Below are 56,850 nucleotides of genomic sequence, written 5' to 3'. Positions count from 1 at the left end.
AGGCGTTCATCATGGCAAACGCGGACACGGTCATGAGCCGGTCCAGTGCAAGGCTCGCGGCGGAGGTCTACCCGAACGTGAAAGTGGTCAAGGATTTGGGCGAGCACGAGACCATGCTCTCCATCGACAAGGCGCGGCGACTGCTGGGTTTCGAACCACGACACACCTGGCGCACAAGCGACTCCAATTCGACCACGAACGAAGAAACCTCGAACAATTTCATGCGCTGGGCAACAACGGCGTCGTGGTGAACGGTAGCTGACTCGCCCACTGCTCCGAAGCCAGGGACCAGGTGGTGCTCGCGACCACGGCTACCCACATTCCTTAAGGGCCCCCATGGCTTCGGCCCCGAGTACATGGCAGGGGACCGAGACCCGGACGGCTGTTGTCGCCCAATGTCCCACCATGTTTTGCGAAGGATATTTCGGCTGTTGCTGGCTCCCTGGCTCAATTCCTTAGGAGGACTGGCCCGTTCAGGGGCCCTTGCTGCCAAGCTCCCGGGCTCGTTCCAGCGCCTGCTGCTGGCAGGCCTAGACGAGGTGTTCGCGCTGCCCTCTGCTGCGGTAGAGGTCACCTGACAAACGGAGCCCCCTACCGCTTCCTGCTAGCGGGCTTCATCAAAGAGCGGGGCGGCCGAACTGCAAGCCCGTGTCTTCTTTCGACCCTGTGTCAGCTATCTGTCTTCACAGCTCGTCGACTCCTTTGTCGAGGCATTCGTTGTCGAGGTCTGAGGTGATTCCAGCCATTTGGGTCCTGCCTTGCTCCCGCTCTCGGGAAGTCTGCTCTGGCAGCTTCCCGCTTGCGGAGAGGGCGTTGCGGGGTGTGGGCCGGCGGCGGTCTTGGCGGCGGCATCCTCGGTCTCATTGGATGCTCTCGCCGCCGGCCCTGTCCCCAATGGTAAGGTCCTGCCCCCAACGGCGGGATCTTGCCTTCAACGGTAAGGCCTGCGTCTAAACGCTGGCCAAGATTGGCCGCAGATTTCGCTCAAGACTTTCCCCTGACTACCCCAGACACCAGTCTGTCAGCGGCATATTCCCGGGCCGGAGTCAGGCTGATTTCATGACGTTGGGGTACGCGGCAGAGCCGCTTGTGCACATTCAGGACTTCCGGAGGGACTTCGGGGACACGACGGTCATCCGGGATCTGTCGTTTGATGTGCATGCGGGGGAGAGTTCGGGTTTCTGGGCAGTAACGGGTCTGGGAAGACCACGACGCTGCGGGCACTGCTCGATATTTACAGACCTACGGCGGGGGTCCTGCATGTTTGCGGGAAGGTTTTCGAGCCCAGCGATGGGTCACGACTGGCGGACTTTCCGCCCCAGCGAACTCGCTGCCAGATAGAACAAACACTTCGCAACGGGGATGACAGGTGCCGGGCTGCATGAAAAGAACAGGTAGTCCAGGGGATGGCCCCGGGTTTTGCCCGGGTGGGAAACTGAGGCGTGAGCATCCAACAGTGGTGGCCAAAGCTTCAGCCCTCCACACAGCAGTGGCTGGTGGACAACAACGGCGATGTCTCTCCCAATGGCATCATCCTGGAAATTATCGGCGCCGGCGGCCCACCGGTGGGGGATCCCTGGTGGGATGAAAGCGATGAAGCAGGTGGAGTGGTCCTCCCCGACGAAGCCATCGACTGGATCGACGCGACCGCCAACGACGAAGACCCAACGTAGCAGTCTCTTACAGCTCCGGGGGAAGCCCTGATGTGTGATTTCCGGCCGGGTGGATGATTGTCGCATGCAGCGAATTCCGGCTGGGTGGCGGCCTCTCTCCTCGTCACGATTGTCTTCGGAAGTGTGTACCTGACGTTGCAGCCTATTGGCAGTCAGGCCGTCAACGCCGCGCCGGCAGCTGGCGCCGCGGCGCAGGTCCAGAACATTGGCTTCGAAGCGCAACCGGGCCGCGGCTGGAACTGACCAAAGACAGCGGCATCTTTGTCATCGTCTACGGGCAAGACACTAAACCGGTCTCCACGACGGTGACGCTGCACGTGATGTTCCGGATCTTCCGGCCGGCGTCCTGGACACGACCCGTGCCGCAGGGACTGACACCGTGACCTGGCAGCCGGAGCGTGCCCTCAGGATGGCTCTCGTTACCCGGCAGGTCTCAGGCAAGGTAGTGGTTGCCGGTCAATCCCTGACGCCGTTCGAAAACATGGATAAATGGACCCAGCTCGTGCTGACAGCCGGCTGGCTCGGCAGCATGCTGGTCCTCGCCGCCTCCTGTGCCGTCAGTGCTTTAGTTTCCCGCCGGCGCAGGCCAAAACCCGGCTCTGACGGTGTTGGACACCACGCATGAACACTCCACGTGGCTGGCGCCTGTTGCACAGAGTCCGGTGAACCGTTGGCCCGCGCTGGATGCCCTGACTCCCGGTACGACGCATAGCCACCCGAACGCTTCCCCGGTCGACCCTCCACGGGGTCCTTTCTCTTGCTGCCAGGCACTGCCGCAGGGCTAGTGGGCGTAGGAACCAGGAGGTGTGCTTACCGACCCGACGCCCATTTCTTCCCTCACGCCTCATGGTCCTGGCCCCTGCTGGACCTCTGATGCTCAGTATGGGTTGGTGTGAATGTCCGTCGGAACCTGCCCAATGATCACTGGTGTGTGGCGGGCTCCGGACCCCACAGGTTTGCGCAGTGACAGGGGAATCCATCCAGCCCTGTTTCGCGTCGCTGGCGCAGGTTGCTGAGGAGTTGAACGTGAACCAAAGCCTCCTGCAGGGTCTCATCAGGCTCACGGTGGTTCAGGCGCGGTACTCCTCGCGCGATGTGTTGGCGAGGAGCGGCGCGCCCAGATATGCGGCCAGCCTGGTTCCGGCTTTGTCCATGATTTTGTGGTGGTTCCAGGCGAAGAGAGGGCGGAGTAGCGGTGCCGTCAGGTTCATCCATCGCCGGGTTGTGCGCACATGCCAGTAGTAGAGGGCGCTAGTCACGGCCCCTGTCTGGGAAAGCTCCCATCGGCCGGTTCCTTCCAGCTGCCCGGTGGATCTGGACTCAAGGAGCCGGGGCGGGTCCTGGCGCACGTTCTCAATGGTGAAGGACAGCGAGTACGGCAGCTTGCCTCTAATGGTGAATCGATAGGCTTTCCCCACCCCGTCATTGCCGCCGGGCGCAACCTGGGCGACCTTGGAGATATACGGGAACCAGTTGGTGTAGGTCCCCGGGTCCGAGACCGCCTCCCATACGGTTTCGATGGGTGCCTGCAGCTCCCAGCGGGTCAGGAACTTGTAATCAGTCATCCCAGCTCCTTACTAGCGCATCATTCCCGGTTGCTGACCCGTCAGGGGCGCTCAGGACCAGAAATCGGATACCTGGGCGGTGTCCTCCGTCATTTCCAGGGCTTCGGTCACTTTGCTGCCGGAGATGGTGAACACGATAACCGACCGCTGATCGAGGGACCTGCCGTTGCGTTCGGCGTGGTTGGACTGCACCCCGATCGTGTACCTGTCGCCTGCGGCGACATCCTCCAGGGTGAGCGTGAGGGTTCCTTGGGAGCGTGAAAACAGCTCCCCGAAGTACGCCAGGATTTCCCCGACGCCCTTCTTGTCTCCCGAGAGGCCCCCGGTTCCCCCGGTATGCCAGACGGCGTCTGCGGTAAACAGCTCGCGGAGGGTGTCCATGTCGCCAGTGATGAATGCATCATAGCCGCGCCGCACCAGTGCGACGTCTTCCTGTGCTCCCATTTCATGCACCTCTGTTATCGTTGTGGGAATTTGGCGAGGCCACCGTAAGCCCGGGGGCCGGGCTTGTCGAGAGGCGAACGTCCCAGGTTTGGAGGGATATCGACGCTGCTTCCGGCGTCGATAAGACCGCGTCCGTCGCGTAGGTGGCCCCGGTCGCGTCGTTGACGATGAGGGTCTTGAACGAACCTCCAGGGCGCAGATCGACCAGAATCGTCTCCACAGGTGCTCCTGCTCCAACCGGCGCCCAGAAGTGACTGAGATGCTCGGGTGTGGTGAAGCAATCAAAGACGAGTTCCTGAGGTGCGTCAAAAATCCTCGAGAAATGAAGACCGCCCGCCATTCCAGTGTCGTCACTGGCCATGCGTGGTTCCTCCGGAGCGTTTAGTGCCTTGGACGGTTTTGAGGTGGTCATCGAGTTTGCCGAGGCGCTCATCCCACACCCTGCGGTGCTCTTCAACCCAGTCTCCGACCTCCTTCAGCGCGGTCCGCTCCAGATGGCAGGGCCTGAATTGTGCATCCCGGGTCCTGGATATCAGGCCACTGGCTTCAAGTACTTTCAAGTGCTTCGAAACGGCCGGCAGAGTCATGGAGAACGGTTCAGCCAATTCCGACACCGTGGCGTCCCCCGCGGCAAGCCTCGAAAGAATGGCACGCCGCGTGGGATCGGCAAGCGCCGCAAACACAAGATCCAAACGGTCGGCCGCAACACTCATGACCCACATCCCATGGAATCATTTTACCATCCGGTTAATTAACCGGAAAGTTAAATGCAGATGATCGCGCCCTTCTTCTTGAGCTGCACGCGGATGCTTCTGGGGTCGGCTCCTCATTCAATCCTTGGATCAGCAGCCGGGAGATCAGCGGCCACTGCCGCCCGTTGAGATTGCCCACCGGGATTTACCCCCGCTCAGGGCACCTCCCTTGGTCGGCACGACGAGCCGTCCTGGCGCGAAGTTGGGCCTCGGCATGCTCGAGCAGGATGGGCGCGGCGGCAGTCAGGGCGTCAACGCTTTGTTGGAGGGCGGCGGCCTGTACCCTCGCACGCGTGAAGTTCCTGGCCGCGATAAATGGCAGGATTGTCGCGCAGTGCTCAGCAATGTCCGTTGCCCCTGCCATAAACGACGCCGTGTGCAGGCTAAGGACGGCATCAACCGACACCGCCGGCTCCCCGTCAGCCAGGTCGGCAAGGAGCCGGGACAGTCGAACCTGCTGCAAGCCGAAGAAATCGTTGAGGAATTGGAGCGCCAAAGCAGGTCCCCCGGTATCGTCGGCGATGTCCAGCAGGTGTTGCAGTTCGAGCACTGGGTTATCCCCGCTGACGCCCGACGGGGAAGAGGCTGAAGGGGCACGTTCAGCCCCCGCTGGTTCCAGCGCCTCCGCGGCTGCGGGTCGTTCTGTACAAAACATGTTGACAGTGGTCTTCAAGGGGATCCTCGTGAATTACGAGCGCCGCCAACGGACCCCAACCCGTTAAGGGGCAGGCGCTCTGCTTGACCTGACAAGGACACTCTTCTGGAAGAGGATCAAGCGGACGCATGGTGCAAATCAAGATTCCCTCAATATTGCACTGCGGGATATGGGGTTCGACCGCCCTCCCGAAGCCGGCGGTCCCTGTGAAAATCGGCCTCCCCATGCATTGAACCCCGATGGATAGCCCGGAAGGGCCCGAATTTGGAAAACCAGCATTCTGCCTACTAGTTTTGCTGTTGGCCAAAGCGCACGTTTCCCCCAATGTGCGGAGCAGCTGAAGGAGGGACCCTCGCGGATCGAGACAAGGACGCGGGGGTCTTTCACCATGTCCGCAAGACCTTTACGCCGGCCGCGTGAAAACTAACGGCCCGAGAGGCCTTTGGCCGCAAGGTTTCGTTCAGCATCCCGTTCCGGCGGGGCTTCTGTGGCAGATGAGTGCGTCAAATGCGGGACTTTTGCTTCGACGCCGTGCATTGACGTGATGCAGCATTCCAGTCCGGCCTCCCACGTGCCGGGCTACTGTTTTCACTGCGCAGCGACGCGCTCTGCCGGACGTGGCGAAACTCCGGCCAAATATCGGTTGGCCGAAGTTCCGTGAATAACCCTGCAGGGTCAACCTTGAGGTTGGCTGGGAACGAGTGGGGGAGCACGGTTCGCCCGAGACTTTGGCTTGACGCTGCAACCCGGCCGCACGCAACGCGTCGGCAGTTCCAAGAGCAGGGGCTCAGGCAGGGGATGCCGCCTGGTTGACTGCGCGGCGCGCTGAGGGCGGCTCGGGAAACTTCGTGGGGGAGTCCCCGAGGGTGGACCGAGAGCAGGGCATCACTTCTCCCGGTTGCCCCGGCGAACCCTTGCGCCGGTAGGAGTTCCTGCGAAAGACTCGTCGAACGCATGCTGAATTGATGGAAAATTGGAGCGGTAACACCACGAAAGCGCAGGCAGTGATGCCACGCGCACGGGCGGCAACGGCGCCGTCCCGGGGTCCCGCAGACCGAAAGGATCGCAATGGCAGGAATGTTCGAACTGTTTATCGACGCAGAATCAGCTTTCAGGTTCCGCCTGACAGCACCGGACGGCACCGTGATGGCAGTATCCAGGCCCTTCACCACCAAGACCGACGCCGTGGCAGGGATCGCCGCCGTCCGCGAGTACGCCGGCATGGGCCTGGTCGCCGACTCCTGCACGACCCTCAACGCAAGCGAACTTCGAGCCTACGGTGACCCGCCTGCTCCCACCGGCTCCCAGCCGGTTCCAAAAATGGACTTTCACGGGCCCGCCCGTGCGGTCCGCCGGGCCGTATCCGGACCGCGCCGGGCCGGGGCTATTCATAACCTTTCGTGAGGCTCAGGGCAGTGAACTGCTCCCCTTTCTGGCCGGCACTTTCGGCGCTTGAAATCGACCGTGGGAGTGCCACTTCCCGTCTTTCCGGGCTGCCCTTGAGGCTCCAGGTCGAGCGACCTTCGGCCGCTAGTTGGCCACCGTGGCTCTCGTAAATTCTCCAGCCCCTATTTGCCGTGAAGCCGGGGTCGGCGACCCGTAAGGAACGGGCTGTTCAACTGGAGGTGATTTCCCCAATCTTGCGATCGCGCCCTGCCGGATGCCAACGAGCGGTCCGTTCGTACTGAGGAGTAACATCTCGGGTCTTTCGACCCTAACCTGAAGCCCCGCGCGAGGTGGACTTTGAAATTGTGTATTCCACAGTGGTCAACCTGACTGCCGCGTATGGGGGCAGTTGCCATGACAGAGGCTCACTGTCCTGAGTGCGGCGCGCCGGTCATTCCCAGGACCTTGGAGAGGCACACCTTGGATGAGGGTCTCGAACTCGTGGAAGTCCCGCACCGCTGCAGCAACCCCACGTGCCCTTATCACGACGGGCCGTTCCCGTTCGGCGCCTTCAGGTTGCGGGACCTCAAGGAGTAGTCGGCCGCTCTATTCTTGACGCATGGGGACCTACCGGCTCGCATACACGAACGGCGCTGACATCACGATGTTTGATGCATCCGACACCGAGGAGGCCGTGACTCCTGCCGATGAGTTCGACAACCGCCACGGCAGCAGCGCGACCACCCTGTGGATCATGCAAGACGGCGGGAATTGGGCTGCTGTGGAGCGGATACGCTAAAGCGGCAGTGGCCCCCCCAAATGATCCACTGCCGCTGGGAAACGCCGTGCGCACACTGGGAAAGTCCTGGCGCTCATCCTAACCAACGGGTCTGACAAGCAGAAGACCCCGAGTCCTTGGGGGGTGGCTCGGGGTCTTGCTGGCCAATTCCAGACACCGGGGGATGGTGCGGTACTTGCCTCGAAAAGGCTACCGGTGAATACACCCTGCGCCAACATGCATATTCGCAGGCCGCGCCTGCAGGCGTGCAGACACTCATGTCTGGCTCGGGAGTGCCGGCGCTTCGGGTGGGGTAGTTGGGTATCCCGGTGAGCTCTGTCGTAGAGGCCGGAGCAGCGGATCGCCCTTGGCCACCACATACTTTCCGCGCACCCCCGGGCCCTTCCCACCGTTAGCCTGACGTAACGCAGGATATCTACCGTTGATGTGACGCTTAGCAGGTGAGAGATATGCGCAATCGGCTTAATCGCACCAGCCTTGGCTGCGTCTAGTCGAAGGGTAGTGCTTTGTAAGCGGTCTTCGTATTCATGTTCCAGCCGGCGACGAGTCCTGAGCCGATCATTTGATCGCTGAGGCGTGCGAGGCGGTAGGCGGGGTTGGCGTCGAGTGCGAGTTGGAGGAATTGGTGTGCTTTGCTGCCTCGTCCTTCCCACCAGTTGATGTAGCCGATGGTCGTGAGGACTGGTGCAGCGTGTTCTGGGCTGGTGCGGGGGTAGGCGTGGAGGAGGAGTTGTTGGGCCCATTCAATGCGTGACCATTTCGGTGCGGCGTCGGTTTGGGCGAACAGGATGTCTTGCATGGGTTCGTCCAGGCCCGGGATGTCTGCAATAAGCCGGTCGCGGATAGCAGGGAATTGCAGGTGGGCGACGAGGGCGTGGCAGTCGTCATCACTGGGGTATGAGGTGGAGTCGAGCATGTCGGCCCAGAGTTTCCGGCCGTTACGGACTGCATCGCGGTCTTCCTGGTTCCTGATAGTTTCCATGTGCTGTTCGACTGCCTTGGCTTTGGTTTTCTCGTGATTTGTGGCGGGGAGGGTGAGTTGGTTGGTGGGTTGGATGGCGCTGCCGCGGTAGATGAATTCGGCGTTGATGGCGCTGGTTTGGGTGTCGCTGACGGGCAGGGCGAGTTCGTGGCCGGGCTCGCTGTCGTAGGGAGAGAAGGTGTCGTCTCCGACGAAGAGGCCGTCGCGGATGGTGATGCCTTGTTCGGCGAGGACGCCGGTGAGCGCGGCGATGGTGCGGGCATGGGGCCTGGGCTGCCCGGGTTGGGCGGGTTCGCTGGTGTACAGGGCGAAGAGGAGTGATGTGGCGGTGGTGTCGGATGTGAGGTAGTGGGCGACGGTGCGGGCGTAGGGGAGTTCCTGGCCGGGTTGGCGGGGAAGGTCGATGCGGAGGGTCGCGCTGACGCTGTTGTCGTTTAGGGTGATGCAGACGAGGCTTTCTTTGGGCCAGAAGCCGAGTGTGTGCCCGATGAAGCTGAGGACATCCGGTGGTGTTTTGATGGTGAGCTTTTCCATGATCCTGTTTCTTTCACCCTGGGTTTCCGTGGTTGTTCTGCGTTTGTTGGTGGTGGGTGTCGTTCTGGTAGGGGACCACCCGCTGGGGTCAGGGGCCGGAGTGCAACTTGGCGGACCGGCTTCGGGGCCGGAAACTTCATCCGCAGGAACTGCTTCTACTGTGAGTGTGGGGAAGTTTTCGGTTTCGGGGCCGGCGCGGTAGCGGCCTGGTTGCGCGGAGGACCCGCCCAGCGATCATGGGGTATATCAGAATGACAAGCAGCGATGAGGCTTTGTTTATCCATCGCCGTCTTGGGCTCGGGCGCCATGACCTTCACAGATAAGTGGGGATCAGACCACTCGTAGCGATCGTGAGGCCGGCGTGCGGAGCCTCCGCAAAGGGGGGAAAGTGGTGGATTCCAGGATCGCAAATGCCTGTCAATGGGGTGAATCGAATCTGTCAGGACAATGAGAGACCGCATCCCTTGGTGGTTTCCGGATGCGGTCACAAGTTGAAGGCCTCAACGGCCGAAAAAAGGGCTGTGGAGATTGTTCACGTCCCGGCCTCGGATCGCCCTGCCACAGGGTGGGTGTACAGCGTCCATACTTACGCCTGCTTTATGTGAGCCTTGTTCGGCTACCCGGGGGCCGAAGCCGCCAGCATGCCGGGAGAGGAAATCCCCTGCACGCTTCTGGTCGATTACCCGGCTGCCGCTTATCAGGCCGTGTTGGACAGAACTGCGGCCATGCAGCGTTCCGCGTGGTAGGCGTTGTGGCGTGGGCGCACGTCCTCGCCTGCCCGTACGACGGCGGTGGCCTTGCAGGTGGCTTCAGCCCATGTCCTCCGCGCAGCGTGGACACGCCGTACCCTAGGTAGCACGTCTCTCGAGCTACAGTGACTCCTTCGTTTCGTCGGAAGTGGCCCAGGGAGGACAGGCTTGGGAGTGGTGGCGGCGGCTTGTCTACGGTGCTAGTGCGACCCGGTTCCGGCCGCCGGCTTTTGCGGTGTAGAGGGCCGCGTCGGCCTCTCCAATTACGGCGTCGGCGTCAGGGTGCTGCCCGGGGGTGAAGGCGGAGATTCCTGCACTGATTGTTAGGTGGCCCGTCGGGTCCCCGGAGTGGATGATGTTGAGGGCGTGGACGGCGTGAAGTGCCCGTTCCAGCATGTGTTTGGCGCCCTGTTGTGACTGCTTCGGCAGGACGAGGAGGAATTCCTCGCCGCCGTACCGGTACACCCCGTCGCTGCTGCGTGCCGCTGCTGCCAGTGCGGTGCCGACCGCTTGTAATGCCTGGTCGCCGGCCTGGTGTCCGTAGATGTCGTTGTAGCTTTTGAAGTTGTCGACGTCGCACATGGCGAGACAGTATTCCTCCTCGTACCTTTGGCTGCGGGCGTGCACTTGTGTGAGGTCTTCGGTGAGCTTGAGCCTGTTGCTCAACCCAGTCAGGGGATCGGTTCGGGCCTGCTGTGTGAGCATGTCCCGGTACCGGGCCAGGTCGGCGTGCAAAGTGGTGACCCGCTGTGCCACCAGCAGCCGGGTGTGCAGGACAAAAGGGTCCAGCGGCTTGGTGACGTAGTCGTCCGCGCCGGCCTGGAGCCCGGCAAGGACGTCGTCCCGGGACCCTTGGGAGGTGAGCAGCACGATGTAGGTGTACAGGTCTGCCGCCCGTGCCCGAATGGCACGGCAGAGGGCGGGCCCGTCCCGGCCGGGCATCATCCAGTCCGTGACAACCACGTCCGGCTCGTGCTCCAGATACATAGCCCACGCCTCGTCGCCGTCCCTCGCGGTCAGGCAGTCATGACCAGATCGGTCGACGGCGGCCTTAGCTACCAGGAGCGAGCCCGGATCGTCATCTGCCACCAGGATTTTCACGGCGCACCGTCCAGGGCCCGATCAAGTTCGATATTGACGTGCGCGAGTTCCGCTTCGAGTCGGCTGATAAGCTGCCCGGCATGGCCGTGATTTCCGGCCGACCCGATAGCCTCCAGCTCGCCGCACAGGGCCGCGACGGTGGTGGCGCCGATGTTGGCCGCGGCACCTCTGAGTGCGTGGGCCGCCTGGGCAAGGGCTGGACCGTCGTTGTCGTTGATCGCTTGATGCAGGGAGGCGATCCGGGCCGGGACATCGTTGCGGAAAGCTTCTGCTGCGGCCGGCAACAGGCCCAGCCCATCGGATGGCCCAAGGTCACGAAGAGTCGCCAGCCGGCTTTTATCGAGCCCCTGCCTGGCATGCCCGCTGGTGGGTGATGGATGACCGCCCGTGACGGCCAAAGGTTGCTCGGGCAGGTAACTGCCGACCTTGTCGGGGACCCATCGGGCCAGGACTGTTTCGAGGTCAGCGGAGTCAACGGGTTTGGCGAGGTAATCGTCCATGCCGGCGGCGAGGCAGCGTTCACGGTCCCCGTCGAGGGCACCGGCAGTCATCGCGATGATGGGAAGCCGGCTGTTCCCGTCCTGACGGCTCCGGATGATCCCGGTGGCTTCGAACCCGTCCATCACCGGCATGTGGCAGTCCATCAGGACGGCGTCATATTCTGTTGTTTCGACGGCGGCCACTGCGTCGGCGCCGTTGGCGACGACGTCCACGGCATAGCCGAACTTCCCCACTGTTGATCGGGCCACGAGCTGGTTGACTTCATTGTCCTCGACGACCAGGAGGCGGCCGCGGACGGGCCTTTGATGGGAGGGGCCGGTGCCGGTCAGTTCACGCATAGTCGTAGTCCTACCTGCGAGCCGCTCAGTTGGGGGGCGTTGTTCGCGGGTGGACATTAGGCGGATCAGGCGGTTGTAGAACTCGGAGCTGCGGACTGGTTTCATGAGCCATTCCCGGACTCCGGCGTCGGCGATTGCTGAGCCGTTGATCTGCATGGTCGAGGTGAGCATGATGAGTTCGATGCTGGCCAGGGCAGGGTCAGCTTTGATGGCCCGTGCCAGTTCCAGGCCGTTGGTTCCGGGCATGCATAGGTCCAGGACCGCAAGATCAAAGGGTTCTCCCCGCTCTGCGGCCTTACGGGCGCTGTCCAGGGCGGTCTTGGCGTCAGGTACGGCGTGAGGTTGCAGCTTCCAGCCGCGCAGCTGTGACTCCAGTACCAGGCGGTTGGTGGCATTGTCGTCCACCACCAGTGCGCGCATGTTGGTGAGGATGTCTGCGGTTGGCAGGGGATCGGTGGACGGTGGCGCCACGGGCAACGGGATCCGGAACCAGAAGGTACTGCCTTGTCCCGGCACGCTTTTCATCCCGATCTCACCGTTCATGGCTTCGGTCAGGCGGTTGCAGATTGCCAGCCCCAGTCCGGTGCCACCGTAGCGGCGGGTGGTCGAGGCGTCGGCTTGGGAAAATGATTCGAACAGCCGGGCATGCTGGGTGGGTTCGATACCGATTCCTGTATCGCGGACTTCGAAATAAATCGTGGCAGCGGATCCGTGCCGGGCATCACCTGTTTCCGTCTTGACTCGGATGGCGACTTCTCCTGCCGCGGTGAACTTCACGGCGTTGGAGGCCAGGTTCAACAGGATCTGGCGGATCCTGCCTGAATCTCCGATCAATCTGCCGGGAAGGCCTGGCTCGCAGTAGGCGATGAGTTCCAACCGCTTGGCTTGTGCCGGTTCCGCTAACAGCGCCGCGACGTTCTCAACCAGGAGCCGGGGATCGAAGGGCCGCAGGTCCAGTTCGACTTTGCCCGCCTCGAGTTTGGAAAAATCAAGGATGTCATTGATCAAGGCCAGCAGCGCTTCACCGGCGCCTTTGACGCCTTGGGCGTATTGTTTCTGTGTTTCATCCAAAGGGGTGTCGAGCAGCAGGGCAGTTAATCCCACGACGCCGTTCATCGGCGTGCGGATTTCATGGCTCATGGTGGCGAGGAATTCGGATTTGAGCCTGCTGGCTTCCAGCGCGGCTGCCCGTGCTGCCCTGAGTTCGTCCTCGACGGCCCGGCGGAGAGTGATGTCTCTGGCGATGATCGCAATCCCGAGTAGGTTCCCGTCTTTTTGGATTGGTGAGACCGTCGCGGAGACCGGGATGACCGTCCCGTCTTTCCTGACGTGTTCGGATTCGAAGTTCATCGCGTCGCCGCTGTCCCGGAGCCGCTCAAAGATCTCCTGGATCCTGTCGGCGCTGCCCGGGGGCAGGAGGATTCGCCCGTCGCGGCCGATGACCTCCTCTGCGGAGTAGCCGTACTGCCGCTCGGCGCCGGGGTTCCAACTGGTGATGAGGCCTTCGGGGGTGGTGCTCAAGATGGCATCCGTGGACGAATTCACAATGGCGCCCAAACCTTCAAGCTCTGCAGTGCGGACGGCTACTTCCTGTTCCAGGCCTGTGGTCAAAGTGATGTTCTGAACGACGATCAGCACTTGGCGGATCAGGATGAGGACGACCGTGGTTCTGGCCACTACCAACAGGAAAGTGCTTAGTTCCTGAACGTGGGGTCCTGCGACGACTACGAGGGCCACCAGGATAGGCGCGTAGGGGAGCAGTTCCAGGGCCAGAGCGAACGCCTTGCGCTCGGGCTGCGGTCTTTGCGCGTAGGGGACAAGCGGTGCAAGCGCAATCAGGAGAAAGGCGCCAATCCACCCCACCGCCAGGGGCGATCCTGTGACGCCCGTGACGCCGTCGAAGGTGAGTCTGATGTACGTGCTGTCCGTAATGGTCAGGGCGAGCAGCCCGCTGCCGAAACAAAGCCACGGGAGGCGTTCTCCTGGTTGCCGGCGCATGGCAAGGACCAGCACCAGACAGGTCATGACCACGTCCACTACGGGGTATGCGACGCTGACCAGCACGGTCAGGACGTCGCCATCGGAGCTCAGGGCCGGCCCGAGTGCGGTGTACCAGCTGATCGCCAAGACGGAGCCGGCGATCACCGAGGCATCAAGGGATGACCTGACCCAGCCCACCCTGGTTGTGCCGGCTGGACGTTTGAAGCTGAAAAGCGCGGCGGCGGCAGGCACGGAGTACGCGAGGAACAGGACGTCGGCAATCGAGGGAAAGGGATATGTGTTGTTGTTGGTGAGGCCGAACAACGTCCAAAGCGCCTGGCCCGCAGCCCAGGTAAACGCGGCGACGGCCAGAAGAGACCACGCCCGCGCATTCTCACCGCGCCGAGCGGCCCTGCTGCAGCTGATGCCGGCCATCAGGGCAGCGGCAAGGATGAAGAAGTCGCCCGTTACCCTCGCCTGCACCGTTCCGTTGTTCCAAAAGAAATACAACGCGAGCGCCCCAAGGAGCAGGGCAGCACATCCAACGAGCCAAGCGAGCCGGGCCCCCCGTCGGCCGATACGCCGTCGCGGTTCCTGGAGAACGTTCTGAGACACGTGGAGCCCTCCCAATAGAGCGTCTCGCACCCGAAAAAATCTGAGACCCGGGCCGCCCGCAGAAACGGGCGGACGCGCACTCTAAAAATATAGCTCTCTCGACTCGAACTGACCGCTTCATTTGCCTGCGACTCTGCCTTTCAGCCGCGGCGCTTAACGCCTTCACCGGCCGAACCAATCGGTCAGGGAGTCCGTTTCCCCTTCTTCGCGCTGTCCTAGCGCAGCCCGGTCGCAAACGCACGTTTACGGCGGCCTTTGCAAATCCCAGGTACGCGGGGAGACCGCATTGGTCAGCGACTATTACGGATGCAGATGCCAGGCCGGGGCGGAAGAGTCGCCTGCGGGGCGCATGAGCGTAAGCATCACTGACCGGGTGCCGGTTGATTCACTCGGTCAGCCAGGTTACCGCCTCGTCCACTGATGTGAAGAACCGCGTCGGACATGAATGGTCATGCTGTGAGGCATAAAAGATGGCTATGACCTCGTCTACGGGACTGGCACCGACGAGGGCCATCCGCGCGAGCGGCCACGGCGCTGCAAAAATCTCTCTGGCACGGCGACCGACCCACTCCAAGTTGGACATTTCCACCAGCATTGGGAGGGCCCGCCCAGAACTTATCTCGACCGCGCGGCTCTTCATGGCGGTTGCTTCGGTTGCAGTGACCACTGCTCCGGGTGTCCATCGAACATGCAGGTAACCGTGACGGGAAAGATCAATGGTCACGACGTTACTTTCCTGCCCATTCAGTTCCACGACAACTCCTCAGCACCCGTACGCAAGCCGGCCTACTGAAGTCAGCGGGCCAGAAATCCTAACAGTACGTTCCCCGGGTCCCTTTCCACATCATCTTTATGGTTTTTAGGCAGTCATTTAGGCCCCCTGCAGGGGTGTGCGGTGCATGCTCATGCTGGGTGGAGGCCTGGTTGAACGCAATGCCCGCTCGCTCGCGATGGCTTCGAAACACTCGTGGACGGTACTACTTGCGTGCCCAGACGGACCGCTGTCCTCTACATAGGTGCGCTGGGCCGCTTGGGGGATCGTTTGTCTGACGTCTCAGGCCCGTTCAGACGTGCTGGAGTCACATTTGCGCATCCGCCGTTGGGATAATCCTGATGTGTCATTTGGATCAGGTACCTCTGGTGGCGGCGGGTACAGGCTGTTGAAGGTTAGGGGTCAGGCGTTGGTCTTGCGTTTGAGCCACGCCCATACGCCGGTAGCGACGAACAGGATCAGGCCGATGATGGCGAGCCAGAGAAGTCCTTTTACTACGAAGCCGACGATGGACAGTATGAGCCAGAGGACCAGAAGGCCGATGATGATTCCCATGACTACACTCTAGACCTGACCTGTAGGAATGGGTCGGGCCCGCACGGCCGTTTCGCGGACCATGGCGAGCGGCTAGCGACATCAGTGTGTGAAGAGTCTTACGCAGCGGGTCTTTGTGAACCTAAGGAGATTCGAACTCCTGACCCTCTTGGATGTGAACATCGCGGTCCTCCGATTAGTGGTCGAAATGAGTGTGGATTGATGCGTGGGTGTTTGTTTTTGCCACGTATTCGGCGGCGACGTCGCGCAGTTTGCGGTTCCGGTTGTTTGATTCCTCGCGGAGGGTTTGCAGGGCCGTGTCCTGGCTGCAGTGGTGGCGTTCCATGATGGTGCCTGAGGCGAGATCGATGATGGTGCGGGACCGCATCAATGCTTCGAGGTTCTGTTGGGCGCTCAGCAACTGCGCGGTGCGGACGGCGAGGCGTAGGGACTTGGAGGCCTGCGCCCCGTAGGTTTCGGCACTGGCAATGTCGTCGTCGGTGAACGCTTCCCTGTCTCCCGCGTACAGGTTGATGGCGGCCCCTGCGTCATTGTCCAGGGGCAGTGGGATGGAGAGGATCGAGCCGATGCCTTCGGACCGGGCAACAGCGCAGTACCGTGGCCACCTGCGCTCCCGGTCCAGGTCGGGCACGTAGACAGTGACCTCCTCGCGTAGGGCCGTGAGACAGGGGCCGTCCCCAAAGTTGTATTGGAGCTCATCCATGGCTTTTACCTGTGGGGCGCAGGTGGCAACAGTGGCCGGGAGCTTTTTTCGGACCAGGGTTAGTCCGCAGAGCACGGCGTGTCCGGGTGCAAGCGTTGCTGCTGGGTGTTTGACAAGCTCGTCGAGCATGTTGGCCACATCGGCTGACTCCAGGACCATGTCCTGCAACTGCTCGGCGATACCTACACGTACCGGATTCTTCTGCCTGTCACCCACGCCGTGCCCTCCCCGATTACCAGTAGCCGCCAACTAGTCGAGCCACGATGAACGGGAAAGAGATCGGTAATCCCCGAGCTTCGTCGCTGATTTTGGTGTTGTCCCTGGGGTCCAGCGACGCTGCCGGGTTCCGAAGGGGTTGAGAGGGTACGTGGTCCACACCCAATCACAGCCGCTGGGCACATCCCGTGGGTTACGGCCCTGACTCAGGATTGACAGGCGCGGTCGTGTTCGTGCCCTGGACCGCAGTTCCTGGTCGATGCGGTGGCGAGATGCGCGCACGGAAGAAGAGCACGAAGCGGTCATTGACGAAGAACGCCCGGTCGTACTAAACGAAGCGGTCCCCGTTGACGGTTCGCCTGGGCAAGGAAACCATCACCGACGAACACGCCGTCACGGAAGAAGTCCGCAAGGAAAACATCGAACTTGATGACGGCGGGCGTACCAACCGCTAGTTACCAGCCCACCGGAAGCAACTCCGACAGGCTGAACCACGTTTGGTCGGCCCTCAATCACCTGAGGGGGACCGTTCGTGGTTATTTTGCGCACAGGCTAGGGCGCCTTGTCGGTGCTAAATCCTGGCCTCCTTTACACGTGGTCGAGCAGATGATCGCGCGGTGGGGTCCGGCTCGTAGGAGTGCGCCTTTCGTGGGTGATGACGGTGGCGGCCAGGGCGATGGTGAGGCCAATGACGGTTTCAAGGGCGCGCTGAGTCAGGAGGGTGCCTATCGAGGCTGGCATCATGAGATCGCCGAGCAGAAGGGCCATTGGGGTGAAGAAGATCAAGCCGAGGCTGTAGTTGCGCCCGGTCGTCAGCTCGGTGCACGCCTGGAGCGCGGCGATCACGATGATCGCGGCATAGCTGTTGGGGTGGGTGGCCAGGACGAGGGCTGCGACGCCGAGGCCGGCGGCGGTGCCGATCACCCGCTGGGCAGCGCGCGTGAGGCGGGCGTGCAAGTCGGGTGCTGACATGGGGACGGATGCCGTGACGAAGGTCCAGTAGGGGTGGCCGATGCCGCTGGTTGCGACGGCGATGCCGGCGGCCGCGATTCCGAGCAGATAGCGGGCGGCGTGGCGGCGCACCGGGTCGGACGGGCGTAGGCGACGCCGCGACAGCCGGTACCGCTCCGGGTCGCCGCCGGCGCGGGCGGTGCGACGGGGGAGGGCGAGCAGCAGCGCGAAGACGGCCGCGCCAGCCGCAGCGAGGGCGGCTACGGGCACCGTGCTCATCGCGATCGGGACCGTGGCCGAGGCCGTGAGGGCGAAGACCGGGTTGAGAGCTCCGGCCGGATGCCATCGGCCCAGCTCGGCTAGCACTACCGCGACGGCGGCCCAGGCGGCCGCGACCGGGACGAGCAGCCAGAGCCGGAACGGGACGGTCGCCACAAGGGCGCCGACGACGACGCCGACCACCAGCACCACGCCCGCCTGCGCCTGCATGGCCAGGCGAACCCGAGCGGGCTCGTGTCGGCCGTACAGGGCGGTGAAGGCGCCGATCGCCGCATACAGCAGCAGGTCGCCGTGGCCGGACGCCATGCAAGCCACCAGCGGCATGAAGATCGACAGGCTTGCGCGCAGGGCGGTCCAATGGGCCCCGGCATGCGGACCCAGATCGAAGACTGCCGCCCACCCGGACCGCGTGGGGGTGAGCTGCGTCATCTTAACCTTTCGAGGTGGTACAGAAATGAAGTACTTTAAGGTTACTACACAAGTGAACTACTATGAGGTTTGACGAAGACGACTGTCCCAAGGCCGCGGAGGAGTCGGATGGATCAGGACGCAGACGGCCTGCCCGCTCAGGGCGACCTCGTGGACCGGATGCAGCTGGAGTGGGCCCGGCTGCGCCCGGACCTCGACTTCACCAGCCTCGGGGTGATCCACCGCGTGTTGCGCGCTTCCCGCCTCATCCTCGAAGCCAGCGACGCCTTCCTCGCCGACTACGGGCTCACCCGCGGCGAGCTGGACGTGCTTTCCGCGCTGCGCCGTTCGGGCGAACCTCTGAGCCCAACGACGCTGGCCCAGACGCTGCTTGCCCCGCGCTCCGCGATCACCATGCGGCTGAACGCCCTCCAGAAGCGGGGACTGCTGAGCCGGACGGCCAACCCGGCCGACGGCCGCTCGTCCCTGCTCGTCCTCACCGACACTGGCGCCGCGCTAGTGGACGAGGTGATTCCCGCCCAGCTCGCCCTCGAAGATGCCCTGCTCGCCGAAGCCCCGCCCTGGGCGGTCGATTGCTTGGCCGATCCCCTGCGGGCACTGACATCCATGTGGGAGCAAGGACGCGGCCACCAAGCCGGGCCCAGCAAGGACCGGCGACCGTAGGCGTGTGCGCTCATGCCGTATTTCGCGCGGCTCCCCGTCGGCGGCGCTCACGCTGCGGCAGTAAGTCCACGTCGGGTGTGGGCCCGGGACCGGTGGCGGAGGGTGGTCGCTGTGTACCCGACTGGAGCCAGACGGTAGCTGGGGTCGTGGTGTACTCGAACGACTTCGCCTACCGTCGGGACCGGGCTGAGGGGCCTGGACGAGCTCTACGCGCCAGCGGGATGGGAACAACGTTGGCTTCCATGTGTGTGGCGAGGCGGCGGGGGAGTGCTGGCGGCACCGGATGGCGGTTCGGTTCCATCCCCTGACCTGCCACAGGGGGCTGTAACGCTGCACCGTCTATTTGGGGGGGGGTATGCGGAGCGACCGCCCGGTTCTCTTACTCCCTGAGCAGTACTGCTCCGGGAGTAACCCCGGATACCTCCCCGGGACGATGCGGGACGTGCCGCTGCTGATTAGCGTGGCTGGTATGACAACCATCAAGAACTCCGGGCAGGGATTTTCCTCGGATCGCGTGCGCCGTGGCGTCGCGTCCCTGATGCTACTTGAGGCCCTGTCATTGGCCGTGATCTCGGGACTGCACCTCTCCGGTGTCATGGGCGGCGGCGCCAAGCCTTACAACCCTGGCGCTGCCGGGATCGCCGAAGCAGTCATTGGCGTGATCCTCTTTGCCGGCGCCATGCTGGTCAGGCGCAGTCCGGCGCGCGGGCGCGCAGCCGCGGCCGGGGCAACGGGTTTCGCTATCGTGGGCTTCCTGGTCGGGCTGGGTTTTACGCTCAGCGGCGGCCAGTCTGCTGACGTGGCCTACCACGCTACGGTGCTGCCTTTACTGGTCGTCACCCTGGCGCTGTCACGCCCGAAGACCAGGGACCGCCGTCGCTCGGGACACGCTCACGCCTAGGTCGTGATCAGCGTGAAGGCCCCCTGGCACCGGGATTGGCAAAGTACGCGAGCAGCTCGAGTGGCCTGTATAAGTTGCCGCTGCACGCGCCGCCTGGCTCCTTGGTACGGCACAGTGCCTCAGACTGAGACCTTCCACCGACCCTTCAAGACTGGTAGGCGCTGGCCTTAGGTGACGGCGTCTGACACTAAGGGGCAACAGGTCCTCAGTGCATCCGCACCTGGATGGAAACGGCTCAACGAGGTATGACGGCTCCGGACAAAGGGCATGCCGGGGCGGATTGGACTCTTGCGACTATGGCGTTTTCCCCTAGGTATTCGGAGCCGGCTGGGCCGCGATGTTCCTGTAAAGGTCCGAATCGTATGTCGTATGGCCATGGTCGTCGGTGACGTAAACCTCGAAAGTGAAGGTAGTGTCGTTGTGCTCAAGGGTGAACCGGATGGCGGGATTCTGAACGGAAATCGTCCCTTCTGAGATGATGCGCCCGTACTTCTGCTCCGGGACGGAAAGTTCGGGCCCTTGCTGGGATGGGTCACGGATGAAGTATCGGACTGTGTACGGGGCGGACGGCAGCGACGGTAGAGTCGGGAAGAAGGTGAAGTTTCTCGTTCCTGGCTGGAACTCGCTGGCACGCCACTGGTAGCCGGTTACTGCTGGTGTGAGGTGGTCGTCGAGGTCCCGGATCCCGGTGCGATTCGTTTGGGCGTCGGCGCTGTGGCTTAGCCCCAAAGCCTTGGACGCTGGGGCAAGCCCGAAGCCAAGGCCCAGTCCGAGCCCGATGGAGACGAGGGGGACGAGGATCGCGACGAGGCGCGCGCGTCGCAGCAGACCGGTCCGCACGGATTGACGGTGCATCTCAAGGACGGCCGGCAGAGCCCCGGTGGTGACAGCTCTCGAATAGGGGCTGCTGACCGAGCGTGCCCACGCCTCGATGAACGCGGCTCGGGGCGCCAGGTCCGCTTCCGTGCCGCCGGCCGGGTTCCAGTAGGACAGGAACTGCAGCGGAACGTCCCGGAGCCTGTCGCGGGTGTCCCTTACGGTGAAGGTTGGCACCATCCGATATTGGGGACCTCCGCGGCCGGGGTAACGGTGCAGGTAGGGATGGAAGTCTTCAAGCTGGGCCCGGTCGACTCGAGTACATGCGAAGAACGCAGTTGTCACAATTGCCGCATCCGTGGTGAGAGTCACCCATTCCCCGGCGTACCACAGCAGGAAGGCGCCGAAAACCGCTGAGACGATCGCCGCGCCCAGAATGAGACCTTCGGTCCGCGACGAGATGATCGTGCTGTCGCTCTCGTTTACCAGGATCGAGCCCGCGATCGCGGCAACGGCGAGTACCAGGAGCCCCAGGGCCAGGGTCGCGGCCGCCCAGCGCGGCATCCGCATGGCACGGATCCGCGCCGGCAGCTTATCCTCGCGGAACTGGTCGCCGACTTTTGGAACAAACATCCCATACCCCCATGTTTCGCTCGCCCTCCCACAGGAGACGGAGGAGCCGAACTACATCGCCGCGTAGCCCATACGACTCTCCTTCGACCAGGGCAGTGGCGACTTGCTAATCGTAGGGTCAGGAAGACCTAGAGTGGGCGTCTTGAGGCTTTCTTTATCGAAAACTTCAGCACCGCGCTCTTTGTGAGATTCCCCCAAGAACCACTGCAGGCTATTCATGAAGGCGCGCCGCCAGGGACAGCAGGCTCACAACTTCCCGCAGGGGAATGCTGGTGTCCAGATCGGACGGACCAGGAAGGCCAGGGCGAAGGACGCCAGGGCCAGGACTTTCCTGATGGTGGGTTCGTTGGACGGGAAGAACAAGGAACCGAACACCAGCCCTGACATGCTTCTATAGAGGAGGAAGCAGCCGCCTTTCGATTGTGCTGCCGACTGCACGGCCCCGGAAGGCGCCTTTCCGGTATCTGTCCGGGACCACGACCTGTGGAGCGGTGACAGTTGCGGGTTGTCTCCTGGGTGAAGACCTTCGGCGGTGAAGGTATGGATTAGTTGCTGCCCATCAGAACCACCGAACGACCGATGTTTCCGTCGGTCAGGGATTCGAATGCTTCGTTGATCCGGTCCAGGCTGAACTTCTCCCCGATGAGGGCATCGAGCGGCAAGCGGCCCGCCAGGTACATGTCGAGGATCTGGGGGATCTGCACTGAGAGGTTTGAAGAGCCGTACAGGCTTCCGCGTACCGATTTTTCCTGCTGGACCAACTGGTTCAGAGGCACCTTGATCTCCGCTTCGGCGTTGGACAGTCCCACCACGAACACCGTGCCCCGGGGACGAAGTGCCACCACTGCCTGGCGAATGGTCTCGGGCCGGCCGATGGCCTCGGCAGCCCAATGGGCGCCTCCGCCGGTGATCTCGTGCACGCGCGCCGCGAGGTCGTGTTCGCTCGTGTTGATCGTGTGGGTCGCTCCGAGCTCGCGCGCCTTCGCGAGCTTTTCGTGGTCAATGTCCGCAACGATTACGGGGTAGGCCCCGACTGCTGCGGCGCCGATGACCGCCGATAGCCCCACTCCGCCGGCTCCGACGATGAGGACAGACTCCCCGGCAGGGGCCCCCATTCCGTTCAGCACCACGCCCATCCCAGTGATCACTGCACAACCCATGATGGCTGCGACATCGACGGGAACCTCTTGCGGGATCTTGATGACGGACTCGCCGGATACGACGCATTCCTCCGCGTAGCAGGACACCCCCATCAAGTGGTGGACGGGCTGCCCGTCGTGTGACAGCCGCGTTCCGCCGCGCAGCAGTTCGTTATGGGTGGCGTGCACCGCGCCAAGGCGGCAGAGCGCGGGCGAGCCGCTGGTGCAGTACTCGCACCTGCCGCAACTTGGCCGCCAGGTCAGAATGACCTTGTCGCCGGGCTGGACATGGGAGACCCCGGCTCCGATTTCCTGGACGATGCCCGCACCCTCATGGCCCAGCACGATGGGTGTCCGGCACGCCAGGTCCTGGACCATGTAGTGGTAATCGCTGTGGCAGATGCCCGCCGCGTCGACGCGCACGCGGACTTCGCCGGGGCCAGGTGCCTGAAGATCAAGATCGACGACTGCAAGCGGTGCGCCTGCTTGGTTCATGATTGCGGCCTTCACCGATCACTCCTTGTTGCTTAGCTCTCATAGTCCCGTGCTTCGGATCACGGGGGACCGGCATAAGCATGCGACCCGGGGCGCCGTCGTCAAAATCTTCCTCTCACTGAGTGAGACGTCCTATAGTTTGGCCCAATGTGGCGCTGCCGCCATTTGGCGGTTCAATCCCAGTGTGGCTGCATGGACAGCTGGACCGACCAGCCTCATTTCCACCACCCCTACCGGAGCGGTGATGGAGATGGCGGCCACGGCCGTGCCGTCACCACGCAGGATGGGACTCGCCGCGCAGGCCAGGCCGGTATGGGATTCTTCCCGCTCGTAGGCGATACCCTCACGCCGGGCCAGGTCCAGTTCGGCGCGTAGCTCATGGGGGTCGGTGATGGTGCTTGGCCCGATCTTTTCCAGCTGGCCTTTCAGGAGGTCCTCGACCAAATGGCCAGGAGAGTGGGCAAGCAGGGCCTTGCCACCAGCGGTGGCGTAGGACGGTACGCGTCCACCAACGCGGGACGGGATGGTGAGGTCCCGATACTGGCCCCGCAAAATCTCGATATAGACGACGTCGTTACCCTCGAGGACGCCCAGTTGGACCGTCAGGCCAGTGGCCCGCCGGAGGTCGAACATTGTTGCCAGGGCCAGGTGCCGGAGATCCTTGGGTTGCTGTGCCATCTGCCCCAGTTCAAAACAACGGATGCCAATCTGGTATCCGGACGGAACCCGGTTGATGAAGTCGTGCCTGGCGAGTTCTGTAAGTATCCGGGCCGTGGTGGCCCGGGAAAGGCCCACCCTGCGTGCGATTTCCCCTCCCGTCAGCACCGGTTCTTCGGGTGTGAACACCTCGAGGATCAGGGAAACGCGTTCGATCATGCTGGCGGCGGGTGCCGGTTGGGTTGAAGTCACACCGAGAATTGTTGTCTCGGTGAGTGGGACGTGTAAAGCCGGGCTCCCACCGCACGAATGGTTGCGCGCCTTGGGCGAGAAGGCATAGCACCCGCCTGGTGAAGACGACGACACCTACACCAGACGGGTGCCCGGGGGACTTTTAACGACTCCTGCCGGCCATTTCCTAGCTCAACCGGGAAAGGTAATTCGTGAAATCCCGGATTCCATAGGTCCACGGAGCCAGGTCCTCGGTTTTGCCCGTCGTGTTGACGAGAGCTCCCAGGTGCCCGCTGCGGATGGTCACCGTGTCACCTTCTTTATGGGTAAAGCCCAGGCCGGGGGCTTCGCGGTCCTGCGTGGGTGCGAAGAGGGTCCCGGTGAACAGGGCAAAGCCATCGGGATACTGGTGGTGGCCCCCGAAAGCCGCGCCGATGAGCTCTTCGAAGGACCGGCTGATGCGGGAGAGGCTGTTGTTCCCTTCAAGCCGGTAGCCGTCCGCTCCTTCCACCGTGAGGGTGATGTCCTCACCCCGCAGTGTTTCGAGTGAGAAGTCCTTGTGGAAGAGGCGTATGAACGGGCCAATGGAGCAGGAGGCATTGTTGTCCTTCGCCATGCCCAGGAGCAAGGCGCTGCGGCCTTCCACATCCCGCAGGTTGACATCATTGCCCAGGGTTGCACCGCGAGCCCGGCCACGTGCGTCGACAACGAGCACCAGTTCCGGCTCCGGGTTGTTCCAGTTCGAGAACGAGGGGATGCCGATGTGCGATCCGAACCCGACGCTGGAGAGGACGGGGGACTTGGTGAAGACCTCGGGGTCCGGACCCAGGCCGACCTCGAGGTACTGGGACCACATTCCCTGTGCCGTGAGGACGTCCTTTACCTGCCGGGCCTCCGGGGATCCGGGTCGGACGGAGGCGATGTCAGCGCCAAGAACCGAGAGGACGGACTCCCGCACGGTTGCGGCCTGCTGGATGTCGCCCCCGCAGCGTTCCTCGATCACGCGCTCGATCATGCTGTCAACGAAGGTCACACCGCAGGCTTTGATGACCTGGAGGTCAACCGGGGCCAGGAAATGGGCCTTGGTCGGCTTTGGGGCGAGCGATGCCTCAACGAGGGTCGCGAGGCTCCATCTGGGGGAGTTCTGCGCCGCTGTGATGAGTTCGGCAGGGTCCTCGAGGTCCATGAGTTCCGAGACGGTACGTACCTGAGTGGTATGGTCAAAGACCTCCTGGCCCCGGATGGACACGATCCGGGGGCCGCCAAACTCTGGGTCCCAAATACGGCCTACGAGGAGTGCTTCATCGGCGTCCGCGGGCAGGATCTGATCTGCGGTAACAGGGGTCATCGTGCTTCTGCTTTCTGTCCGGCAGGTTCATGGATTCCGTCCACGCGCCGTGCAATGTTCCAGGGGTTGTCCTCACGCAGCGCAGGCGGAAGCTGTCCGGGCGCGAACGAGTCATACGCCACCGGGCGCATGAACCGTCCGATGGCTGCCGTGCCGACCGAGGTGGTGGAGGCGGCCGTGGTGGCGGGGTAGGGGCCGCCGTGCTGCTGCGCGTAAGTCACGCTTACCCCTGTTGGCCAGGCGTTCCACACCAGGCGTCCGCTCCGTTCGCGCAGCACGGTCAGCAGGTCATCGAGCTGTTCCTCCGGCTGGCCCTGGACGGTGGCCGTGAGCTGGCCCTCCAGCAGCCGGGCCAGTTCGGCGAGGTTGGTTCCGGGACGGTAGCGGATCAGGAGGGTGGCGGGGCCGAACATCTCCTGCTCCAGCAGCTCCGGTTGTGCCAGAACCGCCTCCGCTGTGGTGGCCAGGACCGTGGGCCGGGGTGCTTCGGCGCTGTCGCCCCGCACCAGCACGTCCACGCTGTGGGCGGACCGCACCTTTTCCAGCGCGGCGTCGAAGCCCTCGCGCAGCTTCGGGCTCAGGAGCGGTGCCACGCTCTTGCCATCGAGTTCCCGCTGAAGAAAGCCGGCCACACCGTCGGAATCCTGCGCGGGTGCGAACAACAACCCCGGTTTGGTGCAGAACTGGCCCATGCCTGCGGTGAAAGAGGCAGCGTAGCCGGAAAGAATGGCGTTCCTGCGCGTAGCCCAGGCCTGCTCCGTGACGAACACCGGGTTGATGCTGCCCAGTTCTCCATAGAAGGGAATGGGGGTGGGGCGGCGGCAGGCCCGGTCGAAAAGGGCGCGGCCGCCGCCCGTGGAACCCGTGAAGCCGATCGCCTTGGTCAGCGGGTGGTCCACGAGTGCTTCCGCTGCCTGCCGTCCCACCACGGCGGAAAAGATTCCCTGCGGCGCTCCGGCTGCGGCAAGGGCTTCCTCGACGATAGCCGCGGTCCGCAGGGCCAGCTGCAAATGTCCTTCATGGATCTTGTGCACCACGGCGCAGCCGGCGGCCAAAGCGGAGGCGGTGTCGCCTCCCATCACGCTGAAGGCAAAGGGGAAGTTGGAGGCACCGAAGACGCCCACGACGCCGAGGGGCACGTTGACCTTGCGCAGGTCCGGCCGGGGACCCATGCCCCAGTCCGGGTCGGCGTGGTCAATGACGGCGTCCAGGTGCTCGCCTGCAAGAATTTCGCTGCGAAAGAGGCGCAGTTGAAAGACCGAGCGCTTCAGTTCGAAGCGCAGCCGGCCCTCATCCAAATGCGTTTCCTGTGCTCCGAGGCCCACAAGCTCCTCAGCGTTTGCTTCCAACGCCGAGGCGATGGACTCGAGCCAGGAGCCGCGGACATCCGGTTCCACCTCGCGGGCTCTTTCGTAGGCCGCATGCGCCGCCACAATCTGGTGTTCGACCTGCTCGGGAGTTGATTTCATCTGGTTTTCTCCTGAATCTGTTTCTTGTGCACCCACATCATTCCTCCTTCTCGAACGACGTGCGATATTTCGAACGATATGCGTAGACTGGAAGCTGCATTGAAGCCGTGGCTCCCTACCGAAAGGACACAAAGTGCCCCGTTTGACCCCTGCCGTCGTCAGGAGCCTTGACGTGTTGGAGCTGTTCATGGATGCCCGCCATGGGCTCTCTGCGCCGGAAGTCGTGCAACGAACCGGGCTTCCACGGACCACTGTCCATGAGCTGCTCACCACCCTGACGGAGCGCAAATACCTCCGCCGGGACGATTCCACTGCCACCTACCATCTCGGACTGAGCGTTTTCCGGTTGGGCAACGCGTTCGCCGAGCGACTGGACCTGCACGCCGTCGGGCTGCGCGTTGCCAAGTCCGTGGGCAGGGAGTGTGACGAGACCGTCCACGTGGGAATCCTCGACGGTGCCGACGTGGTGTACATCTGCAAGGTGGACAGCACGCAGTCCGTCCGCATGGTGTCGCGCATGGGCGGCCGCGTTCCGGCGAGCTGCACTGCCGTGGGCAAGGCCCTCCTGGCGTACCTGCCCGATGCCGAACGCAAACGTGTCTTCAAAAAGGGCCTTGCCAAACTGACCCCTAAAAGCATCACCGAGCCCCACGCGTTGGCCAACGTACTGGACGAAATCCGCGCCTCCGGGCTGGCCTTCGAGTCCGGGGAATCCAACCCGGACGTTTCCTGCGTGGCTGCGCCGGTGCGGGACCACACCGGCGCGGTCGTGGCGGCCCTGAGCATTTCCGTTCCGGACATGCGCTGGGAGCAGCGCCCGGTGGAGGAGTGGTCGGCGCTGGCGGCCGACGGCGCTGCCCGCTTGAGCGCGGAGCTCGGCTACCGCTGAGGGCCGGGACAGCCGGGGGCACCCCCGGCTGTCAGCCTGCCAGTGCCACATGATCGCCAGAGATGCCTGCAGTGGTCTTGACGCCCAGCAGCTGCATGGAGCGCACGTACTGGGAGCGGAGGATCTTCACGGCATGGGCGGCGCCGCGCTCGCCTCCGGCCATCAGGCCGTAAAGGTAGGCCCGGCCCACCATTGCCGCGTCCGCACCGAGGCCGACGGCGGCCAGCACGTCACTGCCGGACATGATTCCGCTGTCGATCAGCACTGTGGGGTCGGATCCTAGGGCCTCCCGGACCTGCGGGAGGATGCGCAGGATGGTAGGCGAGCGGTCCAGCTGCCGCCCTCCGTGGTTGGACAGGACGACGCCGTCGCACCCCAACTCCACAACACGTTCGGCATCCCTGACGGTCTGGATGCCCTTGACCAGCAGCTTGTGCGGCCACACCCTCCGCAGCCAGGCGATGTCGTCGAACGTCAGGGCGGGATCGAAGACCTGGTCCGCAACCTCTGCGGAATTACCGCCGAAGCCCCGGAGTGAAGCGAACTCGATGGGCGGGGTGGTGAGCTTGTCGAACCACCAGGAAGGGTGCAGTGCCATGTCAGCGAAGGTCTTCGGCGACAACGTGGGCGGAATGGTCAGCCCGTCACGCAACTCCCTCACGCGGGCGCCACCCACTTGGGTGTCCACGGTGACCATCAGCACGTCGTAGCCGCTGGTGAGCACACGCTCCAGCAGGCCCTCGGTCTTGCTTCGGTCCTTGGCGATGTAGAGCTGGAACCAGTTGTTCCCCTCGGGCACCGCTTTGGCGAGGTCCTCGACGGTGGTGGTGCCCACCGTCGAGAGGGTGTACGGGATGTTGTTCCGGGCCGCTACCCGAGCCACTGCCTTTTCGCCGTCGTTGTGCATCATCCGTGTGTAGCCGGTAGGCGCCAGGACCAAGGGGAAGTCGATGGTCCGGCCAAAAAGCTTCGTGGATGGATCGGGATCCGAGACATCGCGAAGGACCGCCGGGGAGAACTCCACGTCCCGGTAAGCCTGCCGGCACCTGGCGAGGGTGATCTCTTCTTCGGCCGCGCCGTCCGTGTAATTGAAGACAGCCTTCGGAGTGGTCTTCTGGGCCATGGCGCGCAGGTCGGCGATGGTGAACGCCCGGGCAAGCCTTCGCTGCACGGGATCCATCTCAAAGCTGCGGAACTGGAGAAGTTCGCGGATCTCGGACCACTTGGGCAGTTGACGGTCCTCCATGTGGAGCACCCCTTTCATGTTCGAAATTTAGCACAAAGGTCGGCAAGTGGAAGCCGCTGAACTGGCCCGGCAATGCAATCAGTTAGGCCTTGGATAGCTCCTGCATCGCCTCTGTTACGGGTGTATACATCCATTTTCCGGTCCAGCGCTTGACGGTCCGGGGCGGTATCCCTAGACTCCTTTGTGTTCCCGATCACCCTACCGCAGCAACTGCTTGATCGCCACTTCGACCAACGTTCGAAATATCGAACACTCTAGAATCGCAAAGACGAGACCCACAAAGCAGTGGGCTTTCGAAAGGACCCCCAATGTCAGCAGTCCCCAACGCCGCTGCCCCCAGCGGCGGACGGATCGTCCTGCGCTCCGCCCAGGACGTCACAGACCTCATCAACAGCGGTGCCCTCCAGAAGGGCAAATCCTTCGCCATTACCCTCATCGCCCTGGGCGGCATCTTCCTGGACGCCTACGATTTCACCTCGGTGGCGTTCGGCCTGCCTTACATCTCCAAAGACTTCCATCTGACACCTGAGATGCTGGCCGTGGTGTCCGCCTCGATCATGGTGGGCGCCCTCGTCGGATCAGTCTTCGGCGGGTACTTTGTGGACAAGCTGGGCCGGTTCAAGGTGTTCATGGCGGACATGGTGTTCTTCGTTGTCGCAGCCATCGCCTGCGCCCTGGCCCCGGACGTCTGGACCCTTATTGTTGCCCGCTTCATTATGGGCGTGGGCATCGGCGTCGACTTCCCGGTCGCCTTCAGCTTCCTGGCCGAATATGCCTCACGGAAGACGAAGGGGGGCACCGTTTCCCTCTGGCAGCCCATGTGGTACGCCGCTGTCGCATCCACTTTCGCGCTGTTGATTCCCGTGTACTTCCTCTTCCAGGGGCTGCAATGGTCCGAAAACCAGATGTGGCGCATCGTTGTGGGTTTCGGTGCCGTCCCTGCCGTCCTGATCATGATCTTCCGCCAGAAGTACATGGCTGAGTCTCCCTCCTGGGCGGCACAAAACCTTGGTCTGCATGAAGCGGCCAAAATTCTAAAGCGGACCTACAACGTGGACGCGGAGGTGGCGGAGGACGCCGTCGACCCCCGTGCCGAGCGCAAGCAGTTCCAGATGACCCTGACCCAGGCCTGGGGCAAGCTCGTCGGCAAGAAGTACCGCGGCCGCACTGTCCTGTCCCTCGTCATCAATGCCGGCCAGTCGATGGAGTACTACGCTGTCGGCTTCTTCGTCGGGCAGATCGTGCTCGCCATGCTGCATACCCAGAACGTCATGACCAACATCGTTTCCTCGCTCATCCTCAACCTTTGCTTCGGTGTTACCGGCGGCTTCATCGGGGCCCGCCTTTCGGGCAAGATCGGCCCCCGCAAGCTGTCGCTGATCGGGTTCTGCGGCACCTTTACCTGCATGATCATCGCGGGCACCCTCAGCAATGTCGAAGGCGCCTGGTCCTTCGTGGGTGCCGTGGTCATCGGCCTCCTGATCTTCTGCCACGCAGCAGGTCCCGGAGCTCAGGGCATGACCATGGCCACCATGTCCTACCCCACCTCCCTGCGCGGAGCCGGCACCGGCTTTACCCAGATCGGCATCCGCCTCGGAGCGATTGCCGGGCTTGTGTTCTGGCCCCTGGCCACGGCAGCCTGGGGAACCCGGGCGCTGCTGGTACTCGCCGTTGTTCCCGCCATAGCCATCGTGGTGATCCTGATCAACAAGTGGGACCCACACGGCCGCGACATCGACGCCGAAGACTATGTGGACCAAACCGCCCCGGTTCTGGCCGGTGACCGCTGAACCCAGCGGCTGCCCCTTCTCTCCAACCTATTAAGGACAAACCTATGAGTGCCATCACTGGCGTAATGCCGGTAGCGCCCACCATTTTCGCCGATGACGAGGAGCTGGACCTGGACGGCCAGCGCCGCGTGCTGGACTACCTGGTGGACGGCAAGTCGGACGCCGTCTGCATCCTGGCCAACTACTCCGAGCAGTTCTCTTTGACTGACGAGGAACGCGAGCAGGTGCTCCGGACCACCATGGAGCACCTGGACGGACGGCTGCCGGTTTGCGTCACCACCAGCCACTTCAGCTCGCGGATCGCCCGGGAACGCAGCCTCCGTGCCCAGGAGCTGGGGGCGGAGATGGTCATGCTCATGCCGCCGTTCTTCGGGGCCACCATGAAAGTGGACGACGAGGCCGTGCTGGAGTACTTCAAGCGGGTGGCCGACGGCTTGGACGTGGACATCATGATCCAGGATGCACCGATGAGCACCACGCCCCTGTCCGTAGGCCTGCTCACCCGCATTGCCAAGGAGGTGCCGAACGTGAACTACGCCAAGATCGAAATGCCCCAGGCGGCCGAGAAACTCCGTGCCCTAGGCACCTGCGCCGGATCGTCCCTGCCCGGACTATTCGACGGCGAAGAGGCCATCACCCTCATTCCCGATCTCGAAGCCGGTGCGCGGGGCACCATGAGCAGCTGCATGGTGCCCGACCAATTGGGCCAGATCGTTCGCGACTTCCACGCCGGGGAGCGGGACAAAGCCATCACCGCCTGGGAAAACCTTCTTCCATTCATCCACTTCGAAAACCGGCAGTGCGGGCTGCGGGCAACCAAGGTACTGATGAAGGAAGGGAACATCATTGCCAGCGACAGGACACGGCAGCCGGTGGGGGAGCTGCAGCCCGACACGCGTGCACAGCTCGTGGAGATGGCCAAGCGCAAGGACCCGTTGATCCTCCGCTGGGCCTGAAAATCACATGATCCTGGGAAGAAAGAAAGAAAGAAAGAAAGAAAGGAAGGACGGACATGCCACGCATACTGATCACTGACTACGAATTCGAATCGATCAGCCAAGAGCAGGCGGTCGCTGACGCCAATGGCGTGGAGCTGGTGCGGGCCGACTGCAGGACCGAGGATGACGTCCTGAAGGCTGCGGCCGATGCGGACGGGCTCATCGTTCAGTACGCACCCATCACAGAACGCGTCATCACGGGCCTGCCCAGGCTGAAAGCCGTCAGCCGGTACGGGGTGGGTGTGGACACGGTTGACGTTCAGGCCGCAACGGAACGCGGTGTCGTTGTCTCCAACGTGCCCGATTACGGCGTGGAAGACGTCAGCGATCACGCCATTGCCCTTGCCCTGACATTGGCCCGCGGCATTCCGGACCTGGACAGGGGAGTCCGGTCCGGACAGAACCTGCTCGACTCGGTCAAACCGCTGCGCCGTTTCTCCTCACAGACATTCGGCGTGATCGGACTCGGCCTGATCGGCGCGGCCACGGCGGCCAAGGCCAAGGCGCTCGGCTTCCGCGCCCTGGGCTACGATCCCCTCCACACCCCGGGGACCACCACTAAAGAAGGCATCCAGGTGGTTGGCTTCGACGAGCTGCTGGCCCAGTCCGACGTCGTATCCCTGCACGTGCCGTTGAACAAGCACACCCATCACTTGATCAACCCCCGCACCCTGGAACAGTTCAAGGCGGGGGCCACCATCGTGAACACCTGCCGCGGCGGGGTGATCGACACCGAGGCTCTGGTTGATGCCCTGAAGAACGGCAGGGTCCGGGCAGCAGGGCTGGACGTCTTCGAAGAAGAACCCCTTCCCCTCAACAGTGGTTTGCTCGACCTTGACCGCGTGGTGCTTACACCGCATACCGCGTGGTACACGGAGGAATCCAGCGACGAACTGAAACGGCGGACCGCGGAGAACGTAGTGGACGCCTGCCTGGGCCGGCGGCCCCGCAATATCGTCAACCCCGAGGTCCTCGACCTGGGCCAGGACAAGTAGGAAAGTCTAGCCCTTGCTATCGAAGGCGGCGTCGAAGGAGGCTTTCCATGGGACATCGCCCCGCGCGGCAGAGACGACGTCCCAGCCGCGGCGCGGGTCGCCCCAGGGCAGCTGGAGCCCATGACGGTGTTCCCGCACCGTCCGTCAATTCGGGACGGCGTGGGTTATCCGCCCTTGTTTGTGAGTGTGGTGTAAATGCCGACGGCGCCGGCGGCGGTCATGATCGCCGCGCTGCTCCAGCCTATTGTGGAAGCGAGTTTGCCGTTGGTGTAGCGGCCCATGATTTTTCGGTCTCCGGAGATGAGCATGGTGACGATCAGGAAGGGTGCGGCAGCGATTCCATTGACTACGGCGCTGAGGACCAGCAGGCCGATCGGGTTGCCGACGAATGTAGCGATCATGACTCCGCCAACTACGCCGACGCCTAGGAGGATGTAGAAGAACCGCGCCGTGCGGGGGTTCCGGTCAAAGCCCCACCTGGTTCCCATCAGCCCGGCCAACCCCACCGAAGCGGACCCCGCCAAAACAGGGATACCAAGAAAACCAGAGCCGATGAACCCGATCGAGAAGAGCATTTTTGCGGCCGGTCCTGCAACCGGTTCAAGAGCCTTGGCAGCATCTGCCGCAGTCTTGATCTCGGTCCCGTTCTTGCCGAGGGTAGCGGCGGTCGCTGCGATAATCGCGAACATAACCAGCACGGAGAAGAACATGCCGATAAACACGTCGGCCCGGGCATGCCGAAGTTTCCGGCCTGCGGCGTCGCCGTCCCGGTCCGGTAATGCCACCGCATGCTTGCCGCCCAGGTCCTCGGCGCGCATCTCCTCAACCCGGTGGGCCGACTGCCAAAAGAACAGGTACGGCGAAATCGACGTGCCGAGAACCGCGACGATCAGGCCCAAGTAGTCCCAGTCCCACCGGAACTGCAGCCCGAGCAGACCAGCAGATACGTCCTTCCAGTCGACACTTGCGACGAAGAGTACCCCGACGTAGGCCAGCAGGACCAGGCACAGCCATTTGAACACTTTCGCAATCACGCTGAAAGAACCCGTCATCAGGGTCGCGACGATGGCTATGCCGGAGACAGCGCTCCACACATGGTTCGGACCGGCGCCCAGCAATTCCATGCCCTGACCGACCGCCATCAGGTCTGCAGCGATGTTAAGCGTGTTGGCCACGAGTAAAGCCACCATCAGGACGCCGATGATGATTTTGGGTTTACGGGAGAATTTCCGACGGATCAAGGCGCCGAGGCTTTCACCTGTCGCCAGAGCGGTACGGTCGCTGATTTCCTGCACTGCGATCATCATCGGCAGTGTCAACGGTGCGGCCCACAACATCCCGTTGCCGAAACTCGCACCGGCCTGGGCATAGGTCGCGATCCCTGACGGATCATCATCGGCTGCCCCGGTAATCAGGCCGGGCCCCAGTAAACCCATGAGACGGCGGAGCCGTCCGTCCACCGCCGTCCCGCGCCCCCGGCCGCTCTTGGCGGCAGTACCTTCTTGGCCCGTGCCGACTGTCTCCGAATCGGTCATCTGCTTTCCTCCGATTCCCACCCGCCGCCATTCGTGGGTTCCACGATCAGTTCCGTTCATGGGCCAGAGGCACGAGCATGTTATCGAGGGGCAGAAACTCGTTGAGGCCCGTTGCTTGTGGCTCGGGCTCGGCTCGACTTTCCCAGTAAAAGCGCCGCTGCTTGAAGTGTCCCGCCATTCCTGAGACCTGAACCGATGCCCCGAGTCGCAGCCCCTTTTTATGCGGGCAGGTCTGCACGGCAACACCCGGCACAGGAACTCCAGCCGCGGCGCCCATTTTGCCTGGGCCACCGCGGCAGGAATCGCGGCGCACCTTGGTTGCTGTTACAGCCGGCATTCCTCCTACGTGGCGGAACGGTAGTCAGGTTATGTGCGCTCCTTTCGCAAGGTCTTGTAGGCCGCTGTGAGCCCGATGGCGGCCATCACCCAGGGGCCGGCCACGATGATGGGGTCGATCCACTGGTGGTTTACGTCTGCGCGGTTTTGCCCGAAGCGTGAGCGGAAGCCGCCCCGGCGGAACTCGCTGACTACCCCGGTTTCGGTGATGGGGTTGTCGGGGTGCGAGGTGGCGAGGGATTTCAGGTGGTGTTCCCAGGCATCCACGCGGTCAGCGCCGATGAGTAACAGCCAGTGCGCGGCCCGGCCCTCGCTGTACTTGTAGGCGTACCTCCGGATGGCTCCGGAGAGCCCGGCCGGAGGGGTGGAGGTTCCGAAGACAGGGGGGAGGAAGGCGTGCTCGACGGAGCGTTCCCGGGGCCATTTCTCCGGTTGGCGCTCGGGAAAGTCCCAGCGCGCGCCTGTCTCGATCCCGGGTTGCTCCCGTGGGTAGGAGGGCCGGTCGGCCGGATCGAGGTCGGCGCCCCATCCCGGGATCTGCGCCCGCAGGTCTTCCGCGGACTTCCGGGGTGTGCGTTTGTCGGCAATATAAGGTGTGGCTATCTCGGTCATGATGCGCGCTCCCTTCAGGACTGGCCGGCAACAACGAGCGGCTTGATGATGTTGTCCAGCTTGGCGGAGAACATGTGGTAGCCCTCCGCGATGTGCTCCAGCGGGATACGGTGCGTGACCAGTTCGCTGGGTTTCAGGTACCCGTTTTGGATGTGCTCGAACAGGCGCGGCCACTGCCGTTTGACCGGGCATTGGTTCATCCGCAGCGTGAGGCCCTTGTTCATGGCGTCACCGAACTTCACGGCGCTGAAGATGGGCCCGTACGCGCCCACGACGGACACCGTGCCGCCCTTGCGTACCGAGTCGATGGCCCAGTTCAGCGCGACGGGGGAGCCGCCCTGCAATTTGAGTTTCGACGCGGTGACGTGCTGGAGGAAGTTGCCGTCCGCTTCGGCTCCCACGGCGTCAATGACGACGTCGGCACCCAGGTAGTCGGTTTCTTTTTTCAGATGCACCACGATGTCGTCGTACTCGGCAAAGTTGAACGTCTCGGCCTGGGCGAAGCTGCGGGCCTTCTCCAGCCGGTACTCCAGGTGGTCGACCACGATCACCCGCCCAGCCCCCATCAGCCAGGAGGACTTGGCCGCGAACAGGCCTACCGGGCCTGCGCCGAACACAACCACGGTATCGCCTTCGGCAATGTCCCCGAGCTGGGCACCGAAATAGCCCGTGGGGCAGGCGTCGGTGAGCAGCACCGCGTCCTCCTCATCCATCCAGTCCGGGATCCTGCTTGGCCCCACGTCAGCAAACGGGACCCGCACGAACTCCGCCTGGCCGCCGTCGTACCCTCCGCAGGTGTGGGAGTAGCCGTAGATGCCGCCCACCGCCGTCGCATTGGGGTTGACGTTATGGCAGTCGGAGTAGAGGCCCCGGGCGCAAAAGTAGCAGGAGCCGCAATAGACGTTGAAAGGCACCATCACCCGGTCACCCACCGCCACGTTCTGTACGGAGGAGCCCACCTCGTGAACGGTCCCCACGAACTCGTGCCCGAACGTCATCCCCACCCGCGTATCCGGCATCATGCCGTGATAAAGGTGCAGGTCGGACCCGCAAATGGCACCCCTGCTGACCCGCACGATCGCGTCATTGGGGTGTTCGATTTTTGGAATGTCCTTTTCTTCGACCCGTACCTTGTACGGGCCGCGGTAAACCATTGCGCGCATTAGTGCCACATCCCGGGAATTTTTCGTTTCGACATCGAACGTTTCCTCTCTGTGCCTCGCTCAGGCGCCGGCCGGGTGGAGGACGACCTTTGTCCAGCCGTCTTCACGGCTGTCGAAGTTCTTATAGCCCTCAGCAGCCTGGTCCAGCGGCAGTTCGTGGCTGACGATGAAGGACGGGCTGGCCTTGCCGCCGGCGATGAGGTCGCGCAAGGCCCGGTTGTACTTCTTGACAGGGCACTGGCCTGAGCCCATCGTCTGTCCTTTGAACCAATAGTTTCCGTAGTCGAAGGCCACCTGGCCCTGCTGCTCAAGTTTGTCCGGCCCGCCGGGGTCCTGGGGCAGGAACACCCCGACCACGCCCAGGCCGCCGACGAAGCGCACGGAGTCCACGAGCCGGTTCAGGGTCATGTTGGGGTGTTCGGTTCCGCCGGGATCGTGCGCCTGGTAGCCCACGCATTCACAGCCCCGGTCTGCGCCGAAGCCCATGGTCTGGTCCTTCACGAACTCGACAGGGTCCACTTCGGCATCATTGACAGGGATGGCGCCGATCTCTTCGGCCAGCTTCAGGCGGTCGTTTTGGCGGTCCACCACCATGACTTTGCCGGCGCCTTTGATGATGGCTGAGTAGGCGGCCATGATTCCTACCGGTCCGGCACCGTAGATGACAACGGAGTCTCCCGGGTATACCCCGGCCATCTCTGTGGCGTGCCAGCCCGTGGGGAAGATGTCCGCGAGCATGACATAGTCGAGTTCTTTCTCGGCCGCGTCCTCGCCAAGGCGCAGGCAGTTGAAGTCCCCGTATGGCACGCGCAGGTATTCCGCCTGTCCGCCTTGGTAGGGCCCCATGTCTGCGAAGCCGTAGGCGGCGCCTGCGAGCTTTGGTTCGGGCTGCATGGTCAGGCAGTAGTTGGTGAAGCCGCGTTCGCAGTTTTTGCAGAATCCGCAGGCAATGTTGAACGGCAGCACCACGCGGTCCCCGACTTTGACCTTGCTCACGGCAGGGCCGGTCTCCACCACCTCCCCAAGGTTTTCGTGTCCGAATGAACGGCCGGTTTCAAAGCTGGTTCGCCCTTCGTACATGTGAAGGTCGGAGCCGCAGATGTTTGCTGAGGTGATGCGCACCAGCACGTCGGCGGGGTGCTCAATTTCGGCGTCGGGGATGTCCTCGACGCTGACGTCGTTCGGTCCTTTGTAAACTACTGCCTTCATTGTTCGCTCTCTTCCTGGGTCCCCGCTGCCGCGCACAAGCGCGCTCAAGGCGCGCGCCATCCTGGTACGCGTGCGTCAGTCACGAGGGAGTGGGATATGTAGAGGACCTCTGGGTCCACCCAAATGGCCGGGAGGTCTAAGGAGTTAAGGTGGAAGGCTGCTTCGGAGAACCGGCTGGCCGACCCCTTCACGAAATGGTAGATACCGGTCCTTAATACTAAGTACCCTTATTAAGGAAGTCGAGAGCTACCCGGCCGTAACATTGCAGCAGGGGGCAGCAGGGGTCTGCTTGCACTCTCACCGTGACCCGCAATTGCGCCGAGAGGACCGGGAACCGGTCCGAAGAAGATGGCTGCCGCCCAGGTATTAGAGCCCCTCCGGCACGAGCCGCCCACTCTCAAGCACCACTGCAAAGGCCACGGTCGAGCATGAAGATTCGTCAATCCGTCTTAGCTGCAAAGACCGTCCGACTGCCGGACCCGTAACGCGGACGACGAAGATTCCGTCAGCGAATCACGGGGAGCGGCGTCGAACCAACTATTCAGTCCGGAGACTGGCTAACCCAGCCCGCGTGCTCGAGCGCTGCCGCGGCGGCCCGGTCAGGCGTAAGGGTGCTGTCCCAGCGCGCCGCATCCAGGCGCATGCCCGTGACATTTGCCGAGGACTCTGAGGCCAGCCAGAGCAGCGGCTCGACCATTACCTCGGGCCGGAGCAATTGGCTGCGCAATGCTTCGGATACACCGTCGGGGATCATGCCCGTATCGGTGGCACCCCCAGGCAGCAGGCCGTTGACAGTGATGCCCGATCCGGCCAGGTCCTGTGCCCAGATTACGGTTTCGGATTCGAGCGCGGCTTTGGATGGGCCGTAGGGCGAAAAGCCGGCGCGGCGCATGGTCTGATGGTTCATGGTGATGTTGATAATGCGGCCCCATTGCTGATGCAACATCTGCGGCACGGCCGCCTTCGCCATCAGGAACGGACCGTTGACGTTGGTGTCGATAATAGTCCGCCAGGTGTCACTGTCGACTTCCCAGAACCGCGTAGGTTCGGTCAGGAAGGTCGGGCTGACGTACTTCATACCGCGCCCGGCGTTGTTGACCAGGACGTGAAGACCACCGAAGGTAGCGAGTGCTTCATCGACCAAGCGCCGGCAATCGGCTTCCTGGGTTACGTCCGCTTGCACGGCCAGCACGCGGCGAACTCCGAGCATCACGTTGATCTCATCGGCGACCCTGTCGATCTCGTGCCCCTCGCGCGCGGCCGAGATGACGACGCTGGCGCCGGCGCGGACCAGGCCGAGCGTCATTGCATGCCCGAGTCCGCGTCCGCCGCCAGTAACGATGGCGACCTTGCCCGCTAACGATGCCGTGTTCATCCTGCCTCCCTGTATTTACTGTCGCGCTTGGGGTGCGGGCTACATCGTACATCCCGGGTGTGATGCGCCTCGGCGCCGCGTGTCCCCAAAATGAAGCACTCGGCGAGCACATGGTCTACGTGGCGAACATTGACTCCCGCGTCGGTCATGAGCACTGTTCCGGGGACATGGAGGGATCCGCTTGCCATGGCGTGCGGATTCAGCATGCCGCAGAGGGACCATAAGCGGGGTGACGCCGTTGCCGTGGCCGCGTTGCCCTTGCAGTCTCTCCAGGAGCAGCAAGGGCTCATGAGGACGACGTCGCCGACGATCCGAAAGGGCTGTCCTAAAATGGCCCGAAGGCTTGATCCAGCATCATTGATCGGAAGGGTCATTACCGTGAGTCATGAAAATGTAACGCCGGCAGCCACTACCGCGGCCCGTACCCTGTTCCGTGCCGCGCTTGGCGGTGTCCTCGTCGCACATGGGTCGCAGAAACTCTTCGGATGGTTCGGCGGCGGCGGTATTGAGGAGACCAGCAAGGGCATGGATGCCATGGGCTTCCACCCTGCAAAGACCAGTGCCATGTTGGCCGGTCTCGGTGAAGCGGGTGCCGGACTGGCGCTTGCTCTGGGCTTCGCCACGCCGGCGGCCGGAGCAGCCGCAGCCACGACGATGGGGGTCGCTGCCAGCGTGCACGCGCCTAACGGCTTCTTCGCGATGGACGGAGGCCTGGAATATCCGGCCGTGCTCGGGCTCGCGGCCACGTCTTTCGCGATCGGGGGACCAGGGCGGGTTTCGCTCGATGCCGTCACCGGTCATGTTTTGGACAGGCCCTGGATGCGGGCCGTCGCCGTCACCACCATACCGGTGGCTATCGGTATCCAGATCTACCGCCGGCGCCAGGCGCTTGCCGCAAACCCGACGCCTGCATCGAACACCGCCGCGGTGGACGACGAATCGCCTCTAACGGCCTGACTCGACGTCGGACTGCCCGGACCGCCATCGCATGGGCGTTGCCCGCAACCTGGCCACTACCGTTCGAGGACAGTGGAGCTGAGCGGAAAGGAAGTGTGGACAATGTCCACACTATTGGTCTCGGATTGCCTTGTAGAGCCTTCGAACTTCCCCGGATTCTGCATGTTTTCCGGAGTTCCCTTTGTTTGCAAGGCCTGGAATGCAGGTCGAGTCCCACCTCGGGCACGACGTATTCCTTCGTCAGGGGCGATTTTGCTTTGACGTGTTGACAAAGCTTGCGTTCGCGTCGTCTGACGGGTTGGGTCGCGGGCTGTGGACTGGCCGCCGCGGTGACCTATTCAGGTGTGTGCGTGGCGGGTTCAGGATCCTTGGCTGGGGGCCCTCGGCCCGCTGCAGGTGGGTTCCTGCGTTACCTCCCGTCGATTCTGTCGGTATGCCCGGGTTGGCCTGCACCTATTCATGGGCAGGGGGAGTCGGGACGACATGACCTCCATGATTTCAATGTACAGCCTTTCTGGCGCCGGATCTCAGCGATGCGGGAGAGTGTTGTGGCCATCATTTGTCCAGCCAAAGGGCGTGTGGACATTGTCCACACTTACGCGGCCATGGAATTCGTCGTTGGACTGGAACGTCGTGCACCTCGCATGGCTCCGTCTCTCCGCATCCGGCTACGAGGAAGTATCCGTAAGGCCGATCCGGCAGCATCGTTTCTCGAGATCACGGGACCGTCCCGCAATCGCAGCGCAGCATCACCCTGGTTACCTTCCAGTAACCTTTGGGTGCAACGCTGGAAGCATGGATAGTTCACAGGTCATCGATTCCCGCCATGCACTCATTCGCTCCAACAACGAGCTCACTTCCGGGGAAACCGTTGAGGCCTACTACAAGGGCAGTCTTGTCCACCGGGGAGAGGTATCGGACATCGCTCCCAACCAGGAGCTGTTCTGGATGATGGACGTGCTCACCGGGCACCGGAAGCTCGTGGACATAGCGGAACTTGACGTCGTCCGCGGGAAAGCCCCGGCCCCTCGTGATTCCAGGAGTTACTTCACCCTGCCCAGGTAGCAACTCGACCCACCCAAACCGACAATGGAGATTCCGTCACCGAACGATGGGCTGTGCCTTGGGCATCCAGGACGGGGCCCGGGCCATGACGGCAACTCCGGCCTTGGCCACGAAGCCCGGTCCTCCCTTGTTAGATCGGCTTTTACCTCGGATTTGTGCCACCCATAACGGTGCCGCACCTTCGTGGTCGCCACCCGCCGTCCGCGGCACCTCACGGGAACAGTTGCAGGTTCTCGTCCTCAATAATCGAGCCTGACAGCCGCGGAGGGTGGAACCGGTATGCTCAGCGACGCTTGGGCGAAATGCTCGTATTAGCTCTGATCGCGGTGGTGGTTTGTTAAGCCAGCGGGGTCGACACGTCTCTGGCGTCCAGCGGGGCGAAGGAGGAGAGAACGGGCCTGGTGACTCGGTGGGTCGGGGACTCAGCCTGTGATGAGCATCGCGCAGAAGTACACGACGCCGCCGACTACACAGTAAATGGCGAACGGCATCAACGTTCGGGTTTCGAAAAACCGCAACAGGAACTTCGTGGCGAACCAAGCGGCGACGGCGGCACACAACGCGCCCATGATGAAAGCGCCACGCTCATCCACTATGGCAGGGCCGAACAGCTCCGGGAGTTTCAGGACCGCTGCCGCGCCGATAACGGGGGTCGCCAGCAAAAAACTGAACCGGGCAGCGCTTTCGTTGCTGAGCCCACACAGCAGGCCGCCCACCATCGACGCGCCCGACCGTGAGATGCCCGGCAACAGGGCCGCTGCCTGTGCCGCACCAATCCCCAGCGCCTGCCGCCAGGAAAGGGCCGTGGAGATTTCAGCGTCGGAGGCCCAGTCATCGGCGTGGAAACCCTTGGTCCCGGCCGCGTCCGCCGGGACCTCCCGAACAGTCCCGGCGGACGCGGACAACTGCGCCCCGACTGCGGTCCGCTGCCGCCGTCGGAGGCGCTCGGCAGTGAACAGCACCAGTCCGTTGACAATCAGGAAGACTGCTGCGATCAGAGGCGTGGAGAACAAGGCCCGGATGGGCTTTTCCAACATCAGGCCCAGGATGCCAGCGGGGATAGTTCCCACCACAAGCAGCACGCCGAGTTTGGCATAAGCGTCAGAGGCGTCGATCTTCCGGTCCCGGATGACCCTCCCCAGGCCCTTGAAGACCTGTATCCAGTCTTTAAAGAAAAAGAAGAACAGGACAATTGCCGTGGCCAGGTGTGTGGCAATAAGAAATGCCAGGAATGAGGGCTCGGACTGATCCAGATTCCACCCGAAAAGCTTTGGAAGAATCACGCTGTGACCCAGGCTGGAAATGGGGAAAAGCTCGGTTATACCTTGGAGAGCGCCAAGCACTGCTGCCTGAATCAGACTAATCATGACGGGAGCCTAGGGGGTCAAGGTGAATGGCCGGAAAACGCCGGCTTAGAATCGTGGGCCGTGCCAGCGGCACAGCCCACGATTCTGCAAGGCGATCCCCATGAGCTCCCCGGGCGATGGAGTCATCGGAAAAGCCCACGCCGTCAACGGTTCCCGGATGCGGCGGAATATGTGGAACGGTTCGCAGAGCGTTTGGAACCCATCCGTGTCGCCCTCGTTCTCCCATGACGCCCGGCTCAGCGCCGGGACGTACTCGGCAACGTCCAAAGCAGGCCTCCGAGGCAAGTTTTCACAGCTGGCGCATCCCTGCAGCAGCGGAGTCACTGCATTCCACTGGCTCGCCGATGTCGTGAACGTAGCTTGAGAGCTTGCGCTAGCATCGCACTGATCGGCCTTGCCGCGCTCGGGCACGGGATCACCGGCAACAGCTGGCATCGTCGGTGGGATCTGAGGTACTTCCGGCACCGGCTGGTAGCAGGAGTCCGGAGACTTGGAAGTTTGGGGTGGCTTGGATCAATGAGCGTGTGTAAATGTGCTGAGGCTTCGCGAACACGTCCTCTACGTGCCCAAATTCGACTATCTGGCCGCGTTCGAGCACGGCGACCTGCTGTGCGATGTTGCGTCGAATGAGTTCCTCCACGGTGCGGCGGGGTTCAGGGATTCGTAGGGGTTTTGAAAGATGTATGGGGCGCGCCTGCGCTGTTCCTTGCTTCGTTTGAAGCTGCTGGGGGCCAGTGGTTCGCCGTCGAGGCTCAGTGACCCGCTGAAATCATGATGCAGCCCGGCGATGCATCGGCTCAGTGTGGTCTTGCCGGGGCCTGATTCACCGAGCAGGGCCACGGAGTCACCGGCGTAGACGTCGAGGTTGATGCCTTCAAGTACGGTGTTGGTGCCATAGCCTGCTTTGAGTCCGCGGATGTGGATGACGGGTTTCTCATCCACTGCCCGGGTGCCGCGGGCAGTTTCGGGCCGCGAAGGGATCGCCGGGAACGGGAGGTTTGCTTTGTGGCGGCGAACGGTACGGCGGGGGCCGACGTCGGTACTGCCTGGCGGCGCAGCCCTGCAGGAGTCGTCCGCAAGGAGGGATCGCGGGGCGAATGCGCATCCTTGTGGTCGTGCCAGGGGTGAGGGGGCGTGGCCGGGGAATCAGGGCACCAATGTAGTGCTTATTTACGGAGGCCGTCGACGAGGTGCCCTGCACTCAACGTATTGGCTCCGGAGACGGTCATCACCGGCGCGGGACCGGGGTTGCCCTGGCTCTCACGTAACGGACACGAGAGAGGCCGGGCGCCCGTGAGGGCTACCCGGCCTGGGCCGGCGAGTGTTTTATTCTGTCGGCGCCGGAGAAGTCATGACCTGCTCTTGTTCTTGTCCTCCGCTCCGGCTTCTTGTGGTGAATCCGTGCGGGACCGCTGGAGCGTGAAGGTTTCGAAGGAAGCGAGCTGGCCCTGGGGGCCGGTGACGTTGTAGTAGGTCACTTCAATTTTTGTTGTTCCTCCGGGTTCGGTGCCGGGGTCAACGCTGAAGGATGCGAAGCCGTAGGAGTTGGCGGCGTCGCGCTGTGCTGACCAGGGGGCGTCTTCCTGGACGTAGACCGGAGGCCGCTTATGGGTGGTGGGGTCTGGCTCACCCACCGCGGTGATGACCCGGCAAACGGGAGGGTTGGTAAACAGCTGGTTCGAGGTTACGGAAGTTCCTCCGCCTCCGAGGACCATGTGGACGGTGCCTTTGGTGGTGTCGATGACGTCCTTGCGGGTGTCCGCGGGGATGGGGGTCAGTGTTGCGTTCTTCTGCTGGCCGCGGATCGGGTGGGAGCGTTCGTAGTGGTGCTCGTGGCCGCACACGACGAGGTCGACTCCGTACTTGTCGAAGAGGGGCACCCACTCCTGCCGGATGCCGAGGTCGGCGCCGTTGAAGGATCCAGCGGTGCTGATGACGACCTGGTGCATGCAGATCACCACCCAGTCGATGCTCTTGTCCGATCGTGCCGCGCTGAGCTCCTTCTCCAGCCAGGCCTTCTGTGCGCCCTGCGAGTAGCCCCGGACGTAGCTGTTGCCTCCGTCCTGATAGCAGACATCGTCGTTGGCCAGGCTGATGATCCGGACCGAACCCGCCGTGAATGAGTACCAGAGTCCGCGGGTGGCATCTGTTTGCCCGGGCTGCGGGGGAACGGAGAAGTACGTCTGGTAGGCGGCGTATCCGATCGGCCCGTTGCCGAGTTCGTTTTCGTGGTTCCCGGCTGCGGGCATCCACGGCCGGTGGCGGGCGCTGCGCGAGTTGTTGTCCCAGAAGTCTGTCCAGGTCCGGACGCGGTTCTCGGAGAGGTTGGCGTAGCAGAGGTCACCGTTGAAGAGGTGGAAGAGTGGCTGGACGCGCTCAACCCCGGCCGGCATGTCGCCGGCCGCCGGGGAGCCCAGGTTGTCGTTGACCCATTGCTGTCCACCATTGGCAATGGTGGCCTTCTTTCCAAGGGTGGGGGTGCCTTGGTCGCCGAAGCTGGTGAAGGTGATCTTTCCGCGACCGCGGGGACCTGTCTTGAAGGAGCCGAACTCCGCCTGTGCGCCTTCGTGGATCGCGGCGTAGACGTAGTCGTGGGACGGGGCGAGCCCGGTCAGTTTGGCGTGGTACGCGTAGACCTTTTGCCCGGACTTGGCGTCAACGTAGCTGGTTTCAACGGCCTCCTCGGTCCGGCCGTAGCTTCCATCGGTTTCACCGAGCATTGCCCGCGCGTTCTTGACCGGCTGCAGGGTGTGCCATGAGACGACAACTTCGCTGGAAGCGTCGGCACCGAACTGCAGATGCAGCCCGTTCACTACCGGGGTGGTCAGCGGATCGCCCGCCGAGGAAGGCAGCTTTGCCCTGTCATCGGCCGAAGCCGGTGCTGCCGATGCCCAGGCGGCTGTTACGCCCGCTACTGCCGCGGTGCCGAAAAAGCCGCGGCGTGAGAACCCGGAGCTAAAAATTTCTTTGTCGTCAGTCATGGAGCCAGCTTCACCTTCAGGCGGGACGAGCCGATGAAGTTTGGTGAAGCGGTGGACCGATGGGAGCTGAACGATTGATTAACTGGCTCTACTCGACACAGTGTGCACAACACATCGATTAAATAGCGATAGCTCGGTCTTATCAGGTCTTTGGAACCTCTGCCAAGATTCCTGCAGTAATTGTATTGTTATGGGTACTGTTCCGTACGCCGGGTTGGCATTTCGAACTTCAAGGCGCCGCCGAATCCATGTGGCATCTGTCGGGAATTACTACGGAGCTACGGACTGGATACTAGGGTTCTGGTTGACGCTGAAGGAAGGGTGGGCACCGTCGGCATCGAAGATCTCTTGCCCTACCCATGGCTTCGCGCCACCGAAACGGAGTGGGTGAGCGGACCGCCCGTCGCCGCGAATCGCAAACCCTGAATCCCGCCCGCCACTGCTCAAAGCAAACCTGGCGCAGGATTGATTTCCGTACCATCGTCCTGGTCGGATCCGCGACTGTCCTACGCGAGCGCTACCCGGCAGATCGCCGGGTAGCGCTCTTTGCTGGTGCCTAGGTGCCCACTCAAGGGCCGGGTGTTAGTGCGCGGGCGCTCCGTTTCGTCGCCTTGGATCTTGCCAGATGGTTGATCGCTGCCTCCGGGGCGCCTCAACTTTCAGGCTTCTCACTCCAGCGCTGGTAATGAAGACTCTGAAAGGCCGGATCAGTCCGTGAGGTGGGGGTAAGAGGAAATTAGCGCCTGCTGGCATTTGGGTGTGGCAGCTCGGTAAGCCGTTCCAGTCGGGCTTGTTGGGGTGGCAGTCGCTAGGTGGCCGCCTTTGATTGAACTTCCGCTTCGACTGCCGGCAGGGCCAGCGCTGCCGTGGTGCCCTGTCCCGGCGTGCTGGAAAGTGTGATGTTGCCGGGGTGGTTTTCGATGATTGACCGGGTGATGGCAAGGCCCAGACCGGCGCCGGGAATCGTGGAGGAGTGGGCGTTCTCGGCACGGAAGAATCGGGTGAAGGCCTGGTTCAGTTCTTCCTCGCTCATGCCGACTCCGGTGTCGGTGACCTCGCAGTGAAGTTCGTGCCCGGTGGTGCTGACCTTGGCGGTGACCGTGCCGCCGCGAGGGGTGTATTTGATGGCGTTGGAGATGAGGTTGTCGACGGCCTGGCCGAGGCGGTCCGGATCGAAGGAACCGGTGGCGCCCCCGTGGGGGAGCAGCTCCAGAGTGATGCCGCTGGCGGCCGCTTTGGGCTGCGCGGCCTCGACGCTGACGGATCACTTCGGCGAGGTCTGCGTGCTTTGGCTCGATAATCAAAGAGTCTGAAGCGATGGTGAGGAGGTCACCCACCAGGTGCAGGAGCCGTTCGGCGTTGCGTTTGGCGACGGTGAGGTAGAACTCCATCTCGGTGTCTATGCCCTCTTCGTCCAGGGCAAGGTCCAGGTAGCCCAGGATTGAGGTCAGCGGACTCCGGAGCTCATGGGAGACGCTGGAGACGAACGGTCCTTCGTAGAGAGCGCCTCGACCAGTTCAGTGACGTCCGTGAATGCGAGAACCCCTCCGCGGTGTCCGCCCCGGGAGTCCCGGACTAGCCGGGAGGTCGCGGAGTAGGCCCGCTGTGCTGTTCCTTTGCCGGACCAGATCAGCTCATCGGTGAAGGTTTCGCCTCTTGCCGCGCGGGACGCTGGAGGCCGGTCCGCTGGAAGGGGATGCTTACGGTCAGCCCCAAAGACCGGAAGCTCCTTGTGCTCCTCCGGAGTGGGCGTTCCGGTAATGGTCTTCCCCAGATGGCTGCTGAGGTGGTGGTTCATCAGGGAAATTCGGCCCTGGGCGTCGAGGGCGCAGACTCCAACGCTGACGGTATCCAGGACGGTCTGGAGAAGCCGCTCCCGCTCCTCGCTGGCGGCCAGCAGGTCCCGGGCCTCGCGGCTTTGCGCCTCCAGCTGATGCCGCTGCAGAGAAAGGGCATTGGCAATCCCGGCGGTCGAGACAGCCACCGCTCCGAGGATGACGGGCAGGACGGGGCGGCTGCCAGTATGAAGGGCGCGCACATAAACCTGCACAACGTCTTCCACAGTGGTGCTCATGGGCCCAGCCTAATCCTCCCGGTCCCTGTGCACGCTTGAAAGCACCGCGTTTGACGAGGATGCCGATTGTCTCGCCTGCGGCTCCCCGGGTCGGCGTCCCTGTTGGGGGCAAGCGATCGGAGGTGACGAGTCCGTGTGCGGTGCGATCTCGGCTCCAACGTCAGCGCTTCTGTTACGTAATGCGGTAGCTGAGGATTCGGGTTCCCCCGGTGTCGTGGCCGTCGTCTGGCGCCGTGTGGAGGAGTAGCCCGGATTCATCGGCAGTTATCGTCATCGGGTTGCGGGTGATGACGTGCCCGGCGGGGCTGAACACGTTAATGGGGATGTCCCTTTTGATCTTGTGCTGGTAAGGCTCCACGAGGGCCAGTCCGCCGAGCTCAAAGTCCGTTCCGTCGTTTTGCGGCAGAAGGGAGATCCCGCTGCAAAGCAAAAGCCCAGGTTGCAGGAACTGGGCGTCCTGGTAGTCAACGAAGTGGCCAGGGTTCTCCCACTTGTCCACGAAGCGGCCGCCTGTGTCCCATGTGTAGAGATGCCGGGAACCCCAGCTTCCACCGAAGACGAGGTCCGCAGTTGGGTCGCGGAGTACCCACCCGATATGGTCATCGACGCGGAAGCGCTCGCGCACCTCATAGGTATCCGGATCGATCGTGTAGATGATGCTCGAGCCTCCGGCCCGGTACTCCGCTGTCGAGACCCATACGTGTTCGCCGTCGAAGTCGATGCCCCCAGGATGGTAAAGGGTGTCCTCGCCGAGGGCCAGGTCATGGATCATGTCGCCCCCGGTTCCTACCACAAAGACGTGCCCTTTCCCTTGGCCGCGGCTGCGCAGCGCGGGATCGGCCGATGGACGTGGCGCCTGGAGAATCTCCACGGACGACAGGAACGTCAGTTCGTTGACGAATGCCATGCCTTGTGGGTGGTGCGTCGGAAAGCCAAGGTGGATCTCTCCGACCAGTTCGAATTTGCTTCCCCGGTCTAGATTGAAGATTGCCTCGACGTCGAGGCTCGCATCCTCAGCTGCGGGCGCTGTCATGTGCTTGCCTCCAGAGTCCGTATAGCTCGGAGGAGTATTCCGGACGCGCCGCCAACACCCCGCCTTGCTCGGGGAATGTGTCCGTTTCGCCGGCAGCATTCAGGACGACGCCCCCGGCCTCTTGAACGATCAGCGTGGCCGCTAGGTGATCGACCGGGCTGAAGCTGCCGATAATGGCTCCGGCACCGCGCCCTGCGGCGACGCCCACTACCGTCATGGTTGCTGATCCCATGATCCGCATGATGCTGTGCCGTTCACCGAGCTGGGCGAGGAGGTCCAGCATTCCGGGCCACGGCAAGTGCCCGGCGAGTTCGGTCGCCACGACGGTTCCTGCCAGCGACGCGGGGGCCAGGGTGTCGTGGGAAGCGAGCGATAGCGGTTGACCATTCAGGCGGGCGCCCCAGCCGGCCACGGCTTCAAAGATCTCACTGCGCCATGGATCTGCGACGACGGCCACCTTGGGTTTGCGGTCCACTGCCAAGGCAAGCGAAAACGCCGTCCAGGGGAGGTGGTTGACGTAGTTCGTGGTTCCGTCGACAGGATCGAGGTACCAGCATGGTGCCCCGGGCACCGCGGTCCCGCCCATTTCCTCTCCCACCACGGTGTGTCCGGGGAGGCGGGCGCCGATAACTTCGCGGACATGTCGCTCGATGGCGACATCGACTTCCGTGACCAGATCGCCGGGGTTGGCCTTGGTGGAGACCTGACCGCGATCGGCGTCGTGCATGTACCTGACGGCCCATTCGGCAAGTTCCAGGGCTACTTTTCGAGACTCAAGAAGCTCGTCTCCGCCCAGGCGCCCGGGAGCCAGGGCCGAGGCCCATGCTTCGGGGTCTTCGGCGATCGCGCTTTGCAACAGATCCAACCGGTTGCTCGTGATCGAATCCACGCCAAGTGCCAATGCCCAACGCATGGATTCCACGTCGTCTACGGTCCAGCAGGCAACTTTGGCGCCTGTGGCTTGGATCTGTTTCACGATGTCCTTGTTGAGAACCACGTACTCGGAATTGACGTACTCGGGGTTCAGTTCCGTAAGCAGCTCTTTGGGTGGGACGCTCCTCTTGTTCCACGGGAGCCAGATGCTGGCTGCGGGGTCAAGGGCACGGACCGTCCGCATTCCGTCGAGGTTCCCGCACCAGGCCACGTTCGCGCCGCTTTCACGTACGACGGCGGCCGCGGCCTCTGCCGGGCCAGCTTCGTCCATGTCAATGAGCAGCGTTGACCGGCTGCCGCGGAACAGTTCGATGGCTTCGGAAAGCAACGGGATCCGTTCCTCGCCGGCGCCCAGTTGTTTGATGCGGTCATAGTCGACGTCTGAAGCGTCGGCGTCCAGACCCCAAATCCTGAGCAGCGAGGCGTCGTGGAGCAGGATCACCTGCCCGTCCTTTGTCACCCGGACGTCCACCTCCACGAGGTCTGCACCCGCGTCGATGGCAGAGGCGATGGCAGGCAGCGTGTTCTCCAGGTGTTTGCTGGAATCGCCCCGATGTGCCGTTGCGCGGGTCTTTTTGGTGTCGATCATGTTGGTCAAAGTGCCGCACCGGCCTCTGCTACCAGGCGTCCATCCCGGAACGTCATGGCCTTGCGGATCCCCGCATATTTCTGCTGGCCGGGCTGAACGAGTTCACCGCTGACAAAGCTCCGTAGCTGGGTATCTGCCCTGCGGACATACACTTCCTGGAAATGTCCCCGCGGTACGACCCTCTCGACAGTGGCCGGGACTGCACCGGCGAATGGCGAGTCTGCAAGGATGACGTCCTCGGGCCGGATCCCGAGAATGCCGGATCCCGCGCCGATGAGTCCATCGATGAGCGAGCCTTCCACGCGGTTCATGCTGCCGATGAAGGTGGCCACGAACTCGGTCTCCGGGCGTGCGTAGAGCGCTTCCGGGGTGCTGTATTGCTCGATCCGGCCGGCGTTCATGACGGCGATTCGGTCGGACATGGACATCGCCTCTTCCTGGTCATGGGTGACGATGACCGTGGTGATGCCCAGTTCCTGCTGGATCTTGCGGATGTCTTCGCGGACTTTGACCCGCAGTTTCGCGTCCAGGTTGCTCAGCGGCTCGTCGAGGAGCAGGAGTTTCGGCTCCTGGACCAGGGCCCTCGCCAACGCCACGCGCTGCTGCTCGCCACCGGAAATCCGGGCGGGCTTGGAATCCTTGTGGTGCAAAAGGCTGACCAGCTCAAGGACTGCCTCCACCCTGTCCTTGATCTCGGTCTTGGAGACTTTACGGAGCTTCAGCGGGAAACCGACGTTCTTGGCCACGGTCATGTGGGGCCATAGGGCGTAGTTCTGGAACACCATGGCGCTGGGGCGATTCTCCGCGCCAAGGTGTGACACCTCTTGGCCTTCCACCTCGATGGAGCCCGAGTCCGGTTGCAGGAAGCCGGCGATCATTCGGAGCGTCGTTGTCTTGCCGCACCCGGAAGGGCCCAGCAGGGACACCAGTTCGCCCTCGTTTACCGAGAGGTCGAGGTTGTCGATGATGGTGCGGCCGCCGAGGATTTTGTGGAGGCCTCGGATGTTCAGGCCGCAGCCCGAGGCCGCAATTGCGTTGTTTGTTGTGGCGGCGGAGGGTTCAGTCACTGGTTCATGAAGTGTCATGGGGTCTCTGTCTGACGTTGGGCGCGGGCGTGCTGCGGGGTTTGAGTACGGGCCGCTATTTAATCTGGAATCCTTCGGCGAGCTGGCCACCGAGGATGTTTTTGTGCGCCGAAAGCATGAGCGCGACCGACGGGATGGCCAGCAGGATCGAAAAGACTGCCGCCACTTGCGTGGGATAGTTCAGCACCAGGCTGTACATCTGCGTGGGCATGGTCATGAAGTCCGGTGCACCTACCAAGTACGTGCCCTGGGCTTCGTCGAAAGACGCCAGGAACGACATGACCGCGGCAACGATGATCCCGGGCAGCGCCATGGGGAGTGTCACGGAAGCGAACACGCGAAGTTTGGAGGCGCCGGCGTCGCGGGCAGCTTCCTCGAGGTTCCGCGGCACGGCAGCGAACGCTGCCGCCGGGATCCACGTCATGAACACCACAGTGCCCAGCACATGTACCACCAGGATCCCCAACACCGTGTTCATGAGGTTCAACGCGTAGAAAAGCGCCGCAAGGGTGACGAACAGGCCCATCTTCGGAAACGCATTAGTGGCGAACAGGCTGATCAGGAAGAAACGTCGTCCGGGGAAATCGAAGCGGGCGAACGCATAGGCCGCCGGCAGGCAGATGACTGCCGAAACGAGCACCGTAAGCGGAGCAAAAAACAAGGAGTTCTGGACGGCGATACCGAGCGCGCCATCGTTGAAGACGACCTGCCACCAGCGCAGCGTCCAATCATCAGGCAGGAGATTGGGGAACGTCCAGTTACCGGCGAAGGCGCGCACGCCCAGCCAAAGCAAGGGACCCAGAATAAACACGAGCATCAGGATCACGAACAGGCCCACGAGGGCACTGCGGAGAATCGAGTCCAACGACGGCGGCCGGCGAGTGGAGGAGTCTGCGCGGGCACGGGAAACAGGAGTGATAGACATCAGACTTTCCCTTGTTCCTTGGCGGAACGGAAGTTAGCCCATACATACAGCGCGGCAATTCCAGAGGCAATCACGAAAACCGTGAAGGCCATGACGGCCGACTGCTGCGGCTGATTGAAGGAGGAGAAGTAGTTCGACATGTCCACCCCGAGCATGTTGGGCGAGTTAGGCCCCGTGAAGTAAGGAACGGTGAAGGATCCTACGATGCCAATAGCGGTGAACGTCGTCGCGATGATGATCGGAACGGCAGCCATGGGAATGATGACGGAGACAATCGTCCGTAAGGAGCCAGCGCCGGCGTCGCGGGCTGCTTCAATCATGGCGTTCGGTACCGACTGCAACCCGGAGGAGACCATCAGCACCGCGAAAGGCAGCGACGTCCACACCGAGCCGATGATGACCGCCACCATCGTGAACGCCCACACTGGGAAGTCAAGCCCCACGATCGCGAAGACGCTTCGGAGGAAACCCGTCCCGGAATAGAAGGTCAGGATGGCCCAGGAAGCGATCACCACCGGGATGAACAGCGGCACAATCGCCAGCCCGGAGAGCAGTCGGGCCATCCGGCCACCCTTGAGTTTGAGGTACAGGCCGATCCCCAGGGCCAGAAAGAGGACCGTGATCGTGCTCACCAGCGTCACGGTCATCGTTACCAGGAGATCCCCGAGGAAACGCTGGTTCGAGAACATCTCCTCGTATGCGGCCAGGGTTCCCCACCAGGCGTCGGACTCGTGCACGTTTTGGCCAATCGTGGCTATCGTGCGGTTCAACCCACCGTTCAAGCCGATGCTGAACCCGAAGGCGAGCACGATCGGGAAGCCGACAAATAGAGCGATCAGCAGGATCGGCGGCAACGCCATGAAGAACCCGACGCCGCGCTGGCCCAAACGCTTGGGACGCCTGGCGCGGGCCGGCGGAACTGTTTGTTGCCGTTCCGCCGGCTTGTGAAGCGTACTGGTCACTGGCCTGGAACCTTCTGGTCCCAGAGGTTGTTCAGGTCTTTGCCCATCTGGTCAAAGTAGCCCTTGCGCAGATTGTTGGTGTCTGCGTCTTTGAACTTTTCCTTCACGTCCGCAGGCAGTTTGTCCAGGCTGATGGCAGGGAAGCCGGACATTTCCTTGATGATCATGGTCTGCGCGTCCGGCGACAGGACGAAGTTGGCGAGCTTCAGCGCAGCCTCCTGGCGGGGCGAAGATTTGGGGATGCCCAGGTAGGCGGCGCCGCCGGTAAAGGACGGGTCGCTGATCTGCGTGGCCTTAACCGTGGAAGGGATCTGGCCGTTGGTCAGGCCGGTGATGAACTGGTCTGACCAGACCGGGGCCATCGAGATCTGCCCACTGGCGAGAAGGTCAAGGGTCTGCTTGTTGCCGTTGGGGTAGACGCCGTTCTGGAAGACGGACGAGTTGAGGTCCTTCAGCGTTGCGAAGCCCTGGTCCCAGTACGTCTCCAGATCCTTCTCATAACCCACGGCCATCTTCGCACGGGCGTCGGCCGGGACGAACTTGTCCAGGACGGTGGCAACGAAAGCACCCCCGGACCCGCCCGACTTCGGCGAGTTGTAGGTGAACTTGCCCGGGTTTGCCTTAATCCACGCGAGCAAGTCATCCAGGGTCTTAGGCGGGCTGGCTACTGTCTTTGTGTCGTAGGCCAGAAGCACTGCAGAGCCGCGATACGGGATACCACCCGTGCCGCCGGCTTTGATGACATCCTGAGGGACATCGTTCAGGGCCGGAATCGTCTGGGAGCTCACGGGGGTCAACAAGTTCGCGGCTGAGGCCTTGGGAACAAACCCGCCGTCCACCAAGTCAAAGTCAGGTTGCTTGTTCTGCTCCGTCGCGCTGGTCAGTTTCGCCAGGGTCTGGGAATCGTGCTCACCGTGCAGATCCAGAGTCACCTTCACGTCGTAGCCAGGATTGGCTTTCTCGAACGCCGGGACAAGGCTCTTCTCCCACAAGTTCTGAACATTGGTATCCCCGCTGATAAAGACGGTGACCGTCTTGTCCGGAGAAGCGCCGGTCCCATTGTTCTGGGCCGACGAGGTACTGCTTTGGGCGCAGCCGGTCACAGCGGTAGCTGCAACAACGGCGACGGCGGCCGCTGCCAGAAAGCGGTTGGTCATGGGTATTCCTTCATCTTGTCTCGAAAACTCCCCCAATGCACGGACAAGATTCCCGCCGCAACGTGACTAAACAGGGCATTGGGCATGAACCAGCAGTGAACCGGAAACATAATTTGTGCAATAGTCAGGACATATGGACAAGTGTGCGAAAGCGGCGGTGGACGAGGTCGGGCACCGGCAATAACCCCGATCGCTCCTGCCAGCCGCTGGCCCTAGAGTTGGGGGGCGGCTCAATGGGCAAGGTGTCTCTCTGACCTCGCTCCGCGGCACAATTCAAGGGCCGATACGGAACAGGTTCAGGCCGCGGCCGTGAAACTCCAACTGCTCCGGGGTGACGACGAAGCGGATCCAGGGAGTGCCGGCTTGAAACCGGTAGTTGCTGTAGCCCCCGCCGATGAACTCGTATCGCAGTCCCCGAGCGAAGATGCCGTTATCGGTGTCCTCCACGGAGGTCAGCCTAGGCTCTATTCTGGCCTGCCATAAGGGGCTGCGCCTGGCAGACGGCGGCCCCGGGTAGCGCCCGTGCCGCCTCACACATAGGGTCCAGGACGGTGTTCCGGCTCTAAGGAACTGGGACACCCCGCATAGCTCTTCTGATCACCTTGACGGTAGCGGGCCTCAAAATTGGCGCGGCCTGAACTGGAGCCGTTCGCGGGGACCCCTGGCGTGCTGCGCCTCCATGCTCGTTGCCTCCGCGGGGCGCCCCCCCGTGGAGGGTTATGCCTTGCGTGGTTTGATGATCAGGCCGATGACGGCTGCCAGGGCGAGGGCGGAGAGGATGGTCGCGGACCAGAACCCCGCGCGGCCTCCGGTCAGGAAGTCGCCCGGGGCGGCGAAGGCGGCGTAGGTTGAAGCCACGATCGCCAGTCCGACGGCGCCGCCAAGCTGCTGCATCGTCTGGAAGAGCCCGGATGCGGATCCGGCGTGCTCGGGTTCGACGTTGCGAAGCGCGAGCGTCGTGAGGGGCATGAAGGTCAGGCCGGCTGAGATTCCGGTCAGCAGCAGGGCCGCCATGACGACCGTGAAGGGGGTGTCCGGACCCAGCTGGGTGAGCGGCAGGAAGCCGACGACGCGAAGGGCGGCGCCGAGGATGACGAGGCGTACGGCTCCGAAGCGCTCGACCAGTCGGGGGACGATCCGGGACATCGTGAAGATGCTCAGGGGCATCGGCAGGAAGGCCAGTCCGGTCACCAGTGGGCTGAGGCGCAGATCGCCTTGGAGGTACTGGACCATGAGAAAGAACATCGCCAGCATTCCGGCATAGGTGGCGGCCATCGCTGCCAGCGCCGCGACCCGGCTCGGACTGCGGAGCAGTTGCGGGCGGAGCAGGGGATGGGCGACTCTCCGCTCGGTGAAGGTCAGGATAGCGATCAGTATCGCCCCGACCGCAAGGCCGCAGATCGTGCGCGGACTGGACCAGCCGGCGTCGCCCGCCTGAATGAGGGCCCACACGAGGGCGACGGCGCCGCCTGTCGCGGTTACCGCCCCGACGAGGTCGAAGCGGCCGGGCCGCCGTGGTGTCTCGGTGACAAGGCGGGGCACCGCAAGAAGGACCACGACGCCGATGGGCACGTTGATGAATAGGGTCCACCGCCAGCTTGTCAGGTCGGTGAGCAGGCCGCCGAGAATGAGTCCGAGCGCGCCTCCCATCGACGCGATGGCGGAGAACAGAGCGAGGGCCCTGTTGCGCGCACCTTCGTCCCGCGCGCTGGTTGTGATCAGGGCGAGTACGCTCGGGGCGGCGAACGCGGCGCCGAGTCCTTGGAGTGCGCGGGCAATGACGAGCAGAAGGGGCGAGGTGGCCAGGCCCCCGAGCAGGGAGAAGACAGTGAAGGCGCCGACTCCTATGAGGAAGGTCCGACGCCGGCCGAAGACGTCCCCGATCCGTCCGCCGAGCAGCAGGAGGCCGCCGAAGGCGAGGGAGTAGCCATTCAGCACCCAGCTCAGTTCGGCACGGGAGAAGTGGAGGTCGGTGGCGATGTGGGGGAGCGCGACGTTAACTACCGTCGCATCGAGGACAAGCATGAGTTGGGCAAGCATGACCAGCCAGAGGCCGATGCTGCCAACCCGGGATTCAGCCGGCGCGATGCCTGCAGGCGCGCCAGTGACGGTGGTGGAAGTCATTGGAATGGTGTCCTGTTCTAGCCGAAGGGCTGACGTACACTAAGAGGAGAGATGCTCCGCATAGAACTATACGGAGACACTCTCCGTTTGGCAATAGTGGCTTGAGAGGTGTGTTTCTGTGCGTGCTGACGCTCAACGTAACCGCGACCGGATCGTGGAGGTTGCGCGCGAGCTTTTTCGCGCGAGAGGCTTTGACGCCGTATCCATGGACGAGGTCGCCAAAGGTGCCGGAGTAGGCCCTGGCACGCTCTACCGGCACTTCCCGACCAAAGAGTCCTTGTACGATGCAATCATCGAGGCCTGGTCAGAGAAGGTTAATGGCGCAGTCGACCGGGCTCTTGCCCTCGAAGCCCCGGCGCGGGTTCGGCTATTGGCGTGGCTGTCCGACTACGCGGCGATGCTGACCGAACATAAGGGGGCCGCAGCTCGGATCACTGCGGCGCTCGGCGACCCTGGATCTCCGTTCGCAGCGAAGTGCCAGACGTACCTCGGCGCCAACCAGCGCCTGATTGAGGGGATGGACTCGGCCCTGCGTCCAGGCGCGAACGCCATGCAGATCAGCCGGCTGGTGGGCGGCGTCGCTGCCGTTGCAGACAACAGCGAGCTTCCCGCGGACTCGGTGGCAGCAATGCTCGCAGTTATCGCCGACGGACTGCTCGCCTCCGTAAACGCCTAACTGCCGAAAGGAATGGCCCACTTCTCAGGTGGCGGCGACGGCACCGAGGTCCTTGGCAACGCTCATTTTGGTGAGCATGTAGAAGACGCCACGACGAACGACAGAAAACAACCCCCTTTGCACCCCTCCCGCGCATATCTTGAAGAACCGATAAGTGAGATTCCGCAAAGCTGCTCCGTGGGCTTTGGCTATCTTTATGGTTCGGTCGGTGGTGAGGCCGTCAAACGGGGTGCTCCATGGAGGCCTGCCATCCGAGGTTTTCGCGTGGTCGCTGGTTGAGTTCGGTGGCGACAACACTGAGAGGTGTCCGCCCTATGAACGCCGAGGTCTGTTCCTTTAGGAAAGTACCGGCGGCATTGGAGTGGTCCCACTGCATGCCGTCGGTGTTCTCGTTTGATCCGCGTTGCCAAGGTCTTCCGGGGTCGTAGAAGTACACGAAGGTC

At 62.9% G+C, this 56,850-nt stretch carries 54 protein-coding genes and 4 pseudogenes (2 of these 58 only partly in view); 17 read left to right on the top strand and 41 right to left on the bottom strand.

Going from position 1 to position 56,850, the window contains the following annotated elements; all coding sequences use genetic code 11:
* From VXJ37_RS04245 to VXJ37_RS04230, 4 genes and pseudogenes are all read left to right on the top strand, one after another.
* Positions 1-251, top strand: partial view of an NAD-dependent epimerase/dehydratase family protein gene (locus VXJ37_RS04245; protein ID WP_331321803.1) — the end only. 661 nt of this gene lie to the left of the window's left edge; the window shows 251 of its 912 coding nt (coding positions 662-912); the start codon falls outside the window, past its left edge; it ends in the stop codon at positions 249-251.
* Between the two features lie 808 nt (positions 252-1,059).
* Positions 1,060-1,325, top strand: a pseudogene (locus VXJ37_RS04240) (ATP-binding cassette domain-containing protein); the annotation flags it as partial.
* A gap of 117 nt (positions 1,326-1,442) precedes the next feature.
* The gene (locus tag VXJ37_RS04235; RefSeq protein ID WP_331321801.1) at positions 1,443-1,673 is read left to right on the top strand and encodes a hypothetical protein; all 231 of its coding nucleotides are present in this window, start codon (positions 1,443-1,445) and stop codon (positions 1,671-1,673) included.
* Between the two features lie 379 nt (positions 1,674-2,052).
* Positions 2,053-2,298: a hypothetical protein gene (locus tag VXJ37_RS04230; protein ID WP_331321800.1), complete on the top strand. Its 246-nt coding sequence runs from the start codon at positions 2,053-2,055 to the stop codon at positions 2,296-2,298.
* Between the two features lie 445 nt (positions 2,299-2,743).
* Here the strand turns inward: VXJ37_RS04230 and VXJ37_RS04225 are convergent, their stop codons facing one another.
* From VXJ37_RS04225 to VXJ37_RS04205, 5 genes are all read right to left on the bottom strand, one after another.
* The gene (locus tag VXJ37_RS04225; RefSeq protein ID WP_331321798.1) at positions 2,744-3,238 is read right to left on the bottom strand and encodes an SRPBCC family protein; all 495 of its coding nucleotides are present in this window, start codon (positions 3,236-3,238) and stop codon (positions 2,744-2,746) included.
* A 51-nt stretch (positions 3,239-3,289) separates the two neighbouring features.
* Positions 3,290-3,682: a nuclear transport factor 2 family protein gene (locus VXJ37_RS04220; protein ID WP_331321797.1), complete on the bottom strand. Its 393-nt coding sequence runs from the start codon at positions 3,680-3,682 to the stop codon at positions 3,290-3,292.
* Between the two features lies 1 nt (position 3,683).
* Positions 3,684-4,043, bottom strand: coding sequence for an SRPBCC domain-containing protein (locus tag VXJ37_RS04215; RefSeq protein WP_331321796.1), 360 nt, complete (start codon positions 4,041-4,043; stop codon positions 3,684-3,686).
* Entirely contained in the window at positions 4,033-4,395 is a 363-nt protein-coding gene (locus VXJ37_RS04210; RefSeq protein WP_331321795.1) for an ArsR/SmtB family transcription factor, read from the bottom strand. Before VXJ37_RS04210 ends, VXJ37_RS04215 begins: the two co-directional genes overlap by 11 nt.
* A gap of 184 nt (positions 4,396-4,579) precedes the next feature.
* Entirely contained in the window at positions 4,580-4,984 is a 405-nt protein-coding gene (locus VXJ37_RS04205; RefSeq protein ID WP_331321794.1) for an Hpt domain-containing protein, read from the bottom strand.
* Between the two features lie 1,173 nt (positions 4,985-6,157).
* Between VXJ37_RS04205 and VXJ37_RS04200 the strand changes: the two genes are divergently transcribed.
* The gene (locus VXJ37_RS04200) at positions 6,158-6,493 is read left to right on the top strand and encodes a YegP family protein (protein ID WP_331321793.1); all 336 of its coding nucleotides are present in this window, start codon (positions 6,158-6,160) and stop codon (positions 6,491-6,493) included.
* A gap of 601 nt (positions 6,494-7,094) precedes the next feature.
* Positions 7,095-7,274 carry a hypothetical protein gene (locus tag VXJ37_RS04195; RefSeq protein WP_331321792.1) on the top strand — a complete coding sequence of 60 codons (180 nt, stop codon included), beginning with the start codon at positions 7,095-7,097 and terminating at the stop codon, positions 7,272-7,274.
* Positions 7,275-7,761: 487 nt separating this feature from the next.
* Here the strand turns inward: VXJ37_RS04195 and VXJ37_RS04190 are convergent, their stop codons facing one another.
* From VXJ37_RS04190 to VXJ37_RS04160, 7 genes are all read right to left on the bottom strand, one after another.
* On the bottom strand, positions 7,762-8,790 hold the full coding sequence (locus VXJ37_RS04190) for a DUF4192 domain-containing protein (RefSeq protein ID WP_331321791.1): 1,029 nt from the start codon (positions 8,788-8,790) through the stop codon (positions 7,762-7,764).
* A gap of 941 nt (positions 8,791-9,731) precedes the next feature.
* On the bottom strand, positions 9,732-10,640 hold the full coding sequence (locus VXJ37_RS04185; protein ID WP_331321790.1) for a GGDEF domain-containing protein: 909 nt from the start codon (positions 10,638-10,640) through the stop codon (positions 9,732-9,734).
* Entirely contained in the window at positions 10,637-14,074 is a 3,438-nt protein-coding gene (locus tag VXJ37_RS04180; RefSeq protein ID WP_331321789.1) for a response regulator, read from the bottom strand. Before VXJ37_RS04180 ends, VXJ37_RS04185 begins: the two co-directional genes overlap by 4 nt.
* Positions 14,075-14,459: 385 nt before the next feature.
* Positions 14,460-14,828, bottom strand: a complete 369-nt coding sequence (locus tag VXJ37_RS04175; RefSeq protein WP_331321788.1) for a DUF7793 family protein — start codon at positions 14,826-14,828, stop codon at positions 14,460-14,462.
* A 420-nt stretch (positions 14,829-15,248) separates the two neighbouring features.
* A complete protein-coding gene (locus VXJ37_RS04170) occupies positions 15,249-15,401 on the bottom strand; it encodes a hypothetical protein (protein ID WP_307311752.1) in 153 nt (50 codons plus the stop codon).
* A gap of 175 nt (positions 15,402-15,576) precedes the next feature.
* The gene (locus VXJ37_RS04165) at positions 15,577-16,320 is read right to left on the bottom strand and encodes a GAF and ANTAR domain-containing protein (protein WP_331321787.1); all 744 of its coding nucleotides are present in this window, start codon (positions 16,318-16,320) and stop codon (positions 15,577-15,579) included.
* 588 nt (positions 16,321-16,908) lie between these two features.
* Entirely contained in the window at positions 16,909-17,979 is a 1,071-nt protein-coding gene (locus VXJ37_RS04160; RefSeq protein ID WP_331321786.1) for an FUSC family protein, read from the bottom strand.
* Between the two features lie 108 nt (positions 17,980-18,087).
* Here VXJ37_RS04160 and VXJ37_RS04155 point away from each other — a divergent pair, with 108 nt between their 5' ends.
* Together VXJ37_RS04155 and VXJ37_RS04150 are read left to right on the top strand one after the other, a co-directional pair.
* A complete protein-coding gene (locus VXJ37_RS04155; RefSeq protein ID WP_331321785.1) occupies positions 18,088-18,642 on the top strand; it encodes a MarR family winged helix-turn-helix transcriptional regulator in 555 nt (184 codons plus the stop codon).
* A 469-nt stretch (positions 18,643-19,111) separates the two neighbouring features.
* Positions 19,112-19,543, top strand: a complete 432-nt coding sequence (locus VXJ37_RS04150; RefSeq protein ID WP_331321784.1) for a hypothetical protein — start codon at positions 19,112-19,114, stop codon at positions 19,541-19,543.
* A 309-nt stretch (positions 19,544-19,852) separates the two neighbouring features.
* On the opposite strand, the gene VXJ37_RS04145 is transcribed toward VXJ37_RS04150, so the two are convergent.
* The 6 genes from VXJ37_RS04145 to VXJ37_RS04120 form a co-directional block, all read right to left on the bottom strand.
* The gene (locus tag VXJ37_RS04145; RefSeq protein WP_331321783.1) at positions 19,853-20,992 is read right to left on the bottom strand and encodes a hypothetical protein; all 1,140 of its coding nucleotides are present in this window, start codon (positions 20,990-20,992) and stop codon (positions 19,853-19,855) included.
* A gap of 246 nt (positions 20,993-21,238) precedes the next feature.
* Positions 21,239-21,430 carry a hypothetical protein gene (locus VXJ37_RS04140; protein WP_331321782.1) on the bottom strand — a complete coding sequence of 64 codons (192 nt, stop codon included), beginning with the start codon at positions 21,428-21,430 and terminating at the stop codon, positions 21,239-21,241.
* Between the two features lie 107 nt (positions 21,431-21,537).
* Positions 21,538-22,641, bottom strand: a complete 1,104-nt coding sequence (locus VXJ37_RS04135; protein WP_331321781.1) for a Zn-dependent alcohol dehydrogenase — start codon at positions 22,639-22,641, stop codon at positions 21,538-21,540.
* A 117-nt stretch (positions 22,642-22,758) separates the two neighbouring features.
* The gene (locus tag VXJ37_RS04130) at positions 22,759-23,535 is read right to left on the bottom strand and encodes an IclR family transcriptional regulator (protein WP_307310031.1); all 777 of its coding nucleotides are present in this window, start codon (positions 23,533-23,535) and stop codon (positions 22,759-22,761) included.
* Positions 23,536-23,701: 166 nt separating this feature from the next.
* On the bottom strand, positions 23,702-24,862 hold the full coding sequence (locus VXJ37_RS04125; protein WP_331321779.1) for a fumarylacetoacetate hydrolase family protein: 1,161 nt from the start codon (positions 24,860-24,862) through the stop codon (positions 23,702-23,704).
* Positions 24,859-26,331, bottom strand: coding sequence for an aldehyde dehydrogenase (NADP(+)) (locus tag VXJ37_RS04120; protein ID WP_331321778.1), 1,473 nt, complete (start codon positions 26,329-26,331; stop codon positions 24,859-24,861). Before VXJ37_RS04120 ends, VXJ37_RS04125 begins: the two co-directional genes overlap by 4 nt.
* A gap of 133 nt (positions 26,332-26,464) precedes the next feature.
* Between VXJ37_RS04120 and VXJ37_RS04115 the strand changes: the two genes are divergently transcribed.
* The gene (locus VXJ37_RS04115; protein ID WP_331321777.1) at positions 26,465-27,220 is read left to right on the top strand and encodes an IclR family transcriptional regulator; all 756 of its coding nucleotides are present in this window, start codon (positions 26,465-26,467) and stop codon (positions 27,218-27,220) included.
* Positions 27,221-27,251: 31 nt separating this feature from the next.
* Here VXJ37_RS04115 and VXJ37_RS04110 read toward each other — a convergent pair whose 3' ends face one another.
* Positions 27,252-28,484, bottom strand: coding sequence for an alpha-hydroxy acid oxidase (locus VXJ37_RS04110; RefSeq protein WP_307310022.1), 1,233 nt, complete (start codon positions 28,482-28,484; stop codon positions 27,252-27,254).
* A gap of 290 nt (positions 28,485-28,774) precedes the next feature.
* Between VXJ37_RS04110 and VXJ37_RS04105 the strand changes: the two genes are divergently transcribed.
* Genes VXJ37_RS04105 through VXJ37_RS04095 form a run of 3 tightly spaced genes read left to right on the top strand, consistent with a single transcriptional unit; the run spans position 28,775 to position 32,249 of the window.
* Entirely contained in the window at positions 28,775-30,256 is a 1,482-nt protein-coding gene (locus tag VXJ37_RS04105) for an MFS transporter (protein WP_307310020.1), read from the top strand.
* A gap of 44 nt (positions 30,257-30,300) precedes the next feature.
* Positions 30,301-31,212, top strand: coding sequence for a dihydrodipicolinate synthase family protein (locus VXJ37_RS04100; RefSeq protein WP_331321776.1), 912 nt, complete (start codon positions 30,301-30,303; stop codon positions 31,210-31,212).
* A gap of 56 nt (positions 31,213-31,268) precedes the next feature.
* Positions 31,269-32,249 carry a C-terminal binding protein gene (locus VXJ37_RS04095; protein ID WP_331321775.1) on the top strand — a complete coding sequence of 327 codons (981 nt, stop codon included), beginning with the start codon at positions 31,269-31,271 and terminating at the stop codon, positions 32,247-32,249.
* A 27-nt stretch (positions 32,250-32,276) separates the two neighbouring features.
* On the opposite strand, the pseudogene VXJ37_RS21175 reads toward VXJ37_RS04095, so the two are convergent.
* From VXJ37_RS21175 to VXJ37_RS04070, 6 genes and pseudogenes are all read right to left on the bottom strand, one after another.
* Positions 32,277-32,410, bottom strand: a pseudogene (locus VXJ37_RS21175) (sugar phosphate isomerase/epimerase); the annotation flags it as partial.
* Between the two features lie 3 nt (positions 32,411-32,413).
* The gene (locus VXJ37_RS04090) at positions 32,414-33,709 is read right to left on the bottom strand and encodes an Nramp family divalent metal transporter (RefSeq protein ID WP_331321774.1); all 1,296 of its coding nucleotides are present in this window, start codon (positions 33,707-33,709) and stop codon (positions 32,414-32,416) included.
* A gap of 441 nt (positions 33,710-34,150) precedes the next feature.
* Complete coding sequence (locus VXJ37_RS04085) at positions 34,151-34,732, bottom strand: hypothetical protein (protein ID WP_307310011.1); 582 nt, start codon at positions 34,730-34,732, stop codon at positions 34,151-34,153.
* Positions 34,733-34,746: 14 nt separating this feature from the next.
* The gene (locus VXJ37_RS04080; protein ID WP_331321773.1) at positions 34,747-35,895 is read right to left on the bottom strand and encodes a zinc-dependent alcohol dehydrogenase; all 1,149 of its coding nucleotides are present in this window, start codon (positions 35,893-35,895) and stop codon (positions 34,747-34,749) included.
* Positions 35,896-35,955: 60 nt separating this feature from the next.
* A complete protein-coding gene (locus VXJ37_RS04075; RefSeq protein WP_331321772.1) occupies positions 35,956-37,104 on the bottom strand; it encodes a glutathione-independent formaldehyde dehydrogenase in 1,149 nt (382 codons plus the stop codon).
* Between the two features lie 541 nt (positions 37,105-37,645).
* Positions 37,646-38,479, bottom strand: a complete 834-nt coding sequence (locus tag VXJ37_RS04070) for an SDR family NAD(P)-dependent oxidoreductase (RefSeq protein ID WP_331321771.1) — start codon at positions 38,477-38,479, stop codon at positions 37,646-37,648.
* Positions 38,480-38,857: 378 nt separating this feature from the next.
* Between VXJ37_RS04070 and VXJ37_RS04065 the strand changes: the two genes are divergently transcribed.
* The gene (locus VXJ37_RS04065; protein ID WP_331321770.1) at positions 38,858-39,436 is read left to right on the top strand and encodes a DoxX family protein; all 579 of its coding nucleotides are present in this window, start codon (positions 38,858-38,860) and stop codon (positions 39,434-39,436) included.
* A 795-nt stretch (positions 39,437-40,231) separates the two neighbouring features.
* Positions 40,232-40,501: a hypothetical protein gene (locus tag VXJ37_RS04060; protein WP_331321769.1), complete on the top strand. Its 270-nt coding sequence runs from the start codon at positions 40,232-40,234 to the stop codon at positions 40,499-40,501.
* Positions 40,502-40,923: 422 nt separating this feature from the next.
* Here VXJ37_RS04060 and VXJ37_RS04055 read toward each other — a convergent pair whose 3' ends face one another.
* A complete protein-coding gene (locus VXJ37_RS04055) occupies positions 40,924-41,868 on the bottom strand; it encodes an undecaprenyl-diphosphate phosphatase (protein ID WP_331321768.1) in 945 nt (314 codons plus the stop codon).
* Between the two features lie 100 nt (positions 41,869-41,968).
* Here VXJ37_RS04055 and VXJ37_RS04050 point away from each other — a divergent pair, with 100 nt between their 5' ends.
* A complete protein-coding gene (locus VXJ37_RS04050; RefSeq protein ID WP_331321767.1) occupies positions 41,969-42,232 on the top strand; it encodes a hypothetical protein in 264 nt (87 codons plus the stop codon).
* Positions 42,233-42,283: 51 nt separating this feature from the next.
* Here the strand turns inward: VXJ37_RS04050 and VXJ37_RS21115 are convergent, their stop codons facing one another.
* The 4 genes from VXJ37_RS21115 to VXJ37_RS04035 all read right to left on the bottom strand — a co-directional run bounded on the left by VXJ37_RS21115 (position 42,284) and on the right by VXJ37_RS04035 (position 45,975).
* Positions 42,284-42,466 (bottom strand): ABC transporter ATP-binding protein, encoded by a 183-nt coding sequence (locus tag VXJ37_RS21115; protein ID WP_369605601.1) that lies wholly within the window; start codon positions 42,464-42,466, stop codon positions 42,284-42,286.
* Complete coding sequence (locus tag VXJ37_RS04045; protein WP_331321766.1) at positions 42,445-42,810, bottom strand: ATP-binding cassette domain-containing protein; 366 nt, start codon at positions 42,808-42,810, stop codon at positions 42,445-42,447. The genes VXJ37_RS21115 and VXJ37_RS04045 overlap by 22 nt, the downstream gene beginning before the upstream one ends.
* A 407-nt stretch (positions 42,811-43,217) precedes the next feature.
* On the bottom strand, positions 43,218-44,849 hold the full coding sequence (locus tag VXJ37_RS04040; RefSeq protein ID WP_331321765.1) for a purple acid phosphatase family protein: 1,632 nt from the start codon (positions 44,847-44,849) through the stop codon (positions 43,218-43,220).
* A gap of 808 nt (positions 44,850-45,657) precedes the next feature.
* Positions 45,658-45,975 carry a sensor histidine kinase gene (locus VXJ37_RS04035; protein ID WP_331321824.1) on the bottom strand — a complete coding sequence of 106 codons (318 nt, stop codon included), beginning with the start codon at positions 45,973-45,975 and terminating at the stop codon, positions 45,658-45,660.
* Between VXJ37_RS04035 and VXJ37_RS04030 the strand changes: the two genes are divergently transcribed.
* Positions 45,910-46,149, top strand: a complete 240-nt coding sequence (locus VXJ37_RS04030) for a hypothetical protein (RefSeq protein ID WP_331321764.1) — start codon at positions 45,910-45,912, stop codon at positions 46,147-46,149. The two genes, VXJ37_RS04035 and VXJ37_RS04030, sit on opposite strands and share 66 nt — an antisense overlap.
* Positions 46,150-46,219: 70 nt before the next feature.
* On the opposite strand, the pseudogene VXJ37_RS04025 reads toward VXJ37_RS04030, so the two are convergent.
* From VXJ37_RS04025 to VXJ37_RS03980, 10 genes and pseudogenes are all read right to left on the bottom strand, one after another.
* A pseudogene (locus VXJ37_RS04025) lies at positions 46,220-46,279 on the bottom strand (hypothetical protein); the annotation flags it as partial.
* A gap of 17 nt (positions 46,280-46,296) precedes the next feature.
* Complete coding sequence (locus VXJ37_RS04020) at positions 46,297-46,923, bottom strand: PAS domain-containing protein (RefSeq protein ID WP_331321763.1); 627 nt, start codon at positions 46,921-46,923, stop codon at positions 46,297-46,299.
* A gap of 172 nt (positions 46,924-47,095) precedes the next feature.
* Positions 47,096-47,956 carry a DUF6454 family protein gene (locus VXJ37_RS04015; protein WP_331321762.1) on the bottom strand — a complete coding sequence of 287 codons (861 nt, stop codon included), beginning with the start codon at positions 47,954-47,956 and terminating at the stop codon, positions 47,096-47,098.
* Positions 47,937-49,478 carry an inositol monophosphatase family protein gene (locus VXJ37_RS04010; RefSeq protein ID WP_331321761.1) on the bottom strand — a complete coding sequence of 514 codons (1,542 nt, stop codon included), beginning with the start codon at positions 49,476-49,478 and terminating at the stop codon, positions 47,937-47,939. The genes VXJ37_RS04015 and VXJ37_RS04010 overlap by 20 nt, the downstream gene beginning before the upstream one ends.
* Positions 49,479-49,483: 5 nt before the next feature.
* Entirely contained in the window at positions 49,484-50,545 is a 1,062-nt protein-coding gene (locus VXJ37_RS04005) for an ABC transporter ATP-binding protein (protein ID WP_331321760.1), read from the bottom strand.
* Between the two features lie 73 nt (positions 50,546-50,618).
* On the bottom strand, positions 50,619-51,401 hold the full coding sequence (locus VXJ37_RS04000) for an ABC transporter permease (protein WP_331321759.1): 783 nt from the start codon (positions 51,399-51,401) through the stop codon (positions 50,619-50,621).
* A gap of 86 nt (positions 51,402-51,487) precedes the next feature.
* On the bottom strand, positions 51,488-52,375 hold the full coding sequence (locus tag VXJ37_RS03995; RefSeq protein WP_331321758.1) for an ABC transporter permease: 888 nt from the start codon (positions 52,373-52,375) through the stop codon (positions 51,488-51,490).
* Between the two features lie 71 nt (positions 52,376-52,446).
* Entirely contained in the window at positions 52,447-53,607 is a 1,161-nt protein-coding gene (locus tag VXJ37_RS03990) for an extracellular solute-binding protein (RefSeq protein WP_331321757.1), read from the bottom strand.
* Positions 53,608-53,880: 273 nt separating this feature from the next.
* On the bottom strand, positions 53,881-54,054 hold the full coding sequence (locus VXJ37_RS03985) for a hypothetical protein (protein WP_331321756.1): 174 nt from the start codon (positions 54,052-54,054) through the stop codon (positions 53,881-53,883).
* 270 nt (positions 54,055-54,324) lie between these two features.
* Positions 54,325-55,731, bottom strand: a complete 1,407-nt coding sequence (locus VXJ37_RS03980) for an MFS transporter (protein ID WP_331321755.1) — start codon at positions 55,729-55,731, stop codon at positions 54,325-54,327.
* 118 nt (positions 55,732-55,849) lie between these two features.
* On the opposite strand from VXJ37_RS03980, the gene VXJ37_RS03975 reads away from it, so the two are divergent.
* Positions 55,850-56,407 carry a TetR/AcrR family transcriptional regulator gene (locus VXJ37_RS03975; protein ID WP_331321754.1) on the top strand — a complete coding sequence of 186 codons (558 nt, stop codon included), beginning with the start codon at positions 55,850-55,852 and terminating at the stop codon, positions 56,405-56,407.
* Positions 56,408-56,627: 220 nt separating this feature from the next.
* On the opposite strand, the pseudogene VXJ37_RS03970 reads toward VXJ37_RS03975, so the two are convergent.
* Positions 56,628-56,850, bottom strand: a pseudogene (locus tag VXJ37_RS03970) (hypothetical protein) (its annotated part continues 11 nt past the right edge of the window); the annotation flags it as partial.

The organism is Pseudarthrobacter phenanthrenivorans (genome assembly GCF_036455295.1).
GTDB classification, from domain to species: Bacteria; Actinomycetota; Actinomycetes; order Actinomycetales; family Micrococcaceae; genus Arthrobacter; species Arthrobacter phenanthrenivorans_C.
Note: the sequence above shows the minus strand (reverse complement) of the source record. Positions and strands in the feature narration are given on the sequence as shown.

Bases quoted from the DNA above. Each gene is read 5' to 3' on its own strand.
- VXJ37_RS04160 (WP_331321786.1), bottom strand. From the start codon at position 17,979: ATGACGCAGCTCACCCCCACGCGGTCCGGGTGGGCGGCAGTCTTCGAT.
- VXJ37_RS04105 (WP_307310020.1), top strand. From the start codon at position 28,775: ATGTCAGCAGTCCCCAACGCCGCTGCCCCCAGCGGCGGACGGATCGTC.
- VXJ37_RS04150 (WP_331321784.1), top strand. From the start codon at position 19,112: ATGACAACCATCAAGAACTCCGGGCAGGGATTTTCCTCGGATCGCGTG.
- VXJ37_RS04095 (WP_331321775.1), top strand. From the start codon at position 31,269: ATGCCACGCATACTGATCACTGACTACGAATTCGAATCGATCAGCCAA.
- VXJ37_RS04170 (WP_307311752.1), bottom strand. From the start codon at position 15,401: ATGGGAATCATCATCGGCCTTCTGGTCCTCTGGCTCATACTGTCCATC.
- VXJ37_RS04085 (WP_307310011.1), bottom strand. From the start codon at position 34,732: ATGACCGAGATAGCCACACCTTATATTGCCGACAAACGCACACCCCGG.
- VXJ37_RS04225 (WP_331321798.1), bottom strand. From the start codon at position 3,238: ATGACTGATTACAAGTTCCTGACCCGCTGGGAGCTGCAGGCACCCATC.
- VXJ37_RS04020 (WP_331321763.1), bottom strand. From the start codon at position 46,923: ATGAGCACCACTGTGGAAGACGTTGTGCAGGTTTATGTGCGCGCCCTT.
- VXJ37_RS04040 (WP_331321765.1), bottom strand. From the start codon at position 44,849: ATGACTGACGACAAAGAAATTTTTAGCTCCGGGTTCTCACGCCGCGGC.
- VXJ37_RS04100 (WP_331321776.1), top strand. From the start codon at position 30,301: ATGAGTGCCATCACTGGCGTAATGCCGGTAGCGCCCACCATTTTCGCC.
- VXJ37_RS04010 (WP_331321761.1), bottom strand. From the start codon at position 49,478: ATGATCGACACCAAAAAGACCCGCGCAACGGCACATCGGGGCGATTCC.
- VXJ37_RS04050 (WP_331321767.1), top strand. From the start codon at position 41,969: ATGAGCTCCCCGGGCGATGGAGTCATCGGAAAAGCCCACGCCGTCAAC.
- VXJ37_RS04145 (WP_331321783.1), bottom strand. From the start codon at position 20,992: ATGTTTGTTCCAAAAGTCGGCGACCAGTTCCGCGAGGATAAGCTGCCG.
- VXJ37_RS04125 (WP_331321779.1), bottom strand. From the start codon at position 24,862: ATGACCCCTGTTACCGCAGATCAGATCCTGCCCGCGGACGCCGATGAA.
- VXJ37_RS04200 (WP_331321793.1), top strand. From the start codon at position 6,158: ATGGCAGGAATGTTCGAACTGTTTATCGACGCAGAATCAGCTTTCAGG.
- VXJ37_RS04120 (WP_331321778.1), bottom strand. From the start codon at position 26,331: ATGAAATCAACTCCCGAGCAGGTCGAACACCAGATTGTGGCGGCGCAT.
- VXJ37_RS04215 (WP_331321796.1), bottom strand. From the start codon at position 4,043: ATGGCCAGTGACGACACTGGAATGGCGGGCGGTCTTCATTTCTCGAGG.
- VXJ37_RS04220 (WP_331321797.1), bottom strand. From the start codon at position 3,682: ATGGGAGCACAGGAAGACGTCGCACTGGTGCGGCGCGGCTATGATGCA.
- VXJ37_RS04075 (WP_331321772.1), bottom strand. From the start codon at position 37,104: ATGAAGGCAGTAGTTTACAAAGGACCGAACGACGTCAGCGTCGAGGAC.
- VXJ37_RS03980 (WP_331321755.1), bottom strand. From the start codon at position 55,731: ATGACTTCCACCACCGTCACTGGCGCGCCTGCAGGCATCGCGCCGGCT.
- VXJ37_RS04080 (WP_331321773.1), bottom strand. From the start codon at position 35,895: ATGCGCGCAATGGTTTACCGCGGCCCGTACAAGGTACGGGTCGAAGAA.
- VXJ37_RS04110 (WP_307310022.1), bottom strand. From the start codon at position 28,484: ATGAAAGGGGTGCTCCACATGGAGGACCGTCAACTGCCCAAGTGGTCC.
- VXJ37_RS04070 (WP_331321771.1), bottom strand. From the start codon at position 38,479: ATGAACACGGCATCGTTAGCGGGCAAGGTCGCCATCGTTACTGGCGGC.
- VXJ37_RS04195 (WP_331321792.1), top strand. From the start codon at position 7,095: ATGGGGACCTACCGGCTCGCATACACGAACGGCGCTGACATCACGATG.
- VXJ37_RS04015 (WP_331321762.1), bottom strand. From the start codon at position 47,956: ATGACAGCGCCCGCAGCTGAGGATGCGAGCCTCGACGTCGAGGCAATC.
- VXJ37_RS04060 (WP_331321769.1), top strand. From the start codon at position 40,232: ATGGATAGTTCACAGGTCATCGATTCCCGCCATGCACTCATTCGCTCC.
- VXJ37_RS03990 (WP_331321757.1), bottom strand. From the start codon at position 53,607: ATGACCAACCGCTTTCTGGCAGCGGCCGCCGTCGCCGTTGTTGCAGCT.
- VXJ37_RS04055 (WP_331321768.1), bottom strand. From the start codon at position 41,868: ATGATTAGTCTGATTCAGGCAGCAGTGCTTGGCGCTCTCCAAGGTATA.
- VXJ37_RS04210 (WP_331321795.1), bottom strand. From the start codon at position 4,395: ATGAGTGTTGCGGCCGACCGTTTGGATCTTGTGTTTGCGGCGCTTGCC.
- VXJ37_RS04190 (WP_331321791.1), bottom strand. From the start codon at position 8,790: ATGGAAAAGCTCACCATCAAAACACCACCGGATGTCCTCAGCTTCATC.
- VXJ37_RS04155 (WP_331321785.1), top strand. From the start codon at position 18,088: ATGGATCAGGACGCAGACGGCCTGCCCGCTCAGGGCGACCTCGTGGAC.